Source organism: Streptomyces canus 299MFChir4.1 (assembly GCF_000383615.1).
In the GTDB taxonomy this organism is placed as follows: Bacteria; Actinomycetota; Actinomycetes; order Streptomycetales; family Streptomycetaceae; genus Streptomyces; species Streptomyces canus_C.
In genome coordinates, this window is record NZ_KB911582.1 from 316,921 (window position 1) to 374,295 (window position 57,375).

A 57,375-nucleotide genomic window follows, 5' to 3' on the forward strand; every position below is an offset into this window, starting at 1 on the left:
CCTCGGTCGGCGCCTCCAGGGTGACGTCCGAGAGGTCCTGGAGCAGCCAGCCGACGTCCTCCGGGGCGTAGGAGGAGAAGGCGGGGCCGCGGAGGGGCTCGGGGGGCATGGGGGGCCTTTCGGGGGTGTAGCTGGGGACGACCGCGAGGGTGACGTGCGGGGTGTGCTCGGCGAGCCGCGCCAGGAGGCCGTCGGGGGCGTGCAGTTCGGGGGTGTCGGCGGTGGAGTCGACGACCACGACCACCGCGTCGAAATCGGCGCCGGCGACGTTGTAGGCGTAGCGCTCGCCAGGGCCGTCGGCCGGGTTGTCGTGGGCGGGGAAGGTGAGACGCGTGCGGATCGCGTATCCCGGGTCGTCCACGGCCAGGACGGGTGAGCGGGTGGTCGTGGAGTAGGTCACGCCGACGCCTTCAGCGACCTGTTCGAGCTCGCGGGCGAGCCTGAGGGGGGCGTACATCAGCTCTTCGAAGCCGAGGATGTGCACGCGGTGCGCGTCTTGCGGCAGCGCCTCGGCGAGCCTTGCGGCCATGGCGGGGAGCGCGGACTCCAGGCGTATTCGGTGTGCCGGGGTGAAGCCGTGGCGGCCGCCGTCGGGGAGGTCTCGGGGCCACGACAGGTCTGTACGGTGGATTGCCGGGTGCGGGCGGGTGGGGGCTGGTCGCGCAGTTCCCCGCGCCCCTGAGTTGGCATCCTCATACCTCGTTACAAGGTCCTGCCCCTTCTCCAACACGCCCTCCGGCAGTCTCACGCTGCCCGAGGCCGCCGCCACCAGGTCGACCCGCGCGTCTATCTCCCGCGCGAAAGCCTCCAATCGCCCCGCGTCCGCCTCCGAACGCATGTCGACCAACGCGACCACCACGTACCGCTCCCGCGGGTACCGGTCGTGCAGATCCCTGATCGTGTTCAGGACCGTGTTGCCCGTCGAGAACTCGTCGTCGACCAGGACCAGGGGCCCCTCGCCGGCCAGGAGCGCGGGGTCCTCCGGGAGGAGCAGATGGCTCGTGGCGTGGGAGTGGGATTCCTCGAAGCCGCCCGCGGGGGCCACGCCGGGGACCGGGCGGCGGGTGGAGTGGAGGTAGGGGGCGAGGGCGATGCCGTCGGCGACGGAGTGGCCGAGGCCCGTCGCCGTCTCCGCGTAGCCGAGGACGACCGCCCGGGCCGCCTCCTCGTCGCCCAGCAGGTCGCGCACCCGGCGGCCCAGTGCGAAGCCATGGCCGTAGACGACCGAGGGCGACTGCGGGACGTGCTTGCCCAGCACGTGGGAGACCAGCAGATGGGCCCGCTTGGGGTTGCGGCGCAGTGCCAGTCCCAGCAGGTCGGTGAGCCGGTCGTCGCCCACGAGTTCGACGCCGAGCCGGTCGGCGACCCACGTCCCCGACCAGACCCCGCCCGGCGTCCCGTCGTTCACTGCCTTGTTCATGCGTCCCTTGGTGTCCACGAAATGATCAGCCGGAGATTCCGGCGGCGAGCAGCTCCACGAAGCCGATGTCCTCGTTGGCCACCCCGAAGACCTCTGCGCGCAGCAGGGTCCGCTCGGCCCAGGCGCGATGCGGCTTCACTTCGTTCATCTTGTTCGTGTACTGCGATCTCAGCACCCCGCCGCCGCCCCGCTCGGGGCGCAGGATGTCCTGCGCGTCGCTGAATTCCTCGTGGCTGACCACGGACAGCGCGTGCACGGGCAGTACATGGGAGGGGTGGATGCAGGTCTTGCCGAGCAGGCCGTTGGCCTGGTCGAGGGTGATCTCGCGCAGCAGGCCGTCCATGGCGTGCTCGATGAGCGCCTCGCGCAGTTCCTCGGCCTGGCCCTCCAGGAAGGGGCTGCGGCGCAGCTGCGGCTTGAACATGCGCTCCTGGACCCGGAAGTACTCCCAGACCGGCCCGGTCACGGTGAACCCGGTGCCGTCGGCGCGGCCCAGCATGTTCACCACGTCGGCGATCACGGAGGCGACGATCTGGACGTCCCAGGCGGTCATGTCGGGGGCGCGGCGCAGGCCGTAGGAGGAGCAGAAGTCGGTGACGCCGAGCCGGAGGGCCAGGACCCGCTCACGGTACTTGTCGACCGCGCGGGCGATGCCCTCCAGGGTCTCTACGCGCGTCTCCCGGTAGAGCAGCTCCGGCGACTCCAGCACCGGCATCGCGAACAGCCGGTGCCCGCTCGCGACCTCGGCGGCGGAAAGGGCCTCCAGGAAGGGGATGCCGCGCTCCTCGGTGAACTTCGGAAGCACGAATCCGGACAGCAGCCGGACCGCGGGACCGAGCCGGCACACGAGATCGGGGATCTGCTCGGGGGCGCGGACCCGGATGAAGAGCAGCGGGAGATCCACCCGGCGCTCCGCCAGGTCCGTGAACTGCCGGACCAGGTTCTCCTCACCCTCGGCGACGTCCTCGTCACCGATCGAGTCTTCCAGGCACAGCACCATAGAGACCACGCCGCGTCCGGTCTGCTTGACGATGTCGTCGGCGAGCCGCGGCCGCGTGGCCGGACTGTAGAGCGTGGCGCCCAGGGCCGCGGAGAGCAGCCGGGCCGGGGAGTCCGCGGTGAACTCGCACGGCTCCTGGTGGAAGAGGCGCTGACGCACCTCAGGGGCGATGTGCCCGAAATGACGCATATGACTCCCCCGTGGTAGCTGCGCCGCCTGTAAAGGGTGCGCAGGTGGCCGGTAATAGTACGTAGGTACCCATGTCCGAGGTTCCCACCGGGCATGAATTTCAGGTAACGCAGACAAGCACGGCCGTGTCGACACCGGTACGAGACGAACCGGTGTCGCGCACCCCCGCGTTGTCGTGATCAGGACCGAGAGGGCAGGATGACCGCATGACGCACGCCATGCTGAAGGGGTCGAACGTCCCGCTGGAAGCCACCACGGTACGCGCCGTGCTGCGCTGGGCGCCCGGGCAGGGGGTCCCGGTCGTCGACGCCTCGGCGCTGCTCCTCGGCCCCGACGGCCGTGTGCGGTCCGACGAGGACTTCGTCTTCTACAACCAGCCCCGGCATCCCTCCGGGAAGGTCTGGCTTCTCGGCAAGAAACGCGTCGCCGAGGGCCCCACCGACACGATCCAGACAGATCTCGCCGGTGTCGAGCCCGGCGTCAGCCAGATTCTCCTGGTCGCCTCGACGGACGACACGTCCGCCGAGGACGCCACCTTCGGCCGGGTGCAGGGCCTGTGCATCCTGCTGTACGACGCCTCGGTCGCCGACGGCGAGCCGCTGGTCTCCTTCGACATCAAGCCGGAGACGGGCAGGGAGACGGCCCTGATCTGCGGCGAGCTGTACCGCCGCGGCGAGGGCTGGAAGTTCCGCGCCCTGGGCGAGGGCTATCTGGAGGGTCTGCAGGGCCTGGCCACGGACTACGGCATCGTGGTGGACGAGTCAGACTCCGCGGAGCCCCCGTCCCAGCCCGAGCCGACGTCGTTCCCGCTCCCCCCGGAGCAGCCGACCCAGTCGGCCTCCTCGGTCCCCACCCAGGCGGCCTACGGCTACCCCCAGTCGCCGACCCCGGCCACGGCCCCCGTGGCAGCGGCGTCCGGTTACGGCTACCCGCACCCGGTGCCGCCCGCGGTCCCCGCGGGCGCGGAGTTCCGCATGCCTCCCCAGGGGCCGCAGTTCATCGGGCGGTAGGGGCGCTCACCGGTCCGCCTTCGACTTGTATCCCCGCCCCCACTGCAACCCCCAGCCGTACAACCGGTCCAGCTCGCCCTGGAACCCGTACACGAACTGCACCTCGCGCCGCACGATGAGCTCGTCCTTGACGTTCTCGATCATCACGACGGCGCAGGACCGGGCCTGAGGGTGCCGCTCGTCGAGGCCTATCTCGATGCGCGGCCCGTTGCTCGGGTACAGCGTCACGATGGCGTGCGTACGGTCGAACGCCGGCGTCTGGTCGTAGATGTACACGAAGACCAGCAGCCGCTTGATCTGGTCCCGGTGGTCGAGGTTGACGTACATCGTCTCGCCGGACGCCGAGCCGAACCGGTCGTCCCCGCTGAGCTTCACGTACGGCGGCGCGTTGACGTCTCCCAGCAGGCCGCCGAGGGGCTGGACGACCCCCTTGGTGCCGTCGGCCAGCTCGTACAGGCAGCCGAGGTCGAGGTCGACGTTGACCATGCTCTGGCTGTGCCCGAGGACCTCCGGCGGCCTGAGCGCCTTGAAGGGGTGCCGCAGCAGCGATTCCCGCTGGGAGCCCCCGATGTCGGAGGTCCGCATCCGCCAGGTCAGGTTGACGCGCAGGTTCCCGGTCGCCGCGCCCTGCTTGGTGAGCGAGACCCGGTTGTGCCGCTTGGTCAGTTCGATGGCGTTGCTGGCCGCGCTGCCCGAGTCGAAGTCGACCTCGCGGCCGCCCCGGAGTCCGTCCAAGAAGCCCATTCCCGCCCCCATGTTCACTTTGGAGAAAACCGGCGGGGCGGCCGGAGGCCGGCCGCCCCGCTCAGAGCGTTCCTCACCAGGAAGGGTGTCACACCCCGGACGAGACCTCAGTCTTCTCGTCCGAGCCCGCGGCTTTTCCCTCCGCGGCCGCGAGCGCCCTGTTGCGGCGTACGGAGGACAGGAAGGACCAGCCGATCAGGAGGACCCCGACGAGGCCGGTGATGATCTCGTGGATCTCGTACTGGATGGTGACCATGAGGATCACGGCGAGGGCGCCGATCGCGTAGTGCGCGCCGTGCTCCAGGTAGACGTAGTCGTCGAGGGTGCCCTGGCGGACCAGGTACACGGTCAGGGACCGGACGTACATCGCGCCGATGCCCAGGCCCAGCGCCATCAGGACGATGTCGTTGGTGATGGCGAACGCGCCGATCACGCCGTCGAAGGAGAAGGAGGCGTCGAGGACCTCCAGGTACAGGAACATGAAGAACGCGGCCTTGCCGGCCATCAGGACCGCCGACTTGGACTCGCCCTCGCGCTCGGCCCGTTCCTCCTCCTCGTGCTCGCGTTCCTCGTCCTCTTCGAGCTTGTCCTCGAAGTAGCCGGAGAGTCCGCCGACCACCATGTAGGTGATCAGGCCCGCGATACCGGAGATCAGGACGGTCTGCGCCTTGTCGACATGCGCTCCGCCGTGCTGGTGGGCGTGGGTCGCGAAGGTAAAGGCGGTGACCAGCAGGACGACCAGCGCGATGCAGACCGACAGCATGTCGACCTTGCCGAGCTTGGCGAGCGGCCGCTCGATCCAGCGCAGCCACTGGATGTCCCGGTCCTCGAAGATGAAGTCCAGGAAGATCATCAGCAGGAACATGCCACCGAACGCGGCGATCGCCGGGTGCGCGTCGGTGACCAGCTCCTGGTATTGGTCCTTGTTGTTGAGCGCGAGGTCGACCGCCTCGATGGGCCCCATCTTGGCGCTGATCGCGACGATCACGACCGGGAAGACCAGCCGCATGCCGAACACGGCGATCAGGACGCCGACCGTGAGGAAGATGCGCTGCCAGAAGGCGTTCATCTTCTTCAGGATTCCGGCGTTGACCACCGCGTTGTCGAACGACAGCGAGATCTCGAGGATGGAGAGGATCGCCACGACACCGAAGCCCTCCCACCCCCCGTAGAGGACCGCAGCGACCAAGCCGAGCGCGGTGACCGCGAACGACCAGCCGAAGGTTTTGACAACCACTGGCTACCCAATCCGTACGTGCACGGGATTCCCTCGTGCCGCACTCGGCTTTACGAAACTTTGAAGCGAAGTGTAGTCGGGCACCTCCGAAGCCCGACCCGGCCCCGGCTTTTGCTCATATCGCGTTACGAGACGTTGACCCCGAAGTCGAGGGCGATGCCCCTCAGGCCCGAGGCGTACCCCTGTCCCACCGCTCTGAACTTCCACTCGCCCTGGTGGCGGTAGAGCTCGCCGAAGATCATCGCGGTCTCGGTGGAGGCGTCCTCGGAGAGGTCGTAGCGGGCCAGTTCCTGGCCGTCGGCCTGGTTGACCACCCGGATGAAGGCATTGCTGACCTGGCCGAAGGTCTGGCCGCGGTTGTCGGCGTCGTGGATCGACACCGGGAAGACGATCTTGTCGCACCGGTCCGGCACCTGGGAGAGGTCGACCAGGATCGACTCGTCGTCGCCCTCGCCCTCACCGGTGAGGTTGTCACCGGTGTGCTCGACCGAGCCGTCCGGGCTCTTGAGCTGGTTGTAGAAGACGAAGTACTCGTCACCCAGGACCCGCCCGCTGCTGCACATCAGGGCGCTGGCGTCGAGGTCGAAGTCGGCTCCGGTGGTGGAGCGCGCGTCCCAGCCGAGTCCGACCATCACCTGGGTGAGGTTGGGGGCGGCCTTGGACAGGGAGACGTTCCCTCCCTTGGCGAGCGTGACGCCCATGTGCTGTTCCCTCCCCGAGAGTGTGTTTCTGTGCTGTTCCTGCACGTCCGGCGCCGCACGCAAACCGTGCGGCGCCGGACGAAGAGGGCCGGGGCAGGTCCGAGGACCTGCCCGGTGGACGGGTCCTAGACGTTGACTCCGAAGTCCTGGGCGATACCGCGCAGGCCCGAGGCGTAGCCCTGGCCGATGGCGCGGAACTTCCACTCCGCGCCGTTGCGGTAGAGCTCGCCGAAGACCATGGCCGTCTCGGTGGAGGCGTCCTCGGAGAGGTCGTAGCGCGCGATCTCCGCCTCGCCGGCCTGGTTCACGACGCGGATGAACGCGTTGCGCACCTGGCCGAAGGACTGCTGGCGGTTCTCGGCGTCGTAGATCGAGACCGGGAACACGATCTTGTCGACGTCGGCCGGGACGGCGGCGAGGTTGACCTTGATCTGCTCGTCGTCGCCCTCTCCCTCACCGGTGATGTTGTCACCGGTGTGCTCGACCGAGCCGTCCGCGCTCTTGAGGTTGTTGAAGAAGACGAAGTTCGCGTCGCTGGCGACCTTGCCGGCCGCGTTCAGCAGCAGCGCGCTGGCGTCCAGGTCGAAGTCGGTGCCGGTCGTGGTGCGGACGTCCCACCCCAGACCGACGATGACCGCGGTCAGGCCCGGGGCCTCCTTGGTCAGCGATACGTTGCCGCCCTTGCTGAGGCTGACTCCCACGAGTCCTCCATAGGTTGCTGTTTCTGATGCTGCCGGATCAACGTTTCGATCCTAGTGACGGGTTCCCCGCACACGCAGTCCCTGGAGGCGAACAATCACAGGGTGTCGAGCGCCTTCACGTACTCGTTCAGGTCGCGGGCGTCCGGCAGGGCGTTGACGACGGTCCAGCGGACCACGCCCTCCTTGTCGATGACGAAGGTGCCGCGCACCGCGCAGCCCTTGTCCTCGGCGAAGACGCCGTAGGCCCGGGAGACCTCGCCGTGCGGCCAGAAGTCGCTGAGCAGCGGGTACTCCAGGCCCTCCTGCTCGGCGAAGACGCGCAGGGTGTGGATGGAGTCGTTGGAGACGGCGAGCAGCTGGGTGTCGCGGTCGGAGAACTGCGGCAGGTTGTCACGCAGCTCGCACAGCTCACCGGTGCAGACGCCGGTGAAGGCGAAGGGGTAGAAGAGCAGCACGACGTTCTGGGCGCCGCGGAAGTCGGACAGCTTCACGGTCCGGCCGTGGTTGTCCTTGAGCTCGAAGTCGGGGGCCTTTTCGCCGACCTGGATCGCCATCGCGTGGATGTCCCTTCGGGGGGCTGTTCGAGTGACAGGCCCACCCTACGCAGCGATCACGGCAGGAAAGCGGACGGGCCGGTCGCGCCGGCCCGTCCGGTCCTGCAGGGCTACTTCTTGGACTTGGCCGCCTTGGGCGTCACCAGCCGGCTGCCACTCCAGTCCTTGCCCACGCTGACGCTCTTGGAGGCGGACAGGCCTGCCGTCGTCGCGGCTTCGGAGATGTCACTCGGCTCCACGTAGCCGTCTCGGCCGGTCTTCGGCGTCAGCAACAAGATCGAGCCGCCCTCCTCGATGTACGTGGTGGCGTCCACCAGCACATCGGTCAGGTCGCCGTCCTCGTCACGGAACCAGAGCACCACGGCATCGGCGACGTCGTCGTAATCCTCGTCCACAAGGTCGCTGCCGATGACTTGCTCGATGGCCTCGCGGAGTTCCTGGTCTACGTCGTCGTCGTAGCCGATCTCCTGGACCACCTGCTCGGGCTGGAACCCCAGCCTCACGGCAGGGCTCGTCTCCGCGTGGTCCGCGGTCGCGCTCACGGGTTGCCTCCTGATCTTGTCTTTGGGTATGTCTCAGCCACGCGCGTGCGCGAAGCATTGGCCGTAGTCCACACGGGCGGGGCGGATCGCGCAAGTACCCGGCGTTTCAGACCGCCGAAACGGTGACGTTCCGGAACGTGTCGCCCAACTCCTGGCACATCATCGCGCTCACGTCGTGACGCATGCCACACCTTTCTGCCCTCTTTGCGTGTTTGGGAACCATACCCGGCTGCGGACCCTCGGGTTACCCCGGAGTAGAGATGACGTTTGGCCCCCCGAGGTACACGATGGGGAGCGGTGCAGACATACGGAAATACGGCCCTCTGACAGGTAAGGAACAGCGTGGCTTCCGGATCCGATCGCAACCCGATCATCATTGGCGGCCTTCCGAGTCAGGTTCCTGACTTCGATCCCGAGGAAACCCAGGAGTGGCTCGACTCCCTCGACGCCGCCGTGGACGAGCGCGGCCGGGAACGGGCCCGCTACCTGATGCTGCGGCTCATCGAGCGGGCCCGCGAGAAGCGCGTGGCCGTGCCCGAGATGCGCAGCACGGACTACGTGAACACCATCCCGACCAGGGCGGAGCCGTTCTTCCCGGGCAACGAGGAGATCGAGCGCAAGATCCTGAACGCCACCCGGTGGAACGCGGCCGTGATGGTCTCGCGCGCCCAGCGTCCCGGGATCGGCGTCGGCGGGCACATCGCCACCTTCGCGTCCTCCGCGTCCCTCTACGACGTCGGCTTCAACCACTTCTTCCGCGGCAAGGACGAGGGCGACGGCGGCGACCAGGTCTTCTTCCAGGGCCACGCCTCCCCGGGCATCTACGCACGTGCGTTCCTGCTCGACCGCCTCAGCGAGGACAACCTCGACGGGTTCCGCCAGGAGAAGTCGAAGGCGCCGCACGGGCTGTCCTCGTACCCGCACCCGCGCCTCATGCCGGATTTCTGGGAGTTCCCGACCGTGTCGATGGGCCTCGGCCCGATCGGCGCGATCTACCAGGCGCGGATGAACCGCTATATGCACGCGCGCGGGATCGCCGACACGAGCAAGTCCCATGTGTGGGCGTTCCTCGGCGACGGCGAGATGGACGAGCCCGAGTCGCTCGGCCAGCTCACCATCGCCGCCCGTGAGGGCCTGGACAACCTGACCTTCGTCGTCAACTGCAACCTCCAGCGCCTCGACGGCCCGGTGCGCGGCAACGGCAAGGTCATCCAGGAGCTGGAGTCGGTCTTCCGGGGCGCCGGCTGGAACGTCATCAAGCTGATCTGGGACCGGACCTGGGACCCACTGCTCGCACAGGACCGCGACGGCATCCTGGTCAACCGGATGAACACCACCCCGGACGGCCAGTTCCAGACCTACGCCACCGAGTCCGGGGCCTACATCCGCGAGCACTTCTTCGGTGACGACCAGCGGCTGCGCGCCATGGTCGAGGGCATGACCGACGACCAGATCCTGCACCTGGGCCGCGGCGGTCACGACCACAAGAAGATCTACGCGGCGTTCAAGGCGGCCGTGGAGCACACGGGCCAGCCGACGGTCATCCTCGCCAAGACGGTCAAGGGCTGGACGCTGGGCCCGAACTTCGAGGGCCGCAACGCCACGCACCAGATGAAGAAGCTGACGGTCGACGACCTCAAGGGCTTCCGCGACCGGCTGCACCTGCCGATCTCCGACAAGGAGCTGGAGAGCGGCGCCCCGCCGTACTTCCACCCGGGCCCGAACTCGGAAGAGATCCAGTACATGCACGACCGCCGCAAGAGTCTCGGCGGATACGTCCCGACGCGTGTCGTGCGCGCGAAGCCGCTCGCACTGCCCGAGGACAAGACGTACGCGACCGTGAAGAAGGGCTCCGGGCAGCAGTCGATCGCCACCACCATGGCCTTCGTACGACTGCTCAAAGACCTCATGCGGGACAAGGAGCTCGGCAAGAGGTTCGTCCTGATCGCGCCGGACGAGTACCGCACCTTCGGCATGGACTCGTTCTTCCCGAGCGCGAAGATCTACAACCCGCTCGGCCAGCAGTACGAGTCGGTCGACCGGGAGCTGCTGCTCGCGTACAAGGAGTCGCCGACGGGTCAGATGCTGCACGACGGCATCTCCGAGGCGGGCTGCACGGCCTCCCTCATCGCGGCGGGTTCGGCCTACGCCACGCACGGCGAGCCCTTGATCCCGGTCTACGTCTTCTACTCGATGTTCGGTTTCCAGCGCACCGGCGACCAGTTCTGGCAGATGGCCGACCAGCTGGCGCGCGGATTCGTGCTGGGTGCGACCGCGGGCCGTACGACGCTGACCGGTGAGGGGCTCCAGCACGCGGACGGCCACTCGCAGCTGCTCGCCTCGACCAACCCGGGCTGTGTGGCGTACGACCCGGCGTTCGGGTTCGAGATCGCGCACATCGTGCAGGACGGTCTGCGCCGGATGTACGGCCCGGACAGCGAGGACGTCTTCTACTACCTCACCGTCTACAACGAGCCCATCCAGCACCCGGCCGAGCCGGAGAACGTGGACGCCGAGGGCATCCTCAAGGGCGTCTACCGCTTCAGCGAGGGCGTCTCGGGGTCGATCCCGGCGCAGATCATGGCGTCCGGTGTGGCCGTGCCGTGGGCGGTCGAGGCGCAGAAGATCCTCGCCGAGGACTGGGACGTCAAGGCGGACGTCTGGTCGGCGACCTCCTGGAACGAACTGCGGCGCGAGGCCGTGGCCTGCGAGGAGTACAACCTGCTGCACCCGGAGGAGGAGCAGCGGGTGCCGTACGTGACGCGGAAGCTGGCCGGGGCGCAGGGTCCGTTCGTGGCCGTCTCCGACTGGATGCGGTCGGTTCCCGACCAGATCGCGCGGTGGGTGCCGGGCACGTACCAGTCGCTGGGCGCCGACGGGTTCGGCTTCGCGGACACCCGGGGTGCGGCGCGGCGGTTCTTCCACATCGACGCGCAGTCGATCGTGGTGGGCGTGCTGACGGAGCTGGCGCGGGAGGGCAAGGTGGACCGGTCGGTGCTGAAGCAGGCGATCGACCGGTACCAGTTGCTGGATGTCTCGGCGGCTGACCCCGGGGCGGCTGGAGGCGACGCGTAGTTCTCCGGCTGCGGGTGCGTGGGGGCTGGTCGCGCAGTTCCCCGCGCCCCTTCAGGGCGCCTGCCACGCCCTGCCCCTTTACCGTTTCTCTACGATGCGGACATGAAGGAACAGTCGGCGCAGACTCGTTGGGAACAGCACACCCAGCGGCCCCTTCTGGCGCTCGCGGTGCTGTTCGCCGTCGCCTACGCCGTGCCGATCGTGGACACCTCGGCGGGGCATTCGCTGACGGCGGCGTGCACGGTGGTCGAGTGGGTGGTGTGGGGGGTGTTCGCCGTCGACTACCTCATGCGGTTGTCGCTCTCCCGGGACCGCCGCGGATTCGTACGGCAGCACTGGATGGACCTGTGCGCCGTGGTGGTGCCGCTCATACAGCCCCTGCGCCTGCTGCGGCTCGTCTCCACGCTGCTGCTGGTGGGGCGGCGGGCGCGGATGGCCTCGCAGATCAGGGTGACGACGTACGTCGGCGGGGCGGTCGTCGGGCTGCTGATGTTCGGCTCGCTGGCCGTGCTCTCGGTGGAGCGGGACTCCCCGAACGGGAACATCCGCACACTGGGTGACGCGGTGTGGTGGTCCTTCACGACCATGACGACCGTGGGCTACGGCGACCACGCCCCGACGACCGGCCTGGGCCGCATGATCGCGGTCGGGCTCATGCTGTCCGGCATCGCCCTGCTGGGTGTGGTGACCGCGAACATCGCCGCGTGGTTCATCGAGCGCTTCGAGAAGGACGACGTGGAGGAACGCGAGCAAACGGAGGCGATCAGAGCCCTGACGGAGGAGGTCCGCGCGCTACGAGCCGAGGTGGCGGCCCTGCGCAAGACGTCCGTCGGGGGCTGACGGGGCCTCCACGGAGGGCGCGGCCGACTCGGGCACCCACCCCGGGGGCGACCCCGCAGACGGATGACGGGCCCCGGGACGGAGGCGGCCCATCGCGAGCCGCCCGCAGATGATCGCGACGGGCCGAGGATGAAGCCGGCAGGAAGAAGCCCGCGATCGCGCAGACACCGACCCCTCTGGGTGCACCCCCAGACCCCCACCCCCGGCGATGATCGCGACCGGGCCGAGGATGAAGCCGGCACGAAGAAACCGGCGATCGCACGGATACCGGCCCCTCCGGAGAACCGTCCCGGAGCCGTACAGCCGTCGGTAGACATGAGGCGGGCCCGCGATCGCGCACACACCGGCCCCTCTGGGCGCACCCCCAGCACCCCCAGCACCCCGGAGATGATTCCGAGCGCCGCGCGGGCCGGCCCGGTCCGTGACCACCTGGCGTCCCGGGAGCCGCGCAGCCGTCGGCAGACATGGGCGGGCCCCCGGTCGTCCCACCGGGGGCCCTTCCCTCACGCGCCCCGGGTCAGAACAACCCGCTGCCCGGGGAGGCCGCTCCGACGAGCCAGATGATCGCCAGGAGCGTGTCGATGGCGCCCAGTACGAAGGCGACCAGAGCAGGCCAGGCACGACTTCCGCCCGACCAGGTGCGGCCCATGGCAAGCCAGCCGCAGACGATCGCGACGGGGCCGAGGATGATGCCCAGTACGAAGAAACCCGCGATCGCGCAGATGACTCCGATGATTCCGAGCGTCGCGCGATCCGGCCCGGTCCGTGACCACGTCCGGCCACGTGATCGGGGGTACCTGCGCGTTCCGTGTCCGAAGCCCGCCATCATCAACTCCCTGACACCCTTGGTTGGTTGGGTTCGTCTCGGGTTCAACGATGCGAGTACCCCGGTCCCCGGGGTTAATCCTCCGGCCTTGCGGCGCGCCGCCCCCCTCCGGCAGCGCGCCGCAGCGCCGTCCGCCCTCCGCGGCGTACGAGCGTGCCGTGCGGAGGGCTTGACTTACTGTGACCTGCGGCGCGTACCGGAGGCGAGAAATCTTTAGCCTCTTCACCCTGATAGGCGAAGTTCGCTGACGTCTCGTCAGGCGTCAGATGTGGCCGACGCCCGCACCCGCCTCCGCGTTCACGCCGCGCTTGGTGAGCAGGGCGACGAGGACCGCGAACGCGGCGACTCCCGCGGCGACCAGGGACGCGAGGCTCATGCCGGAGATGAAGGTGTCGTGGGCGACATCGGTGATCTTCGCGACGATCTCCGGCGGGGTCCCCTTGGCGACCGGGGCCACGCCCACCTGGACCGCCTCCGACGCCTGGTCCAGCTGGGCCGGCGTCAGCGCCGGCAGACCCGCGTCCTTCCAGTTGCCCGCGAGGTCGCCGTCCACCTTGGAGGCCATCACGGCGCCGAGGACGGCCGTACCGAGGCTGCCGCCGATCTGCATCGCGGCCTGCTGGAGACCGCCGGCCACACCGGAGAGCTCCATGGGCGCGTTGCCCACGATGACCTCGGTGGCACCGACCATCACCGGCGCGAGGCCGAGGCCGAGGAGCACGAACCACAGGGACATGACCGCGCTGCCGGTGCCCGTATCCAGCGTGGACATCCCGAACATGGCGATCGCGACGGACGCCATACCGCCGGCCAGCGGGATGCGGGGGCCGAGCTTGGTGATCAGCACACCCGCGAGCGGGGAGCCGACGATCAACATCCCGGTCAGCGGGAGCAGATGGAGACCGGCGTCGATCGGGCTCATGCCGTGCACGTTCTGGAGGTAGAAGGTCACGAAGAACAGGCCGCCCAAGAACGCGATCGCCATGAGGACCATGAGGACCACACCCGCGGAGAGCGCCACCGAGCGGAACAGCCCGAGCGGGATCAGCGGCTCCTTGACCTTCGTCTCCCAGAGGGCGAACAGCCCGAAGCCCACGACGGAGGCGACGATGAAGGTCCAGGTCAGTCCGTCGCCCCAGCCCCAGGTCGGGGCCTTGATGAGCGCCCACACCAGGCAGAACATGGCGGCGGACAGCAGGGCTATGCCCAGGAGGTCGAAGGAGCGCGGGGCGTTCTCGGCGCGGTGGTCGAGGAGGATCAGCACCCCGAGGACGAGGGCGAGGACACCCACCGGCACGTTGATGAAGAACACCGACTGCCAGTTGACGTGTTCGACCAGGACACCGCCGAGGATCGGGCCGCCGGCGGTGGAGGCGCCGATGACCATGCCCCAGATGCCGATGGCCATGTTGAGCTTCTCGGCCGGGAAGGTGGCCCGCAGCAGACCGAGCGCGGCCGGCATCAGCAGGGCGCCGAACAGGCCCTGCAGGACACGGAAGGTGACGACCGCGGCGATGCTGCTGGACAGTCCGATCGCGCCCGAGGCGGCGGCGAAGCCGACGACGCCGATCAGGAAGGTCTGGCGGTGGCCGAAGCGGTCACCGAGCTTGCCGGCGGTGATCAGGGCGACCGCCAGCGCGAGGAAGTAGCCGTTGGTGATCCACTGGACGTCCGCGAAGCTCGCCTTGAGGTCGGCCTGGATGGCCGGGTTGGCGATGGCCACGATGGTGCCGTCGAGGGCCACCATCATGACCCCGACGGCCACGGTCAGCAGGGTGAGCCAAGGGTGGCCGCGCAGTCCCGAGGCGGCCGGCTGATCCGACGGGGACTGTGACGCCCGGTCCCCCGGCCCCGTCGTGTCGATGGTGGTCTGACTAGTCATGTGTTCGAGGCTAGTGACAGCCGCTGACAATTGACAAACCAATTCACAAGTCGGTAACTGACACCAATGGACACACTGCGCGAACGCAAGAAACAGCGCACCCGGGAGGCACTGCTGCGGGTGGCGATCGAGCTGTTCACCACCCGGGGCTACGAGCAGACGACCGTCGACGACATCGCCGACGCCGTCGGGGTCTCGCAGCGCACCTTCTTCCGCTACTTCGCCGGCAAGGAGGACGCGGCGCTCGCCCTGGACGCGATGACGGTGAGCAACTTCGTCGACTCCGTACGCGCGCGTCCGCCGCACGAACCCCCGCTGGAGGCGCTGCGCCAGGCCGTGCTCCAGGGGTGGGACACGCTGCACGAGGTCGTCGAGTCGGTCGTGCCGGTGGAGCGGTTCCTCGGCATGTACCGGGTGATCGAGTCGACGCCCGTACTGCTCGCCGCGCATCTGCGGCGCTCGGCCGAGGTCGAGGAGGTGCTCACCCGGGTGCTGGCCGAGCGCGAGGGCCTCGACGCGGCCACCGACCCGCGGCCCAGGCTGCTGGTGGCCGTCTTCAGCGGAGTGATGCGGGTGACGGAACGGCAGTGGTCGACCGACGGGGAGTTCAGCCTGGAGGCGATGCGCGCGCTGACGGTCTCCCACCTCGAACTGCTGGGTCCCGCGCTGACCGGCACGTGGGTCCCCTACACCAAAACGTGATACCCGTCACTCGATTAACCCGAGACCGTCCCGTTCTCCTAGTGTGTCCTTTCAGTGACTTCCTTCGACACCTCCCCGCAACTCAACGTCTGGCGCGCACTGCTCGCGCTGGCCGTGGTGTTCGTGATGCTGGCGACCACCGGCTGGACCGCCCTGCGCAACCAGCGGGAGGCCGGTCCGCTCCAGGCCTCGCTCGAGTCCTGGGCGCACGGCCGCCTCCACGGGCACCGGCTGCCCGACCCGGACACCGGCCCCGCCCAGCTCACACGCTTCTTCGCCGCGCTCGGCTCCCAGGAGCGGGTCCGCCTCGCCCAGCGCTACCCGCTCGCGGTCGGCAACATGAACGGCGCCCCCGTCGCCCTGCGCTACCAGGCCAACCGCCTCGCGCTCCTCCAGGCCCGTGCCGTCGAGCGCACCCGCATGCACGACGCCCGGCTCACGCCGGCCGGTCAGCAGGAGGCGGGCCGCCGTATGCACCGCTTCGAGGCGCTGACCGCCCCGGAGCGCCACATCCTCGCCTTCGACCCCGACGGCTCCGGCCGGGTCGCCGAGGTCTTCGGCGACCTCGGCTCGGCAGAGCGGGTCTCCGTCGTCGTGCCCGGCGTCGACACCGACGTGCTCACCTTCCAGCGCACGAATCGCAGTTACTCCGCGCCGGTCGGCATGGCCCAGGCCCTCTACCGGGCCGAGCGGAAGGCGAGCCCGGCCACGCGTACGGCGGTGATCGCCTGGGCGGACTACACGGCACCCGCAGGACTCGGCATCGACTCGGCCACCGCGATGCGCGCCGAGAACGGCGCCGTCCGGCTGAACGCACTGGTGCGGGCGCTGCCCGGCACCTCGCCCGTCTCCCTGTTCTGCCACAGCTACGGCTCGGTGGTGTGCGGGGTGGCCGCGCACAAGCTGCCCGGCCGGGTGGCCGACATCGCGGTGGCCGGCAGCCCCGGGATGCGGGTCTCCAACGCCGCCCATCTGCGCACCACCGCACGGGTGTGGGCGATGCGGGACGCCGACGACTGGATCCAGGACGTGCCGTACCTGGAGGTGGGCGGGCTCGGCCACGGCGCCGACCCGGTGTCCTCCGCGTTCGGCGCGCGCGTGCTGTCCGCGCAGGGTGCGGACGGTCACGCCGGTTACTTCGAGCCCGGAACGGAGAGCCTGTTCAACTTCGCCGAGATCGGCATTGGCGCGTACCGCTCGGTGCAGTGCGCCCACGAGGACGAAGCCTGTCGCGCCGGTTTGTCCGGCACGGCCACGGCCGGACGCGCGTAGAGGCCGCAGGAAGTGCGGTCTGCGCGAGGAGGGACGAAGCAGCTCGTGCCGAATACGATGACCCGCATGGGTGACGTACTGGCCGGATTTCATGCCGCCTGGGAGTTCGAGTCCGACTCCGTGCTCATCCGCTACGAAAGGGGGATTCGCACACCGAAGCTCTTCCAGGCGCTCGGGGAACGACGGATCCCGCTGGAGGCGATCTCCGGGGTGACGCTGACTCCCGGCAAGCGGGGCACGGTGGTGCTGCACGCCGAGCCGCGGCCCGGGGCGGACCCGCTCATGGAGGCGGCGGCGGGGCAGCTGAAGGAAGGCTGCGACCCCTACCGGCTGGTGCTGCCGGCCGACAAGGAGACGCTCGCCGAGTACTACACGGACGAGCTGCGCGCCCTCCTGAAGGAGGACGACGAGCCGGCGGAACGATTCCTGGTACCCGCGCCCGAGGTGCCGTTGCAGTTCAAGGCGTACGACGGCAAGGCGAGCTTCGACGGCAGTACCGTGCGCTTCCGCTGGTTCTGGACAGGGGCGTCCTCGGCGAAGTGGAAGGCCGGCGACCAGAATTTTCCGGTCTCCGAGCTGACGGGTGTCGAGTGGCGGTCGCCGGAGGTCTTCGAGGGGCATCTGCGGTTGCTCCGCGGCGAGCCGGGCCCGGTGCAGGCGGACCAGGATCCGGCGGCCGTGGTGTTCGGGCTCGGGTACGGGCCGGTCCATGAGTCCCTGCCGTTCGCGGCGGCGGTCCTCGCGGCCGTACGGCGACGAGGGCCCGCGGCGGCGGTCCCGGCCGCGACCGCGCCGCGCCGGGACCCCGCCGACATCGCCGAGCGCATCCGCCACCTCGGAGAACTGCACCAGGCCGGCCTGGTCACCGACGAGGAGTTCTCCGTGAAGAAGGCGGAGTTGCTGGCGGAGCTGTGAGGTTCGTTGTCGGGTGCGGGACGGCGGGGGCTAGGGCCTGTTGCGAAAGTGGCCTCTGCCGCGCGACGCCCGGCACGCTCCCCCGGAGGGGGGACCCCCACTCGCCGCACCGCCCGAAAGCCCGAGTACGCCCAGCACGAGGGCTTCCGGCCGGCGCGCCGAGAGCACGCACCGAACGCCGCGCGGCCGCCCTCCGGGCGACGAGGCCACTTTCCCAACAGGCCCTAGTCGCGCCGTTCCCCGCGCCCCTGACGACGATTCACTCGCGGCCCGCTGACGAGAACCGCATGTCCGCGTACCGGTCGCCCGCCACCTGGCCCGCGATCGGCTCCAGCAGCTCCAGCTCCTCCTTCGTGAGCTCGATGCCCGTCGCCGCCGCGTTCTCCTCGACCCTGCTCGGCTTGCGGGTGCCCGGGATCGGGATCACCGGCAGGTCGTGGACCGTCGTCTGCTGCTGGACCCAGGCGAGCGCGATCTGGCCCAGGGAGACCCCATGGGCCTCGGCGACCGTGCGGACCGGCTCCAGCAGGGCCGCGTTCGCCGCCGCGTTGTCGCCGGTGAAGCGGGGCTGCTGGCGGCGGAAGTCGTCGGCCGTGAGGTCCTTGTCGGCGTTGGTGAACGAGCCGGTGAGGAAGCCGCGGCCGAGCGGGGAGTACGGGACGAGGGTGACGCCGAGTTCACGGGCGGCCGGGACCACCTGGGCCTCGATGTCCCGGCTGAACAGGGACCACTCCGACTGCACGGCGGCGATGGGGTGGACGGCCTGGGCCGCGCGCAGCTCCGCCGCGGTGACCTCGCTCAGGCCCAGGTGCTTGACCTTGCCCTCGCGAACCAGCTCGGCCATGGTGCCGACGGACTCCTCGATCGGCACGTTCACATCGCGCCGGTGCATGTAGTAGAGGTCGATCGCGTCGACGTCCAGGCGCTTCAGGCTCGCCTCGACCGCCTGGCGGATGTAGGGCGGGTCGTTGCGGATGATCCGCCTGGTCGGGTCGTCCGGCGGTATGGACAGGGCGAACTTGGTGGCGATCACGACCTCGTCGCGGTGGGCCTTGAAGAACGGGGACAGGAACTTCTCGTTCTCCCCCCGGCCGTAGGCGTCCGCCGTGTCGTAGAGCGTGATGCCGAGCTCCAGGGCGCGCTCCAGGGTGGCCCGGGACGCCTCCGCGTCCACGGGGCCGTACGCGAAGCTCATGCCCATGCAGCCGAGCCCCTGGACGCCGACCTCAGGGCCGGTCTCGCCCAGTCGTGCGGTGGGGATCCTGCTGTCGGTCATCCTGCCTTCTCCTTCTCCCAGTCGGCGCTGCCGGCCTCGGCATAGAAACTGATCTTGTGGTCGAGCACGGCGAGGGTGTCCTGGAGCTCCGCGATCCGGGCCAGCACGTCCCGGCGGGTCGCCTCAAGGAGCTTGAAGCGGTCGCCGAACGTCTGGTCGCCCTCCCGCACCAGTTCCGCGTAGCGCACCATGTCGGCGACCGGCATGCCGGTGAGCCGGAGCTTGCCGACGAAGGCGAGCCAGTCGAGGTCACGGTTGCTGTAGCGGCGCTGGCCGGTGTGCGAGCGGTCGATGTGCGGCATCAGGCCGATGCGCTCGTACCAGCGCAGGGTGTGCGCGGTCAGCCCGGTGAAGGCGACGACCTCGCTGATCGTGTAGCTGTCCTGGCCGTTCGGACGCCGGTGCGGGTGCGGCGGAGCGGCACAGCTGTCGGTCCTGGTACTCGTGGTCTCCATCACCGTCATGGCTTCAACGCTATGGCCTTGGAGTGCACTCCAAGCAAGCGGTACCGGTAAGAAATCGGCAGGACGCGCCACAGGTGCGGTCGCTAGCGTGCGGACCATGAGTCTCGTACGCCGTGCCACGACCGAGGACGCCGAGGAAGTGCTGCGTCTGCGCCAGGTGATGATCGACGCTCTGCCCGGCGGGGACGCCTCCACAGCGTGGCACGCCGAGGCGCTGCCGTCGCTGCGGCGGAAGCTGGGCGAGGCCGACGGGGACTTCGCCGCCTTCGTCGTCGACCACCCGGACCGGCCGGGGGCGCTGGGCGCGCTGGTGGTCGGGACGGTCGACTACCGGATCGGCAAGGCGGGCAATCCGCACGGGCTGGCCGGGTACGTCTTCAGCGTCGCCACCGACCCGCAGGCGCGCCGGCGCGGGTACGCGCGCGCGTGCATGGACGAACTGCTGGCGTGGTTCCGCGAGCGGGGCGCCGGGCAGGTCATGCTGACCGCGTCCCCGGAGGCCGAGTCGCTCTACGTCTCGCTCGGCTTCGTGCACAAGCCGGACCCCACGATGATTCTGAAGCTCTGAGCCGCTTACGCTCGACGGCATGTCCTTGCAGAGCCTCGCGTTGATCGAGAACTGGCCGGTTCCCACCGCTGCGGCGGGGGTGGTCCGGGCCGACGGCACGGTCCTCGGCACCCACGGTCCGACCGGCCACCGCTTCCCGCTGGCCTCGGTCACCAAGCCGCTCGCCGCGTACGCCGTCCTCGTCGCGTACGAGGAGGGAGCGGTCGAGCTCGACGAGCCGGCCGGGCCGAGCGGATCGACGGTGCGGCACCTGCTCGCGCACACCTCGGGGCTGGCCTTCGACGAGCACCGGGTCACCGCCCCGCCCGGGGAGCGGCGGCTGTATTCGAACGCCGGGTTCGAGCAGCTCGGGGACCACCTCGCCAAGGCCACGGACATCCCGTTCGCGGAGTATCTGCGGCAGGCGGTCCTGGAGCCGCTGGGCATGACGTCGACGTCCCTGGAGGGCTCCCCCGCGAAGGACGGCGTGTCCACGGTCGGGGATCTTCTCCGGTTCGCGGCGGAGGTGCAGGCGCCCCGGCTGCTGGACCCGCGCACGGTCGCGGAGGCGATGACGGTCCAGTACCCGGGCACGAAGGGCGTCCTGCCCGGCTACGGCCACCAGAACCCCAACGACTGGGGCCTCGGGTTCGAGATCCGCGACGGCAAGTCCCCGCACTGGACGGGGAGTTCCTCGTCCCCTCGCACCTTCGGGCACTTCGGCCAGTCCGGCACCTTCCTGTGGATCGACCCGGACGCGCGGGCGGCCTGCGTGGCGCTGACGGACCGCGCGTTCGGGCCGTGGGCGGTCGAGGCGTGGCCGGCGTTCACCGACGCCGTCCTGGCCGAGCTCTAGGACATCTCCCACACCAGCAGTTCGGCCGGGGTCACCGCCACCAGGTCCAGCTCCTTGGCCTCGGTGACCCGGGCCGCGTCACCGGCTCCCAACTCCTCGCCGTCCAGCCGCACTTCCCCCCGCACGACATGGACGTACAGGTGGCGCCCGTCCGGCACCGCCGTCCGCTCCCCCGCGCCGAGCCGCCGTACGTGCAGCATCGCGCCCGCCTCCGGGATCGCGTACGGCGTCGAGTCGGCGATCCCGCGGACTATCTCGTACGACGGCTCGCCGCCGGGCTCCAGGGGTGCCAGCCAGGTCTGCACGAAGGTCAGCGGGGTCTCGGCGTCGTTGCGCTCGACGTGCCGGACGCCCGCGGCGGCGCTCAGCCGCTGGACGTCACCGGGCCGTACGACCGTCTCGTGCCCGGTGGAGTCCCGGTGCGTCAGCTCCCCCTCGACCACCCACGTCACGATCTCGGTGTGGCTGTGCGGATGTTCGTCGAACCCGGCCCCGGGCAGCAGCCGCTCCTCGTTGCAGGCGATCAGCGCGCCGAACCGGAGGTTGTCGGGGTCGTAGTGCGGCCCGAACGAGAAGGCGTGCCACGACTCGATTCCGGTCCCGGGATCCCCGCCTGGGTAGCGCTCCGCGGCGCGCCGTACGTCCGTCACGGCACCACGGTAGTGCCAGGGCGGGCCGCCCGTGGGGTCTCGGGCGGTACCCGGCGGCGCGCACTGACGTCCGGATAAGGCAGTCTTGTCCCCGTGCCCGAACCCGAACACCGCAAGTCCGACCCCGCCGCACGCGCCCCCCATGCTCATGCCGCGACCCTGAGGCGGCTGGAGAAGTCGTCCGGGTCGCTCGCCCAGCAGGCCATCACGCGCATGGACGAGACGCTGCCGTGGTACCGGGCGATGCCCCCGGAGAACCGTTCCTGGATCGGGCTGGTCGCCCAGGCCGGTATCGCGGCCTTCACGGAGTGGTTCCGGCGTCCGGACGCCCCGCAGGCCATCTCCACCGATGTGTTCGGGACCGCTCCCCGTGAGCTGACCCGGGCCATCACACTGCGGCAGACCGTGGAGATGGTGCGCACCACCATCGAGGTCATGGAGAGCGCGATCGACGAGGTCGCCGCCCCCGGTGACGAGTCCGTGCTGCGTGAGGCCCTGCTCGTGTACGCCCGCGAGATCGCCTTCGCCACCGCGCAGGTCTACGCCCAGGCCGCCGAGGCACGCGGTGCCTGGGACGCCCGGCTGGAGTCGCTCGTGGTGAACGCGGTGCTCAGCGGGGAGGCCGACGAAGGGGCCGTGAGCAGGGCGGCGGCCCTGGGGTGGAACGCGCCCGAGCATGTGTGTGTCGTGCTCGGCACCGCTCCCGACGGTGACTCGGAACTGACGGTCGAGGCCATCCGGCGGGCCGCCCGGCACGCCAAGCTCCAGGTGCTGACCGGGGTGCTCGGGGCCCGGCTCGTGGTGATCGCGGGCGGCAGCGACAACCCGCTCGCCGTGGCCAAGTCGCTGATCGGGCCCTATGCGGCCGGACCCGTGGTCGCCGGGCCCGTGGTACCCGATCTGCTCGCCGCGACCCGCTCCGCGCAGGCGGCCGCCGCCGGGCTCAAGGCGTGTTCCGCCTGGCAGGACGCCCCGCGTCCGGTGCTGGCGGACGACCTGCTTCCGGAACGCGCGATGGCCGGTGATCCCAGTGCGCGCGAGCAGTTGGTGGAGGAGATCTACAGACCGCTGGAAGAGGCCGGTTCCGCGCTCCTGGAAACGCTCTCTGTCTACCTCGAACAGGCGTCCAGTCTGGAGGGCGCGGCCCGGATGCTCTTCGTGCATCCCAACACCGTGCGCTACCGGCTTCGACGTGTGACTGACGTCACCGGCTGGTCGCCCTCCGACGTACGTTCGGCGTTCACCCTGCGCATCGCGCTCATCCTGGGGCGTCTGGCCGACGGAGATCTCCAGCCCTAGGCTTTTGTCGGGGGCCCACAAAACCCCCTCGTGTTCTTCGTCCCTGTCCCCACGGGCGGCTTGGGCCGCCCTCAAGAGAGAGTGTGAGAGTGCTCGTACTCGTCGCTCCCGGCCAGGGCGCCCAGACGCCCGGCTTCCTGACCCCCTGGCTCGAACTCCCCGGTGCCGCGGACCGCGTCGCCGCGTGGTCCGACGCCATCGGACTGGACCTCGCCCACTACGGCACACAGGCCGACGCGGACGCCATCCGCGACACCTCGGTGGCCCAGCCGCTGCTGGTCGCGGCCGGGATCCTGTCCGCCTCGGCACTCGGTGACACGGCCACGATCGCCCCGGGCGCCGTCGCCGGGCACAGCGTCGGTGAGATCACCGCCGCGGCCTTCGCGGGCGTGCTGGACGACGTCGCCGCCCTCACCCTCGTACGCAAGCGGGGTCTGGCCATGGCCGACGCCGCCGCGATCACGGAGACCGGCATGTCGGCGCTGCTCGGCGGCGACCCCGAGGTCTCCGTCGCGCACCTGGAGAAGCTGGGTCTGACCCCGGCGAACGTCAACGGCGCCGGGCAGATCGTGGCCGCGGGCACGCTGGAGCAGCTCGCCGTCCTGAACGACGACAAGCCCGAGGGCGTCCGCAAGGTCGTCCCGCTGAAGGTCGCCGGCGCCTTCCACACGCACCACATGGCCCCCGCGGTCGACGCCCTGGCCAAGGCCGCCGCCGACCTGACGCCGGCCGACCCGACGCTCACGTACGTCTCGAACAAGGACGGGCAGACCGTCGCCACCGGCGCCGAGGTGCTGGAGCGGCTGGTCGGCCAGGTCGCCAACCCGGTCCGCTGGGACCTGTGCATGGAGACGTTCAAGAAGCTCGGCGTCACCGCGTTCATCGAGGTCTCCCCCGGCGGCACGCTGGTCGGCCTCGCCAAGCGCGCGCTGCCCGGCGTGAAGACGCTGGCCCTGAAGACCCCCGACGACCTCGACGCTGCTCGCGAGCTCATCGCCGAGCACAGTGCCTGAGAAGGAGCACGAGAGCATGTCGAAGATCAAGCCCAGCAAGGGCGCCCCGTACGCGCGCATCCTCGGTGTCGGCGGCTACCGCCCGACCCGGGTCGTGCCGAACGAGGTGATCCTCGAGACGATCGACTCGTCCGACGAGTGGATCCGCTCGCGCTCCGGCATCCAGACCCGCCACTGGGCGAACGCCGAGGAGACCGTCGCCGCGATGTCGATCGAGGCGTCCGGCAAGGCGATCGCCGACGCCGGGATCTCCGCCGAGCAGATCGGCGGCGTGATCGTCTCGACGGTCTCGCACTTCAAGCAGACCCCGGCCGTGGCGACGGAGATCGCCGACAAGCTGGGCACGAACAAGGCCGCCGCCTTCGACATCTCGGCGGGCTGCGCGGGCTTCGGCTACGGCCTCACCCTCGCCAAGGGCATGATCGTCGAGGGCTCGGCGGAGTACGTCCTCGTCATCGGCGTGGAGCGGCTGTCCGACCTCACCGACCTCGAGGACCGGGCCACCGCCTTCCTGTTCGGCGACGGTGCCGGCGCGGTCGTGGTCGGTCCGTCCGCGGAACCCGCCATCGGCCCCACGGTCTGGGGCTCCGAGGGCGACAAGTCCGAGACGATCAAGCAGACCGTGGCGTGGACCGAGTACGACTCCACGGGCAAGTTCCCCGCGATCACGCAGGAGGGCCAGGCGGTGTTCCGCTGGGCCGTGTTCGAGATGGCGAAGGTCGCCCAGCAGGCGCTGGACGCGGCCGGGATCAGCCCGAGCGACCTGGACGTCTTCATTCCGCACCAGGCCAACGAGCGGATCATCGACTCGATGGTGAAGACGCTGAAGCTGCCGGAGCACGTCACGGTCGCGCGTGACGTGCGCACCACCGGCAACACCTCGGCCGCCTCGATCCCGCTCGCTATGGAGCGGCTTCTGGCGACCGGTGAGGCGAAGAGCGGCGACACCGCGCTCGTCATCGGATTCGGGGCGGGTCTCGTCTACGCCGCCACTGTCGTTACCCTCCCCTAGGCACTCCGTGCCGGACCGACCGGTCCGGGACGGGAAGCACTGCCAACCCTCTGATCAAGAAAACGAAGGAGCGCCCCCATGGCCGCCACTCAGGAAGAGATCGTCGCCGGTCTCGCCGACATCGTGAACGAGATCGCCGGCATCCCGGTTGAGGACGTCCAGCTGGACAAGTCCTTCACCGACGACCTGGACGTCGACTCGCTGTCCATGGTCGAGGTCGTCGTCGCCGCCGAAGAGCGCTTCGACGTCAAGATCCCGGACGACGACGTCAAGAACCTCAAGACGGTCGGCGACGCCACCGACTACATCCTCAAGCACCAGGCCTGAGCCACTGCTTGGGTCGGACGCTGACCGGCCCCGCCACCCGGCGGTGGCGCCGCTTAATCCTCGTACCGTTGGAGAAAGATTTCCCGTGAGCCCGACCAATCGCACCGTGGTCGTCACCGGTATCGGCGCAACCACACCGCTGGGTGGCGACGCAGCCTCTACCTGGGAGGGTCTCGTCGCCGGCAAGTCCGGCGTCAAGCCCCTGGAGCAGGAGTGGGCCGCCGACCAGGCGGTCCGTATCGCGGCGCCCGTCGCCGTGGAGCCGACCGAGGTCATTCCGCGGCCGCAGGCCCGGCGCCTCGACCGTTCGGCGCAGTTCGCGCTGGTCGCCGCCAAGGAGGCGTGGGCCGACGCGGGCTTCGAGGGCAAGGCCGGTGAGGACCAGAAGGTCGACCCGGACCGCCTCGGCGCCGTCATCGCCTCCGGCATCGGTGGCGTGACGACCCTCCTCGACCAGTACGACGTGCTGAAGGAGAAGGGCGTCCGCCGCGTCTCCCCGCACACCGTTCCCATGCTGATGCCGAACGGCCCCTCGGCCAACGTGGGCCTGCTGGTGGGCGCCCGTGCGGGCGTGCACACGCCGGTCTCCGCCTGCGCCTCGGGCGCCGAGGCCATCGGCTACGCCATCGAGATGATCCGCACCGGCCGCGCCGACGTCGTCGTCGCGGGTGGCACGGAGGCGGCGATCCACCCGCTGCCCATCGCCGCGTTCGGCAACATGATGGCGATGTCCAAGAACAACGAGAACCCCGAGGGCGCCTCGCGTCCCTACGACATCGCCCGGGACGGCTTCGTCCTCGGCGAGGGCGCCGGTGTCGTCGTCCTGGAGTCCGCGGAGCACGCCGCCAAGCGCGGCGCGCGGGTGTACGCCGAGGCGGTCGGGCAGGGCATCTCCGCCGACGCCCACGACATCGTGCAGCCCGAGCCGGAAGGCCGGGGCATCTCGGCCGCCCTGCAGCACCTGCTCGACAACACCGACCTGAACCCGGCGGAGATCGTGCACGTCAACGCGCACGCCACGTCCACCCCGGCTGGTGACATCGCCGAGCTCAAGGCGCTGCGCAAGGTGTTCGGCGACGACGCCGACCACTTCGCCGTGTCCGCCACCAAGTCGATGACAGGTCACCTGCTCGGTGGCGCGGGCGGCGTGGAGACGGTCGCGACCGTCCTCGCCCTCTACCACCGGGTGGCTCCGCCGACCATCAACGTCGAGAACCTCGACCCGGAGGCGGAGGCCAACGCCGACGTCGTCCGCGGTGAGGCGCGCAAGCTGCCCGTGGAGGGCCGTATCGCCGCGCTGAACGACTCGTTCGGGTTCGGCGGGCACAACGTGGTACTGGCGTTCCGCACGGTCTGAGAATCGCCTGTACGCAACTGAGGGGCCCCCACCGGTCGGTGGGGGCCCCTCAGTTGTACGGAAGGCTCAGACGACCTGGTGCAGCCAGCGGACCGGGGCGCCCTCGCCCGCGTACCGGAACGGCTCCAACTCGTCGTCCCAGGGCTTGCCGAGGAGCTTGGCCAGCTCGGCCTCCAGGTCCGTCTCCCCGCGCTGGGAGCGGGTCAGGGCCGCGCGCAGGCGGTCCTCCGGGATCAGGATGTCGCCGTGGATACCGGTGACGGCGTGGAAGATGCCGAGTTCAGGGGTGCAGCTGTAGCGCTCGCCCTCCGCGGTGGGGCAGGGCTCGGCCGTGACCTCGAAGCGCAGCAGGTGCCAGCCTCTGAGGGCGGAGGCGAGCTTGGACGCGGTGCCCACCTCACCCTTCCAGGAGAACTCCGAGCGCCAGGTGCCCGGCGCGGCCGGCTGCCGGATCCAGTCGAGGTTGACGCGCGTGCCGAGCACCCCGGCGACGGCCCACTCGACGTGCGGGCACAGCGCGCGCGGCGCGGAGTGCACGTACAGAACTCCACGTGTCGTCACCGGGACCTCCGGGCAGAGCGGGACAGGTCTTGCTGGCCGGCAGGGCGGCGATGCCGACCGGCCACGTTGATGGCGAGGCTACCGTGCGGCGGCGCAAGGAGTGTGACGTACCGTCGGTCCCGATGCCCCGAAACGCCCGCCATTCACCCGGCAGGACGCTAGTACGGGTGTCGATCGTTCCCTCGGGGCCACCGGGAACTCTCGTGCGTTGTTATGAGCGGACCACCATTTCACGAGGGGAACACCACGGATGCGGAAGCAGGGCCACCGCTCGCGGGCCGTCGTCGCCGTTCTGACGGCGGCTCTTGTCGGCCTCGCCGGCTGCGACGCCGTGGGCGGTGACTCGGCGGCTCCCACCCAGAAGCCCAAGCCCTCACCGAAGCCGACTCCGGCGTGGGACAGCAGCCCGGCGTCGATCGCCGCCGTCGGCGACTCCATCACCCGCGGCTTCGACGCCTGCGGAATCCTCAAGGACTGCCCCGACGTGTCCTGGGCCACCGGCGGCAGCACCCAGGTCGACTCCCTCGCCGTCCGGCTGCTGGGGCGGGCGAAGGCGGCCGAGCGGAGCTGGAACTACGCGGTGTCCGGTGCGCGGATGGCCGACCTGCCCACGCAGATGGCACAGGCCGCCTCGCGCACACCGGCGCTGGTCACCGTGATGGTGGGCGCCAACGACGCCTGCCGGGACTCCACGGCGGCGATGACGTCGGTGTCCGACTTCCGCGCCGGCTTCGAGGACGCGCTCGTCGTGCTGCGCAAGCGGGCGCCCAAGGCGCAGGTGTACGTGGCGAGCGTGCCGAACCTCAAGCGGCTGTGGTCCCAGGGCCGTGGCAATCCGCTGGGCAAGCAGGTGTGGAAGCTGGGGGTGTGCCCGTCGATGCTGGCCGACGCGGACGCCCTGGACGCGGCGGCGACCGAGCGTCGGGACACCGTGCAGGAGCGGGTGGAGTCCTACAACACCGTGCTGAGGCAGGTGTGCGCCAAGGACCAGCGGTGCCGGTACGACGGGGGCGCGGTGTACGACTACCGGTTCGGCACCGACCAGCTCAGCCACTGGGACTGGTTCCACCCGAGTGTGAACGGACAGGCGCGGCTGGCGGAGATCGCATACCGCAAGGTCAGGTCCGTGTCCTAAAGTTCCGCACATGAACGAACTCTTCGCCACACTTTCCGACGGCACACCGGTGCACCGCTGGACCCTGGAGCGCGCGGGCGTCCGGGTGCGGATCCTGTCGTACGGCGGGATCGTGCAGTCGGTCGAGGTCCCGGACCGGGACGGCCGGACGGCGGACGTGGTGCTGGGCTTCGCCGGTCTCGAGGGGTATCTGGAGCACTCCGGTCCGTATCTCGGTGCCCTCGTCGGGCGGTACGCGAACCGGATCGCGGGCGGCCGCTTCGAACTGGACGGGGCCACGTACGCGCTCGCACCCAACAACGCGCCGAACTCCCTGCACGGCGGTGAGCGCGGCTTCGACAAACGGGTGTGGGACATGGAGCCGGCCGGTACGCACGGGGTGCGGTTGAGCCGGGTCAGCCCGCACGGCGAGGAGGGCTTCCCCGGGCGTCTTGAGGTCTCGGGGACGTACAGCCTTGACGAGTCGGGTGCGCTGCGGATCTCGTACGAGGCGGTCACCGACGCGCCGACCGTCGTCAACCTGACCAACCACAGCTACTTCAACCTGGCCGGTTCCGGGAACGCGGGCGGGCACGAGCTGCGGATCGACGCCTCGCGGTTCACCCCGGTCGACGCGGATCTGATCCCGACGGGGGTCGAGGAGGTCGCGGGCACCCGGTTCGACTTCCGTCAGGGGCGCAAAGTCGGTGCGGGCTACGACCACAACTTCGTGCTCGACAAGGGGATCACCGAACAGGCCGTCGAGGTCGCCGAGTTGTACGACCCCGCGTCCGGGCGGGTGCTGACGGTGGCGACCACCGAGCCGGGACTCCAGCTGTACACCGCCGACCATCTGCCCGAGCCCTTCGCGCCCGGCGACGGCGTCGCGCTGGAGACCCAGCACTTCCCCGACTCCCCGAACCGAGCGGAGTTCCCGAGCACGGTGCTGCGGCCGGGCGAGGTGTACCGGTCGCAGACGGTGTACGGCTTCGGTACGCGCTGAGCACGAACGAGCCCCGGCCCAGGGGTCAGGTCCCGGGCCGGGGCTGCTTGTGTGAGGGCTCTGCCCTCTACGATGAGACGTTAATCGTCGCGGTGACCCTGCGGTCCCCGATCGAGCGCCCCACCTGGATTTCGTACGAACCCTTCACATACACCCACGATGAGGTCTTCTCGTCCCAGATCTCGAAGGCCCGGCGCGGGATTTCCACGGTGACCTCGACGCTCTCGCCGGGGCCGGCCTCGGCCCCCGCGAACCCGGCGAGCCGGCGGGCCGGACGCTCGGCGTCGGGTTCGGCGGGTGCCAGGTAGACCTGGACGACCTCCCGGCCCGGGCGTGCACCGGAGTTGCGCAGCCGGACCCGGACGGTGGTGCCGCGGACCTCGACGGACTCGTAGGTCCAGTCGGTGTAGCCCAGGCCGTGGCCGAAGGGGTAGGCCGGGGTGCGGCCCTCCTTCTCCCAGGCCGCGTATCCGATGAACACACCCTCGTCGTAAGGGAGTTCGCCGCCCTGCGGAGTGACCCGGGTGACCGGGGCGTCGGCCAGGGTGCCCCAGGTGGTGGGGAGGCGGCCGCCGGGCTCGTGGGCGCCGGTCAGGACGTCGGCGAGGGCCGCGCCGCCTTCCTGGCCGGGGAACCAGCCGAGCAGGACGGCGGCGACGTCCTCGCGCCAGGGCAGCTCCACCGGGGAGCCGGAGTTGACGATCACGACGGTGTTCGGGTTGGCGGCGGCCACCGCGCGGACCAGTTCGTCCTGCCGGCCGGGCAGGGTCAGGTCCCGGCGGTCGTAGCCCTCGGACTCGACGCGCTCGGTGGTGGCGACCACGACGACTGCGGTGTCGGCGGCGCGGGCGGCCTCGACGGCCTCGGCGATCAGTTCGTCGGGGTCGCGCTGGGGGTCCTGGTGGGCGAGGGTGAAGGCGATGACCTTCATCGGGATGTCCTCGGGGAGGACGACGACGTAGGTCAGGGAGATCTCGACCGGCTCGCCCGCGGTCAGTTCGACCCGGGCGCGGGGCTCGGGGGCGCCGAAGAAGGTGATGAAGGGGTCGTCGCTGTCGGTGCTCTGGACGTCGTCGTAGTACGTCGTACCGTCGACGACCAGTTTGAAGGGGCCGAGTCCCTTGATGCCGAAGGTGTGGGCGCCGCTCTCGCGCGGGGTGAAGGTGCCGGTCAGCTCGACGGTGTGCAGGCGGTCGCGGGTGACGCCCTCGGGCAGGTCCGAACCCATCCACTGGATGTGGCCGTTGGGGGCGGAGGCCGTGCCGATGACCTCTCCGGCCGGGTCACGGCAGACCGCTGTGAGGCTGAACCCCTTGTCGGCCACGGAGAGTTCGGTGTTGGGGTCGGCGCCCACGACGTAGGTGAGGGTGCCCTCGGGGAGGGCGGCGCTGAGGCCGTCGAGCGGGGAGACGACACGGTCCGGGAAGACGGTGGCGGAGCCGCCGCCGAGGACCCGGGCGTCCCTGGCGGCGGCGCCGATGAGGGCGACCGTGCCGGCCTTCAGCGGCAGCGCCCCCTGGTTGCGGACCAGGACGAAGGCGCGGCGGGCGATCTCGCGGGCCAGCCCGGTGCCGTCGACGGTGTCCGGGAGGTCGGTGACGACGGGTTCGGCGCCGTCCAGGATGCCGACGCGGGCGGCGAGCCGCAGCACATTGCGTACGGCGGTGTCGACCGCGCTCTCCTCGACCTCGCCGTCCCGCACGGCCCGGGCGAGGGCTTCGCCGTAGACGGTCGTCGGGCCGGGCATGGCGACGTCGAGGCCGCCCTCGATGGCGCCCTTGGTGGAGCGGGCGGCCATCCAGTCGGAGACGTTGTAGCCGTCGAAGCCCCATTCCCCGCGCAGGACTTCGTTGACGAGGCGGTGGTGCTCGGTCATCGTCGTGCCGTTGACCGTGTTGTAGGCGGTCATGATGCCCCACGGGTGGGCGTTCTCGACGATGTGCTCGAAGGGCGCCAAGTAGAGCTCGCGCAGGGCGCGTTCGGAGACCAGGTTGTTCACCGTGAAGCGGTCGGTCTCGGCGTCGTTGGCGACGAAGTGCTTGACGGTGGTGCCGACCCCGCCCTCCTGGACGCCGGTGACGTACCCGGCACCGATCCGTCCCGTCAGGTACGGGTCCTCGCTGTAGGCCTCGAAGTGCCGGCCGCCGAGCGGGGAGCGGTGGAGGTTGACGGTGGGGGCGAGCAGGACGTGGACGCCCTTGCGGCGGGCCTCCTGGGCGAGCAGCCGGCCGGCCCTGCGGGCGAGGGCGGGGTCCCAGGTGGCGGCCAGCGCGGTCGGGGAGGGCAGGGCGATCGACGGGTCGTCGGCGCTCCAGCGCACGCCCCGGACGCCGATCGGGCCGTCGGACATGACCAAGGAGGCCAGGCCGATCTCGGGAAACGCGGGCAGGGTCCACATGTCCTGGCCGGCCAGGAGCGCCGCCTTCGCGTCGAGGTCGAGCGCGGCGAGTGCCGCCTCGACGGCCGCCTCACGGGCCTGGTCGGCGGGGGTGGTGCCCTCGGGTCCCTCGGGTGCCGCCATGGCGGTGCCTCCTCGTTGAAGTCCGTGCGGTCCTCTCATCGTGCCCCGATTACCTGGCGAGCGGTAGGTTTCGTCATCTTGCCGTTATTTTCAGCTGGGTGGCATGTCGTACGGTGACGCCATGAGCGCCAGGACCAGAAGCGGGGAACGCCGGGCCGAGATCATCCGGGCGGCCCTGGAGGTCATCGCCGAGCGCGGCTACCGGGGGGCGAGCCTCGCCGCGGTGGCCGAGCGGGTCGGGCTGACCCAGCAGGGGCTGCTGCACCACTTCCCGACGAAGGACGCGCTGCTGGTCGCGGTCCTGGAGGAGCGGGACAGGTGGGACGCGGTGCCGAACGGCAGCTGGCGCGTCGACCTGCTCGCCTCGCTCGTCGAGTACAACGCGATGCGGCCCGGCATCATCCAGACCTTCTCGGCGCTGCTCGGCGAGAGCGTCACGGAGGGGCATCCGGCACGGGAGTACTTCACCGACCGCTACAGCCGGGTGCGCGCGTCGATGGCGGTGGCCCTCCGCACGGAGTACGGCGACCGCCTCCCCAACGGGCTGAGCCCGGAACGCACCGCGCCGCTGCTGGTCGCGGTCATGGACGGACTCCAGTACCAGTGGCTGCTGGACCCGGAGTCGGTGGACATGCCGGGCGCGTTCCGGGACTTCCTGCGGCTGCTGGGCGAGACGGTGGAGTGAGGGTCACTGCTTCCGGACGACAGCGAGTGTCTTGCTGAGCAGACAGACGACGGCGAGGGCGAACGCCCAGACGTGGGCCCCGGCGGCGAACAGGGCGACGGCGCCCGCCCCGAACCAGAGCAGCTCGAAGCCGACGCGACCGGCCCCACTCGCCTTGTACTTCGCGCGCGGCGAGCCGAACAGCGCCCACAGGGCGACGAGTACGGCCGGTGCGGCGAGGCCGAGCAGCCAGGGCGCGCCGACGTCCCGGGTGAACCCCCAGTAGGCGGCACCCGCCAGGGCACCGAGCTCGACCAGGAAGAGAACGCCCAGGTTGGCTGCCTTCATGGGCGGCAGTATCACCCGCTCGCCGGCACCGCCGCCACGACTTCGATCTCGATCCGCGCCTCGGGCCGGAAGAGCCGGGGCACCTCGAAGGTCATGCTGGTGGGCGGGGTGCCGGTGAGGAACTCCCGTCGTACGGCGCCGTACTGCTCCAACTCGGAGATGTCCGTGAGGTAGGTGCGGATGTTGATGATGTCGGCCAGGCTCGCGCCGTGCGCCGCCAGCAGCGCGGTGAGGGTCTCGAAGACGCCCCGGGACTGTTCGGCGAGCGTGGTGCCCTCGGCGATCTGCCCGGAGACGAACAACAGGGCGCTGCCGTCGGCCTGTTCGACGCGGGCGACCTGGGAGTAGTAGGGGCTCAAAGGCTGGGGCGCGCCGGCGGGGTTGTCCAGGGTGATCTGCATGCCGTCGACGCCAGGTCCGGCCTTGCGATGCGACAAGCGAATGTCCAGCATGGCGGTCATGCCGAATTCGCATCGCAAGGCTCTTCCTCCCGACCTCGCCACCGTGTGGCTGCGGGTCTTCCTGGAGGTCGCCCGGCACGAGTCGTTCACCGTGGCCGCGCGCACGCTGGGCTGGACGCAGTCGGCGGTGTCCCGGCAGATCGCCGCGCTGGAGGGGGCGTTGGGCGGGTCGCCGCTGTTCGACCGGCTGCCCAGGGGGTGCGGCTGACGGAGGCGGGGCGGGTGCTCGTGCCGCACGCGCAGACCGTCACCGGGGCGCTGCACGGGGCCGCGCGCGAGCTGGCGGCGCTGCGTGAAGGGGTGGGCGGGCGGCTGCGGTTCGGGGCGTTCCCCACGGCGGACGCGGCCCTGGTCCCGCACGCCCTCGGCACCTTCCGCACCCGCCGTCCGGGCGTGCGGGTCTCCCGCGAGGAGGGGCTCACGCCGTCGTTGCTGGACCGGCTCACCGAGGGGCGGCTGGATCTCGCGATCGTCTCCACGACCGGCGGGGCGCCCCTGTCGGCGTACGAACTGAGCCATCTGCTCGACGAGTCGCTGTACGTCGCCGTCCCGGCCGGGCATCCGCTGGTGGACGAGGGCGGCGGGCCGGTGCGGCTCGGGCGGCTCGCGGACGCCGACTGGATCTCCGGGAGCCCGCGGCCCGAGGGGACGCTTCTCGACGCGGCCCTGCGGCAGGGTTTCCGGCCGCGGATCGCGCATGTCGTCGGCGAGTGGACCGCCAAGCAGGGCTACGTCGCCGCCGGGCTCGGGGTGACGCTGGTCCCGGCGCTCGCCGCGGAGTCCGTACGGCCGGACGTCGTGCTGCTCCCGGTGCTCGACGAGGGCGCTCCGGCGCGGGCGGTGTACGCGGCGACACCGCGAGGGCGGTCTGTCACGCCGGCCGTGGAGGCGTTCGTGGAGGCGCTGCGGGAGGCGGCGGGGCGGATTCCGCGCACCTCGCCACCCATGGCGTAGACCACTTCCCGCACGCGATACTGCCGTCGTCCGGTACCACTCGCGCCCCACAGCGACGGAAGGACCTGAACTCCCTTGACATCCCTACGTGTTCGGATCGGCATCCTCGGACTGGCCCTGCTGGCGGGCCCGGTGGCCCCCGCGAGCCCGGCGGCGGCCGCGACCGCACCCTCGCCCACGGTGGAGGAGCGGCGGCTCGACCAGGCCGTGCCGCGGGAGATCCTCGAACGGTCCGGATTCGACGCCGTATCAACGTGCTTCGCGCGGGCGCTCGGGTCGGCGCGCTCCTACGGTGAGGCGCGGAAGGTCGTCGTACGGCAGGGGTCAGCGCTGTGGAAGCGGGCGGTGGACCGCGCGCAGGGGCGGGGGCCGGCCGGTGGGGATCTGAGCCGGGACGACGACCGGCCCCTGTACTGGGCGCGGTTGGGGATGACGCGTGAGGTGCGGGCCTGGGAGCCGTCGTTCGGGCTGTCGGACGGGCAACGCGCTACCTTGCTGGACGAGTTGGAGCGGACCTCGCGGGGGCAGACGGCCGTGCGGTATCCGGCCGGTGAGCGGCTGAAGCGGGTGCTCGTCACCGGGTTCGATCCGTTCACGCTGGATCGGGACATACGGATCTCGAATCCGTCCGGGGCGAGTGCGCTCGCGCTCGACGGGACGGTGATCGAGACGGCGGACGGGCCGGCGCGGGTGGAGACCGTCGTGTTCCCGGTGCGGTGGCAGGACTTCACGGACCAGACCGTGGAACAGGCGCTGAGGCCGTATCTGAAGCGGGTGGATCTCTTCACGACCGTGAGTCAGGGACGGGTGGGGCGGTTCGACGTCGAGCGGACCAACGGCGCCTGGCGGGGCGGGTTCGCGGACAACGACAACGTCGGGGTGACGGGCACGGTTCCGGTCACCGATCCGGGCTCGCAGCCGCAATGGACCACGACGACGCTGCCGTACAAGGCGATCGTGGACGCGGACACCGGGCGCTTCCCCGTCTACGACCACACGAGCGTGACCGAGATCCCGGCGGGAGGGACCGAGCCCGTCGTCCGCCCGGACGGACCGAGCCCGGGGTCCACGGCACGGGCCGGGGGCGGCGGGGACTACCTCTCCAACGAGATCGCGTACCGGGCCACGCTGCTGCGGGACCGGCTGGGGCTGCACGGCGTACTGCCGGGCGGCCATGTGCACACGCCTGTGCTGGAGTTCGGGGCAGGGAACACGGATCCGGCGACAGGGACGGTGACCGACCCGGGGTTCGTGCGCAACCGGCTGGACATCATCGCGCAGGTGCGGGCGATTCTGGTGGTGGCGGTGGAGAAGGCCACTTGAGGTAGGTCGCCGCCTCGGTGAAATCCAGGCGGCGGTAGAAGTCGGCGGCCCTGCGCGTCGGCACGGTGATCTCCACGTCCTGGGCGTGCCGCGCGCGGTCCTGCATGGCCCGGACGAGCCGGGAGCCGGTACCGCCGCGCTGGGGCGTGTCCACGGCGAGTTCGAGGATTTCGAGACCGTGCCGCCCGCGAAGAGGGTCGGCATCCGGGCCGCGTAGGCGTACCCGATCATCTGAGTGTCCCGCTCCGCCACCGGGGACTCGGCGAGGGACCGTCGCCGGGCGGACCGTCGTCTCAGGTTCCGAGCTAACCGGAGACGGGCTCACCGTCGGACTCGTCGGACCCCTCCGGCTCCTCGGCCCCGTCCCGGGTCTCCTCCCCCAGCAGTTCCCGTGCCATCAGCGTGGCCCCCGCCACCGCGCCCGGCATCAGGAACACCGCGACGAAGGGGACCAGGAAGGACAGGCCGAGGGGGGTGCCGAAGCCCCAGACGAGGGTCTTGCGGGAGCGGAGCAGGGTGAGGCGGGCCCGGAGGTCGACGCCTCGGCGCTGCAACGCGACCGCGGTGAGTTCCTCGGTGAGGAAGAAGCCGGTGACGAAGAAGCCGATCACCGGGACGACCGTCTGGCCGACGACCGGGACGAAGCCCAGGGCGAAGAGCAGGACCGCCCACAGCAGGGCCCGGACGACGATACGCAGGCTGTCCCTCGCCGAGATCCACAGCTCGCGCCACAGCGGCAGACCGGACTCGGGGGCCGTGCCGTCCGGGGAGACGTCCCGGTCGACCTTCTCGGAGAGGTTCTCGTAGAAGGGCTGGCCGATGAGGAGGGTGACCGCCGTGAAGGTCACGACCGCCAGGAGGAGGGCCAACGCGAACAGGACAACGGTGAGGAAGCCCCGGAACAGGCCCCGCCACGGGCTCGACCAGTCGTCGGAGAAGGGGGTCGCCCAGGACACCGCGTCCTCGCCCCAGGTCGCCAGGGCCACCAGAGCGCCCACGTACAGCACCAGGGTGATCAGGCCCGGGACCAGTCCGAAGCCGTACTGCTTGCCGTGCCGGGCCACCCACCGCTGGCCCTTCAGGAGATAGTGGAAGCCCGCCCCGAGATCACGCATGTCCCGCACCCTATCGGGTGACCCTCGGGCCCGCGGACACGGCCGCAGGTCCGGTCCGGACACCCGGTCCGGACACCCGAGTTGCGCCATCCGGGGCATCCGCGCCACGAACTCCCTCTTGTTGCGGTTGAGTCGAACAGGTACATCTCGCCGTACCGATCTCAGGAAGCCCCTCAGGAGGTACGCGTGCCCACCACGAGAACCGTTCCTGCGAGACCCGTCCTGCTCATCGCCCTCACGAGCGCACTGCTGCTCACCCCGAACAGCGCGACCGCGGACCCCGAGCCCCCCACCCGCGAGAGCGCCCGGGACCAGGGTCCGGCCCGGGCCCCGGAGAGCGCCGCCCGACGGTCGCTCACCGCCCCGACCACCGGCTTCACCGACACCACCCGCGGCTATCCCCGTGAGCAGGTCCTCACCCCCGCCCCCGTGAACCCGGCTGACAAATCGCTCAAGTTGGGTCTCACTCCGTACCACGCGATCGCACCGAAGCTGAACGCCCTCCAGCGGCTGGGCGACCGGGTGAGCGTCGAGGTCGCCGGGCGTTCGGCGGGCGGGCACCGGCTCTACCTCGTCACCGTGACCGCCCCGGAGACCCCCGCCCGGACCCGCGCCCAGGAGCGGATGCGCGAGCTCATCGAGAACGCGCCCGCGACCGCCGCCAAGTCCCGGGAGATCACGGCGGGTTACAAGGCGCCGGTGTTCTTCAACAACAACATCCACGGCAACGAGTGGGAGGGCACGGACGCCTCCCTGAAGATCATCGAGCGGCTCGCGACGGCCCGGGACGCGCGTACGAAGGACCTGCTCGCCCACTCGCGGCTGTACTTCAACATCACCGCCAACCCCGACGGCCGGATCGCCGGAACCCGGGCGAACGCCAACGGCTTCGACCTGAACCGGGATTTCGTGACCGCCTCGCAGCCCGAGACGCGGGCGATGCGGCAGATCGAGATCGACAAGCAGCCGGCCGCCATGCTCGACCTGCACGGTTACGTCAACGGCACGCTCATCGAGCCCACCACTCCCCCGCACGGCGAGAACTACGAGTACGACCTCTTCCTGAAGAACACCTACGCCAACGCGCTCGGCATGGAGGCCGCCGTCAACGGCCTCGGCTACACGCCCGCGAAGGACGGTGTCGAGCCCGCGCAGATCCCCTTCCGGGACCAGGAGGAGGGCTGGGACGACTGGCCGCCGATCTTCACCCCGCAGTACGCGGCCTTCCACGGCGCGGTCGCCGCGCACACGGTGGAGATCCCGCTGGCCGTCAACAACTCCCTCTACGACAGCCTGCCCGTGGCGGAGCTGCGGCGCCGGTCCGCGATCAACACGGCCGTCGCGGGGGCGGCCGTCACGGCGACGCTCGACTTCGTGCGGGAGCGGCGGACGTCGCTGATCGCCGACCAGATCGAGATCTTCCGGCGCGGGGCGGCGGGGGCCGCTCAGGTACAGGTGTCGAAGGAGACGGTCCCCGGGGTGCCGGGGATCGGGCCCGAGGACGTGTACACCACCGACTTCCCGCGCGCGTACGTGATTCCGGCGGGCTCGACGGCCGCGGCCCGTCTCGTCGGCCATCTCCTCGCCAACGACGTCCGCGTCGGGCGCGCGAACCGTGCCGTCCGGCTGGGCGGACGGACGTACCCGAAGGGCTCGTACGTCGTCGACATGCGCCAGCCCAAGCGGGGCCTGGCGAACGTGCTGCTCGCGGACGGCCGGGACATCAGCGACAAGGTCTCCGTGATGTACGACATCTCGGGCTGGAGCCTGGGACGGCTGTGGGGCGCGCCGGTCGCACCGGTGACGTCCGGGAGCCTGCCCGGTGCTCCCCTGACGCCCGTCCGGGCCGTCGCGCACGTCGGCCGGGTGGCCCCGCGCGGCGACCTGCGGCTGCGGCTGACCGACCCCCAGGAGATCGCGGCGCTCAACTCGCTTCTCCAGCAGGGCGTTCCGGTACGGCGGGCCGCCGACGGCGGTGCGATCGTGCCCGCCTCGGCGCGGGCCCTCGCCGTGGAAGCCGCTCGCACCCACGACGTGGTCTTCGACGCGACGAGGCACAAGGGCACGACCGAGCTCCGTCGCACCCGCGTGGCCGCCGCCGTGACCCCCGGCGAGCTGTTCGCGCTGCGGGAGATGAACCTCGAGGTCACGCCGGTCTCGACGGCTGTCCTGAACGCCGGCTTCGACTGGTCGTCGGTGGACGTGCTGTTCGTGTCGGCGGGGCTGGACCGCGACGCCCTCACCAGCGGGGCCCGTACGGCCCTGGACGCGTTCCTGGGCGCCGGGCACGGGCTCGTCGGGCGCGGGGCCGTCGGGGCCGCGCTGGGCGCGGACACGGGGCTGCTGGCCGCGAAGCCGGTGGAGGGCAACGGGGACGCCAACGGCGTGGTGCGCGTGGTGAATTCGGGCTCGGTGACGGCCGGGGCCCCGGATCACGGGTTCGTCTACGCGCCGGTGTGGTTCACCGACCTCGGACCGGGGGTGCGGGTCGAGCAGTCGTACACCACCGGGAATCCGCTGGTCTCCGGGCACTGGCGGCCCCTGTCGGACGGCTCGGGCGGTCCCGCCGCCGCGGCCGGGCGGGCATCGGTCGTCAGTGCCCCGCGAGCCGTCCTGTTCGGCACCGAGCCGCTCTTCCGGGATCACCCGAAGGGGGAGTTCGCCCAGGTCGGGCGGGCATTGTTCACCATGGCGCACGCGAGCAGCGGCTGAGGTTGAGGAGAGCGGATGACGCAGGAGATCCACGGCACCGTCGCGGACGGCTTCGAGCCGGTGCGCGAGGAGTTCGCCGCTTTCGTGGCAGGGGAACGGCCCGACTACGAGGGGCAGTTGAGCGCCTACGTGCACGGCAAGCGGGTCGTCGACCTGTGGGCCGGTGAGGGTGTCGGACCGGACTCCCTGTACGGCGTGTTCTCGTCGACCAAGGGGGCCGCGCATCTGGTGGTGGCGCTCCTCGTCCAGGAGGGCACGCTGGAACTGGACCGCAAAGTGACCTACTACTGGCCGGAGTTCGGCGCCGAGGGCAAGGGGCAACTGCCCCTGCGGGATCTGCTGGCGCATCGGGCCGGGGTGGTCGGGCTGGACGGCGGTTTCACCGCGCAGGAGCTGTCGGACGACCGGGCGGTGGCGGAACGGCTCGCGGACCAGAAACCGTTCTGGCGCCCCGGCACGGCCTTCGGCTACCACGCGCTCGTGATCGGCGCGCTCACCGGCGAGATCGTACGGCGGGCCACGGGCCGGACGCTCCAGGAGGTGTACGAGGAGCGGATCCGGGCCCCGTACGGGCTGGACTTCCATCTGGGGCTGCCCGAGTCCCTGGAGCCCCGCTACCGCTCGGTGCAGCCGATGGTGCCGACGGCCACGCAGCAGGCCCTGCTGGACGCGACACCGACGGGCCCGCACACCCTGGCCGCGATCGCCTTCAACCAGCAGGTGCCGGACCCGGGTGACCTGGTGGACTACGCCAACTCCCGTGCCGTACGCGCGAAAGGGCCGGCGTCGGCGGGTGGGGTGGCGGCCGCGCGGGGCCTGGCCGGGATGTACGCGGCGGCGATCAGCGAAGTGGCCGACCGGCCGCCCCTGTTGAAGCCGGACACGATCGCGGAGGTGGGCCAGATCCACTCCGCCGGTTACGACCTGGTGGCCCGCGCCCACAAGTCCTACGGCCTGGGCTTCCAGGCCACGGCCGACATGTGGCACCCGTTCCTGGGCGCCGGTTCCTTCGGCCACAGCGGCGCGGGCGGCTCCCAGGCCTTCGCCGACCCCCGCAGCGGTCTCGCCTACGGCTACACCCGCCGCCGGATGGCGTTCCCGGGAGGGGCCGCGCCGGAGAACGAGCGGTTCGTGAGGGCCGTGCACCGGGCGGCTCTCGCGGTGTGAGAAGGACAGGGCCCGCACCCCACGTCCAGGAGTGCGGGCCCTGCCTCGTACGACCAACGAGCTCCGTCAGGCGAGCGTCACGGAGATGTTCCCGCGGGTCGCCTTCGAGTACGGGCAGACCTGGTGGGCCTTCTCAAGGAGGGCCCGGGCGGTCTGCGGGTCGACGTTCGGGACGGTCGCCGAGATCTCGACGATCAGGCCGAAGCCGTCGGCGTTCCTGCCTATGCCGACCTTCGCGGTGACCGTCGAGCCGGAGATGTCGGCCTTCTCCTGGCGGGCGACGACACCGAGGGCGCCCTGGAAGCAGGCGCTGTACCCGGCGGCGAAGAGCTGTTCCGGGTTGGTGCCGTTGCCGCTGCCGCCCATTTCCCTGGGCGGGCCGACGACCACGTCGAGCCTGCCGTCGTCGGTGGCGACCCGGCCGTCGCGACCGTTCTCTGCGGTGGCGACGGCGGTGTACAGGACGTCGGACTGCTGGATTTCCGGCATGCGGTTGTCTTCCTCCTCGGTCCACCGCGACTCGCGCCCACGATCGACGGCGGGATTCGGAAAGAAGTTACCGCATGACGGAAACCTCTTGAAGATGTCAGAGCTTGACGATCATCTTTCCGGTGTTGTCGCCGCGCAGGACCCCGAGGAACGCCTCCAGGGTGTTCTCGATGCCCTCGACGACCGTCTCGCGGTACTTCAGCTTCCCGGACGCCACCCACGGGCCGACCTCGGAGACGAACTCAGGCTGGAGGTCGTAGTGGTCGCCCACCAGGAAGCCCTCGATGCGGCCGCGGGTCTGGATCAGACGGGCGAGGTTGCGCGGGCCCGGGGCGGGCTCGGTGTTGTTGTACACCGAGATCATGCCGCAGATCGCGATCCGGCCGCGCAGGTTGAGGGAGCCGATGGCGGCCTCCAGGTGGTCGCCGCCGACGTTGTCGAAGTAGACGTCGACACCGTCCGGGGCGGCCTCGCGGAGCTGGTCGCTGACCTTGCCGTTCTTGTAGTTGAAGGCCGCGTCGAAGCCGTACTCCTCGACGAGCAGCTTGACCTTCTCGTCGGAGCCGGCCGAGCCGATGACCCGGGAGGCGCCCTTGAGCTTGGCGATCTGGCCGACCTGGCTGCCGACGGCACCCGCGGCACCGGAGACGAAGACCGAGTCGCCCTCCTTGAAGGAGGCGGTGCGCAGGAGGCCGGCGTAGGCGGTGAGACCGGTCATACCGAGGACACCGAGGTACGTCGAGAGGGGGGCCGCGTCGGCGTCCACCTTGACGGCGTGCTTCGCGTCCATGACCGCGTACTCGCGCCAGCCGAAGAAGTGCAGGACGTGGTCGCCCACGGCGATGCCCTCGGCGTTGGACTCCACGACCTCACCGACCGCACCGCCCTGCATGACCTTGCCGAGCTCGAAGGGCGCGGCGTACGACTTCGCGGCACTCATGCGGCCCCGCATGTACGGGTCGACGGAGAGGTACTTGTTGCGGACCAGGATCTGGCCCTCAGCGGGGGTCGGGACCTCGGTTTCGACCAGGGCGAAGTCCTCGGGCTTGGGCCAGCCGACCGGGCGGGAGACGAGGTGCCATTCGCGGTTGATCATGATGCCTGCGACCTTTCCATTTACTTCAGTGCCTTAAACAACCATGCTCCTGAATATTTCAGGTTGTCAAGTAAAGGGGTATCCTGAGCGTATGCCCACTCCTCACAAGACCCGGCCCGACGCGCTGACGATGGAAGTCGTGGAGCTCATCGGGGACGTGGTGGCCCGCTTCTACTCGGACTACGAGGACGCGGCCGCGGAGCACGCCCTCACCGGAGCGCAGGCGCGGCTGTTGAGTCTGCTGTCCCTGGAGCCGCTGCCCATGCGCAAACTGGCCCAGAAACTGAAGTGCGAGCCGTCGAACGTCACCGGGATAGTGGACCGCCTTGAGGCCCGCGCACTGGTGGAGCGGCGCCCCGATCCCGCGGACCGCCGGGTCAAGGTGGCGGCGGCGACGGAGGCGGGGCTGCAGGTGGCCCGGGAGCTGCGCGAGGGGTTGCGGTTCGCGCGCGAGCCGCTGGCGGGGCTGTCCCCGCAGGAGCGGGAGTCACTGCGGGACCTGTTGCGGCGGATGCGGGACGCGTGACGGGGGCGGGCGGCCGACAGCCCTTCGCACGAGGTCGGGGATGCGTTCGCCCTCACTGACCGTGAGCGGGGCCGGTCCCCTCCGCCGGGTAGACGATCCCCGGCGCGGGCCCACTCGGTCGAACCGGCATCCGCGGCGACGGACGCCGGTTGCCCGGCGATCGGGCGCGGTCGGCGACGACCGCCCCGACGTCCCACCGGCGAAGCCCCTACGTGCACCACCACAGGAAGCGGTCGCACTCCGAAGGGGACGGGTCCGGGCTCGGGGCCGCGGTGGTGGGGGTGGCCGTGGGGGCCGAGCCGCCGCTAGTGGACGTGGGCGTGGCGGCGGGGGGCGACGCGGGTGGCTTGCCGGTCGCCGACTGGGTGTCGGGGCTCTTGCTCGCGTCGGCGTCCTCGCTCTTGGACGCGGAGGGCGACGGGGACGCGGAGGTCGACGGGGAAGCCGAGTCCGAGGGAACGGTTCCGCCGGAGTCGGTCTTCCTCGACGCCGACGCGCTCGCCTCCGGGGAGGCGCCGCCCTCGGCCGACTCCCCGCCCGCCGCGGCCGGCTTGGGGGAGGATCCCGGGGCGTCCATGCCCAGCTCCGCGAGACTCAGACCACCGGCCGCGAGCACGAAACCGGCGGCGATCAGCAGGGTTCGGCGTCGACGCCGACGGTGCGCTGCCGCTTTGCGATCGCGGCGGCTGGCTCCGCCGCTGGGGTCGTCGGGGTCGCCCTCGTCGTACTCGTCGGCGAGGGCGTCCTCGGATTCCGCGGAGGGGGCGGGACCGTCGACGCTCTCCGCACCACGGCCACGCGCGCGCCGCCGCGAGGCCCGGCCACCGGTCGGCTCCGCCGTACCCTCGGCCACGCTGCCGCTCGCATCGCGGTCGACGCCGACGGCGTCTCCCTCAAGACCCGTGCCGGAGCCGGTGTCGGCCCCGGTCGAGACGTAGCCCGCCCCGGTCTCCGCCGACCCACCACCCGCCGGATCGTCCGCGCGAGGGGCGGCCACGCGACCGTCCCCGCCGTAGGCCACGCCGCCCTGGGCGTCGCCGCCGTACCCCGCCCCGCCCCCGTCACCGGGGCCGTACGAGGTGGGGGCGTGCCCGCCTCCGCCGTACGGCGTGACCTCGTCGCCACCTCCGCCGTACTGAGAAGTCGCATCCATGCCGTACGCCCCGGCCATCCCGTGGCCGCCGTACACACCCGCGTGGGCGTCCCCCGCGAGGGAAGCGTCGCCGTACTGCCCCTCGACCGCGTACGCCGCGTAGGCCGGGGCCACCGGAGGCTCCTGGGGCTGGGCCTGGGTCGGTACGTGGGGTGTGTACGCGCGCAGTGCTTCGATCGAGGTGCCGCACCCCGGGCAGGCGAGGGCGCCGTTGAGGTGCCGTCGGCACGGGTCGCAATAGTCCATGTCGCGGGAAGATTAAGTGCCCTGCGGGCGCGATTCCCAGGTTCCTTGGTGAAGGTTCTGTGGGGACCGGCCGTTCCGGCGCGGCGGATTGAGGATGATCCGCCGCATCGCGCGCAAACCGACTTGCGAAGAACGCCGGAACGGTCCGCGTCCCCCTCGGCTCAGGTCTTCTTACGGGTCGTCATGACCCGTTGGATCAGGATGAACGCGCAGAGCAGCACACCGGTGGCGATCTTCGTCCACCAGGAGCTGAGCGTGCCCTCGAACTGGATGATGCTCTTGATCAGGCCCAGGACGAGGACCCCGAAGAGGGTGCCCAGGACGTAGCCCGAGCCGCCCGTCAGCAGGGTGCCGCCGATGACCACCGCGGCGATCGCGTCGAGTTCCATGCCCACGGCGTGCAACGGGTCACCGGACTGGATGTAGAGCACGAAGAGGAGGCCGGCGAGCGCGGAGCAGAAGCCGCTCATCGTGTAGACCGCGATCTTCGTACGTCCCAGCGGAAGACCCATCAGCAGGGCTGACTGCTCGTTGCCGCCGATGGCGTACACCCGGCGCCCGAAGCGCGTGTAGTGCAGGACGTAGAAGGCGGCGGCCAGGACGACCAGAGCCACGACGGCACCGATCGACAGGTCTCCCGCACCCAGCGATATCCGTGTCTCGGCCAGGCTGCTCACGGCCGAGTCGGTGATGGCGATCGACTCCTTGCTGATCACCAGGCACAGACCCCGGAAGAGGAAGAGGCCGGCGAGCGTCACGATGAAGGGCTGGATCTCGAAGTTGTGGATCACGTAGCCCATGAGGAAGCCACCGAACGCGCCCACGCCCAGGGAGATCGGGATGACCAGGAGCAGGGGCAGCCCCACGTCCTCCACCAGCCAGGCCGTGAGCATGGTGGTGAAGCCGATCACGGAGCCCACGGACAGGTCGATGCCGCCGGACATGATGACGAAGGTGGCACCGACGGCGGCGACCAGCAGGTATCCGTTGTCGATGAACAGGTTGAGGAACACCTGGGGCTCGCCGAAGCCGTAGTTCTGGTAGCGGCTGAGGCCGGCGACGTACATCGCGAGGAACAGACCGGCCGTGACCAGGACGGGCAGCCGCCGGTCGCCCAGCAGGCGCGCGGACCTGGTCGTGGTGCGGCTCTCCGGCGTCGTGGGGGTCCGGGTGGTCGCACTCATCACGACACCTCCATCTTGGGAGCGGCCTCGGGCTCCGCGGCGGGCTGGGCCGGAGCGGCGGCGCGGGCGCGGGCGCCGAAGACCTTGGCGCGGAACTTCGGGGACTGGAGCAGGCAGACGACGATGACGACGGCCGCCTTGAACACCAGGTTGGTCTGGGTCGGTACGCCGATGGTGTAGATCGTGGTGGTCAGGGTCTGGATGACGAGGGCCCCGATCACCGTGCCGCCGATGGAGAACCGGCCGCCCAGCAGTGAGGTGCCGCCGATCACCACGGCGAGGATCGCGTCGAGCTCGATCCACAGGCCGGCGTTGTTGCCGTCGGCCGCCGAGGTGTTGGAGCTGATCATCAGGCCCGCGATACCGGCGCACAGGGCGCAGAACACGTACACCATGATCTTGATACGGCGGGACCTGATGCCCACCAGGCGGCTGGCCTCGGCGTTGCCGCCGACCGCCTCGACGAGCAGGCCGAGGGCCGTACGGCGGGTCAGCGCCACGGTGACGGCCACGACGGCCGCCACCACGAAGATGGAGAAGGGCAGCGTCAGCCAGTAGCCGCCGCCGATCAGCTGGTACGGGTCGCTGTTGATGGTGATGATCTGGCCGTCGGTGATCAGCTGGGCCACGCCTCGGCCCGCCACCATGATGATGAGGGTCGCGATGATGGGCTGGATGCCCATCCGGGCGACCAGGAAGCCGTTCCACAGGCCGCACACGACCGCCGCGACCAGGCCCAGGCCCATCGCGAGCAGCACGCCGGACAGGGCGCCCTGGTCGGCCTGGTCGCTGATGTACGAGCAGGTCAGGGCCCCGGTGATGGCGACCACGGCGCCGACGGACAGGTCGATGCCGCCGGTGGCGATGACCAGGGTCATGCCGACCGCCACCAGGATGAGGGGCGAGCCGAACAGCACGATGGAGACGAGGCTGCCGTAGAGGTGGCCGTTCGTCATGTGGATCGCGAAGAAGTCGGGGGTGAAGGGGACATTGACGAGCACCAGGGCAACCAGGACCGCGACCGGCCAGAACAGGTGATGGCGCGTCAGTGCTCGCCAGCGGGAGGAGGTGGTCACTGGTGTTCTCCGCTCGCGATGGTCTCGAGGATCTTGCTGGTGGTGATCTCGGGCCCGTTGGTGAGCTGCGCCACCAGCTTGCGGTCGCGCAGCACTCCGATGGTGTGGCTGAGCCGGAGCACCTCCTCCAGCTCGGCGGCGATGTACAGCACGGACATGCCGTCCTCGGAGAGGGAGACCACCAGCTTCTGGATCTCCGTCTTGGCGCCGATGTCGATGCCGCGGGTCGGCTCGTCCAGGATCAGCAGCTTCGGCTGGGTGATGAGCCAGCGGGCGAGGAGCACCTTCTGCTGGTTTCCGCCGCTCAACTGGCCGACCCTGGCCTCCGGGTTGGCGGGCCGGATGTCCAGCGCCTTGATGTACTTGGCGACGAGTTCGTCGCGCTGTGCCGCAGGAATGGGCCGGGTCCAGCCGCGGGCCGCCTGGAGCGCGAGGATGATGTTCTCCCGCACCGTCAGGTCGGGGACCAGGCCCTCGGTCTTGCGGTTCTCCGAGCAGAACGCGATACCGGCGCCGATGGCGTCGTTCGGGGCGCTCATCGAGACCGCCTCTCCGCCGACGGCCAGCGTGCCGCTGTCCGGCTGGTCGGCGCCGAAGAGCAGCCGGGCCAGTTCGGTACGGCCGGAACCGAGCAGACCGGCGAGGCCCACGACCTCGCCCTTCTTGATCTCCAGGTCGAAGGGGGCGATACCGCCGTTCCTGCCGAGGCCTTGCGCCTTCAGCAGTGACTCGCCGACGTCCGCGTGCAGTTGCTGGTCGTGGAGCTCCTCCAGCTGGTCCAGGGCCTTGCCGATCATCAGCTCGATCAGCCCGACCTGGTCGAGGTCGCGGACCATGTGCTCGCCGACCAGGGTGCCGTTGCGCAGGACGGTCATGCGGTCGCAGATCTCGTAGATCTGGTCGAGGAAGTGCGACACGAACAGGATCGCGACGCCCTCGTCCCTCAACTGCCGCATCAGGCGGAACAGTTCGAGGACCTCGTCGCGGTCGAGGCTGGACGTCGGTTCGTCCAGGACCAGGACCTTGGTTCCGGAGCCCTCGCCGTCACTGTCTCCGGTGCCCACCGACCGTACGATCGCCACCAGTTGCTGCACCGCCAACGGGTACGAGGACAGGGGCGCGGTGACGTCGATGTCGAGGCCGAGACGGTCGACGAGCTTCGCCGCCTCGCTGCGCATGCGCTTCCACTGGATGCGGCCCGCGCGGATCGGTTCCCGCCCGATGAAGATGTTCTCCGCCACCGACAGGTTGGGGCAGAGGTTGACCTCCTGGTAGACCGTGCTGATGCCGGCGTGCTGCGCCTGGAGCGGGCTGTCGATCCGCACGGCCTTGCCGTCGAGGGTGACGGTGCCGCCGTCCAGGGTGTAGACCCCGGTCAGCACCTTGATCAGGGTGGACTTTCCGGCCCCGTTCTCGCCCATCAGGGCGTGTATCTCGCCGGGGAAGAGGCGGAAGTCGACGCCCGACAGAGCCCTTACCCCCGGAAACTCTTTGACTATGCCCGTCATCTCCAGGACGGGCTGCGGCTCTGCCATGGCAGCGCTCCTCGTGGAATCGGTTCAGGCCCGCTGCGGGCCCGGCCTGCGGGGAGCCTTTCCGGCCGAGGCGTTCTCGGCCGGCCGAAGGCTCCCCGCCGGTGGGTGCGGTCGGTCAGTACTTGCGGGTCGGGAGGGCGGCCTTGGCCTGGTCCTGCATGAAGTCGCCCTCCTTGGTCTTGATCCAGCGCTCGACCGAGCCGCCGTCGTGGACCGTCTTCACGACCTCCATCAGCTGGGGGCCGAGCAGCGGGTTGCACTCCACGATGGCGTTGATCTTGCCCTCGGACATGGCGACGAAGCCGTCCTTCACGCCGTCGATCGAGACGATCAGGATGTCCTTGCCGGGCTTCTTGCCCGCCGCCTCGATGGACTGGATGGCGCCGATGGCCATGTCGTCGTTGTGCGCGAACAGGACGTTGATGTCCGGGTTGGACTGGAGGAAGGCCGCCATGACCTGCTTGCCGCCGGCGCGGGTGAAGTCACCGGTCTGGCTGACGACGATCTTCCAGTCGTCCTTGTGGTCGGCGTCCATGACCTCCTTGAAGCCCTTGGCGCGCTCGATCGCCGGGGCGGCGCCGGTGGTGCCCTCCAGCTGGGCGATCTTCACCGGGCCCTTGTGGCCGGCCTTCTCCAGCACCTTCTCCAGGATCTTGCCGGCGCGGCGGCCCTCGTCGGTGAAGTCGGAGCCGACCAGGGTCACGTAGAGGGAGTCGTCGGAGGTCTCCACGGAGCGGTCGGTGAGAACCACCGGGATCTTCGCCGCCTTGGCCTCCTTGAGCACCGCGTCCCAGCCGGTGACGACCACCGGGGAGAAGGCGATGACGTCCACCTTCTGCGCGATGTAGCTGCGGATGGCGGAGATCTGGTTCTCCTGCTTCTGCTGGGCGTCGGAGAACTTCAGGTTGTACCCCGCCTCCTTGGCCGCGGCCTTCACCGAGTCGGTGTTGGCGCTGCGCCAGCCGCTCTCGGAGCCGACCTGGGAGAAGCCGAGGGTGATCGTCTTGCTGCCGCCGGAGGAGGTGCCGGTGGACCCCTTGTCCTCCTTGGCGCAAGCCGCCAGGGTGCCCGCGGCCGCGACGCCGACCGCGGCGGTGAGGAAGTTTCTCCTGTTGAGCATGTTTCTTCTCCTTTGAAGAGCCGGTCCGGGAACGGACCGCCGGTACTCGTTGAGCCCTGGTACTTGATGGACCGACCCCACTGCGTCCAGCCTGTCGATCACTATTCGAAATATCGATCACACTGGTGTGCGAATGTGACCGCTGGCGCCGCGTCAGTCGAGAGCGTCCCCCGATTGAGGCCCGTGCGGAAACGTACTGGCACGGACGACGAGCTGGGGTTCGATGAAGATTCCCTGGGTCCCGGAGGGGGACCGGCCCTCGATCAGATCGAGCAGCAGGGAGATGCTCCGCTGGCCCACCGCCGCGAAATCCTGGCGGACGGTGGTGAGCGGCGGGGCGAAGTACTCCGATTCCGGGATGTCGTCGAAGCCGACCACCGCGACGTCCTGGGGAGTGCGCACCCCCGCTTCGCGCAGTGCCCGCAACACCCCCAGCGCCATCTGGTCGTTGGCGACGAAGACCGCGGTCAGTCCGCGGCCCACCCAGCCGGCCAGTTCCTGGCCCGCACGGTAGCCCGACAGCGGACTCCAGTCCCCCCGCAGCGGTGTCGGCGGCTCGACCCCCACCGCTTCGAGGGCCGACCGCCAGCCGACGGTCCGGTCGACCGCCTCCTGCCAGTCCTCGGGCCCGGCGAGATGCCAGACCGTGCGATGGCCGGCGGCCAGCAGATGACCGGTGGCCAGCCGCGCACCCAGTTGCTGGTCCACGTTGACGCTGGGGATCTCGGCTCCGGACCCGGTGCCCACGGCCACCACCGGGAAGGGGTGCCGGAGTTCGGCGAGAGCCTCGGCCGCCGACCGCTGGGGGGCGAGGGCGATCACCCCCTCCACCCCGCCCTCGCTGAGGTGGTCCAGGGCTTCGGACAGCGTCTCCACCACCAACTTGCGCAGACTGACGGTCGAGACGGTGTACCCCTCGGCACGCGCCGCCTCCTCCAGGGCGAACAGCGTGCTGGCCGGCCCGTAGAGCGTGGTGTTGGCCGAGACCACACCCAGGGTCCGGGTGCGTCTGGTCGCGAGGGCCCGCGCGGAGGAGTTGCGGCGGTAACCCATCTCCTCGATCGCGTGCAGCACCTTGGCCCGCGTCGCCTCCCGCACATTGGGGTGATCCCCCAGGACACGGGAGACCGTCTGGTGGGACACTCCGGCCAGACGGGCCACGTCGGCCATGGTGGGCGGCCGAAGCTGCAAGTGGTTCACGGCCGCACCTCCTTGGCGATCGCTGACAGACGGGACCTGTGGTGCGGACGGTTGCGCGCAGCCGGGGTCAGACCGGGATAGCGCACATTCCCGCGACAACGGGCAGGTGGAACGAGTGGAAGCACCGCCGACACGTCGCTCGTACCCCCCTGGATGCCGGCAGGCATCGATCGATGAATGCGGAGGTCATTGTGAGCGCTAACAATTCCCAGCGGTCAAGGGTCCTGCAACGGGAAGTCGTCACGGTTCAATAACGCGACCGATGGCAGGAGTTGGTGGGGCGGCGGATCGGGGCGGCGCGTCTCGCCCCTGCCGCGGGTCCGGTCCGGCGGCGCGGACGCGCGGTCCGGGACGTCCGCACATCGCCCCGCGGACACCGCCCGAGGATCCACGATCCCCACCTGCACCGCCCGTACGGCGGGACGACGGCGCGGGGCCGGACGGCCGAACCTCTCGTCGGACACGGGTTCACCCACAAGGCCGACATGGACACCTACGGCGGAACCCGTGGGTAACTGGCCGTCACATCGAAAACGTTTCTTGTTCGACCACCCGACCCATTGACACTCCGACCACGTCGTCCTTACCGTCGAGCCAGCATTTCGAACGTGGGCCGAAATTTCGAACAAGCAGAAAGCCTAGGGAGTAGCTGACGTGCGTATCACGGGAATCAGCACGCATGTGGTCGGAACGCCATGGCGCAACCTGACCTACGTCCAGGTGCACACGGACGAGGGGCTCACCGGCGTGGGCGAGACGCGCATGCTGGGGCACACCGACGCACTGCTCGGCTATCTGCACGAGGCAGAGGCCAACCACATTCTCGGGTCGGACCCGTTCGCTGCCGAGGACCTCGTCAAGCGAATGAAGTACGGCGACTACGGCCGGGCCGGCGAGATCGTGATGTCCGGAATCGCCGTGATCGAGATGGCCTGTTGGGACATCAAGGGCAAGGCGCTCGGCGTGCCGGTCTGGCAGCTCCTCGGCGGCAAGGTGACCGACAAGGTCAAGGCGTACGCCAACGGGTGGTACACGACGGAGCGGACGCCCGAGGCGTACCACAAGGCCGCCCGGGGAGTCATGGAGCGCGGGTACCGTGCGCTCAAGATCGACCCCTTCGGCACCGGGCACTTCGAGCTCGACCACGAGCAGTCCCTCTACGCCGTCTCCCTCATCGAGGCCGTCCGGGACGCCATCGGTCCGGACGCCGAGCTGATGCTGGAGATGCACGGCCGCTTCTCCCCCTCCACCGCCGTACGGCTGGCCAAGGACCTCGCCCCCTTCAAGCCCGCCTGGCTGGAGGAGCCCTGCCCGCCCGAGAACCTCAAGGCACTGGAGAAGGTCGCCGCGAAGGTCGACATCCCGGTCGCCACCGGTGAGCGGATCCACGACCGCATCGAGTTCCGTGAGCTCTTCGAGAGCCAGGCCGTGGACATCATCCAGCCCGACGTCGGCCACATCGGAGGCATCTGGGAGACCCGGAAGCTGGCCGCGACCGCCGAGACCCACTACATGCTCGTGGCTCCGCACAACGTGGGCGGACCGGTCCTGACCGCGGCCTCTCTCCAAGTCGGCTTCACCTCGCCGAACTTCAAGATCCTGGAACACTTCAACGACTTCGCCGACGCCGACATCAAGAAGGTCGTCAAGGGCGCTCCACAGGTCGTCGACGGGTACTTTCATCTCTCGGACGCGCCGGGCCTCGGAGTCGAGCTCGACGTCGACGCCGCTGCCGAATTCCCGCAGCAGCAGGCCCGGTTCGACCTGTGGGCCGAGGGCTGGGAGCAGCGCAAGCCGAAGGGCACCCAGCAGTGAGGAATGCCGTCGTCGTCGAGGCGCCCGGCGAGCACAGGCTGGTCGAGCACATCCCTCGTGAGCCCGCCGCCGGGGAGGCGCTCGTCCGCGTCCACGCCGTCGGGATCTGCGGCAGCGATCGCGAGGTCTACCAGGGCAACCGGCCCGAGGGGTACGTCCGTTACCCGCTCACGCCCGGCCACGAGTGGTCCGGCACGGTCGAGGCGGTGGGCTCCGGGGTGCCGGCCTCCCTCGTCGGCCGCAAAGTGGTGGGCGAGGGCTTCAGGAACTGCCAGGTCTGCGACCGCTGCCACGTGGGCGAGACAACGTTGTGCACGGCCGGCTACGAGGAGACGGGCTTCACCCAGCCCGGCGCCATGGCCACCACGCTCACTCTGCCGGCCCGGCTGCTGCACGCCCTCTCGGACGATGCCGACCTGACGGCGGCGGCGCTCCTGGAGCCCGCGGCCTGTATCGCCGCCGCCGCGCTCAAGGCGAACGCACGGCCCGGCGAGCGGGTCGCCGTCGTGGGTACGGGCACGCTCGGGATGTTCGGCGTCCAGTTCCTGAGGGCGGGCTCGCCCTCGGAGCTGCTGGTGGTGGGCACTCGCAGGGACCGCGCGGAGCTCGCCACGGCCTTCGGCGCCACCGATTTCCGCACCCGGGACCAGGAGCTGCCGGACGACTTCGACGTCGTCATCGAGACCGCCGGGTCCGCGTCCGCCGCCACCACCGCCGCCTCGCTGCTCAGACGTGGCGGCCGGCTCGTCCTCACCGGCATCCCGGCCGCGGGCGCCGACGGACTCGACCCCACCGATCTCGTCGTACGGCAGCTGGAGGTGCACACCGTGTTCGGGGCACCGCCCGCGGCCTGGGCGCACACGGTGCGGGTCTTCGGGGCCGGGCTGCTCGATCCGGCGCCGCTCGTCACGCACGAGCTGCCACTGGACCAGTTCTCGCAGGCCATCGACCTGGCGGGATCCGGCGATCCGAAGGTCGGGAAGGTCCTCCTGCGGCCGTGACACACCCCTGAGCCGTGCGCCGGTACGCGGTACCCGACGACTTCGTACCGGCGCACCACCAAAGCCTTGCAGATCCAGAACCTTGCGCATCCAGAGCCGCGACCCTCGTCCGAAATATCAAACATGAAGGACAGACAGTGACCGAGACCACCGCCAGCGCGGCCCGACGACCCGGTGAGCAGGCGCTCGCTGCGCTCGGCCTGAGCGCGCCTGCCCTCGCCCCCTCCGACGCCTCCCCGCACGCATTCCCCGGTGGCGGCCGCTGGCGCACCGAAGTGCCCTCCGTGGAGGGTCCCGAGGCCCTCGGCGTGGTCCTCAAGGAGTCCTCGCGGCTCGATGTGCCGATCCACCGGGTCAGCCAGGGCTCGGGCGTGTGGATGCTCAGCGACGCCGAGATCACCGAGATGGTGGAGGCGACCGCCGAACGTGACATCGAGCTCTGCCTGTTCACCGGCCCCCGCGGCACCTGGGACATCGGCGGCTCCACCCGCACCGACTCCCGAGGCGGCGGGCTGCGCGCCCGCGGGCACGACGCGGTCGCCGGCTGCGTCGAGGATGCCGTCCGCGCCACCGAGCTGGGTGTGAAGTGCCTGCTCGTCGCCGACGAGGGGGTGCTGTGGACCCTGCACCGGGCCCGGGTCGCCGGGATCATCCCGGCCGACACGACGCTCAAGGTGTCGGCGCTGATCGGGCCGGTGAACCCGACCGCGTACGCCGTGTACGAGAACCTCGGCGGCGACTCGATCAACGTGCCCAGCGACCTGACCCTCGATCACCTCACCGAGATCCGCCGGGTGTCGGCCGCCCCCATGGACATGTACATCGAGGCCCCCGACGATCTCGGCGGCTATGTGCGGATGTACGAGGTCGCCGAGCTGATCCGGCGCGGCGCACCGCTCTATCTGAAGTTCGGCCTGTCGAAGGCTCCCGGGATCTACCCGTACGGGCACCACATGCGCGATCTCACGCTGTCGACCGCCAAGGAGAGAGTGCGGCGTGGCCGGCTCGCCCTGGACCTGCTCGCACGGCACGGGGCGGACGGCGACATGGCGCCGCTCGGCTCCCGGCTGCCGGGCGCGCTGAAGCGGTTCGAAACGCCTGCATAACGTTCCGGACAACGCCCCTTCACAAAAGCCCACGCAGTCGAACAGACTCCGACACGACCTCGACCCTTCCCGGTCCCTCCGCACTGCCTCCAGGCACCCGCACCGCCGGACCGCACCCGGCCTCCCGACATCAAGGATGATGATCATGCGTACTCGTCGAGCCGCCCTCACCGCCATAGCCGGCGCCGCCTCGCTCGCCCTGACCCTCTCGGCCTGCGGCCAGGACAGCAAGGGCGGCAGCGAGGAGTCCACCGGCAGCGCCAAGGGAGGCACCATCGGCATCGCGATGCCGACCAAGTCCTCCGAGCGCTGGATCGCCGACGGCAACAACGTCGTCAAGGAACTCCAGGCCAAGGGCTACAAGACCAAGCTGGTCTACGGCGAGGACGACCCGGACCAGCAGGTCTCGCAGATCGAGAACCTGATCACGCAGGGCGTCAAGGGCCTGATCGTCGCGGCGATCGACAACAAGTCGCTCAACAACGTGCTCCAGCAGGCCAAGGACGCCAAGATCCCGGTCATCGCCTACGACCGTCTGATCCTCGGCACGCCGAACGTCGACTACTACGCTTCCTTCGACAACGAGAAGGTCGGCCGGCTCCAGGCCACCTACATCGTCGACAAGCTGGGTCTGAAGAGCGGCAAGGGCCCCTTCAACATCGAGCTGTTCGCCGGCTCCAACGACGACAACAACACCAAGTACTTCTTCGGTGGCGCGATGAGCGTGCTCCAGCCGTACATCGACAGCAAGAAGCTCGTGGTCAAGTCCGGCCAGACCAAGATGACCCAGGCCACCACCCTGCGCTGGGACGGCGCCACCGCCCAGAAGCGCATGGAGGACATCCTCACCTCGACGTACGGCAGCGCCAAGGTCGACGCGGTCCTGTCGCCGTACGACGGCATCTCCATCGGCATCATCGCCGCGCTGAAGTCGGACGGCTACGGCTCCGCGAGCAAGCCGCTCCCGGTCATCACCGGCCAGGACGCCGAGCTCGCCTCGGTGAAGTCGATCATCGCGGGCCAGCAGACGCAGACGGTCTACAAGGACATCCGCAAGCTCGCCAAGGTCGCCGCGAACATGGCGGACGACGTCCTCAACGGCAAGAAGCCCGAGGTCAACGACACCAAGACGTACGACAACGGCTCCAAGGTGGTCCCCGCCTACCTGCTGCAGCCGGTGAGCGTCGACAAGACCAACTACACCAAGGAACTGGTCGACACGGGCTACTACAAGGCGAGCGAGCTCAACTAGTCGAGCCACCTCCCTGTCGGCCCATCCCCCTGATTGAAAGGCACGACCATGGCGGGACCCGTCCTGGAAATGCGCTCGATCGTCAAGACCTTTCCCGGCGTCAAAGCGCTGTCGGACGTCACTCTGACCGTCCGTCAGGGCGAGGTCCATGCCATCTGCGGTGAGAACGGCGCCGGGAAGTCCACCTTGATGAAGGTGCTCTCCGGCGTCCATCCGCACGGCACGTACGAGGGCGACATCCTCTTCGAAGGAGAGGTCGTCTCCTTCAAGGACATCCGGGCGAGCGAGCAGCACGGCATCGTGATCATCCATCAGGAACTGGCCCTGGTGCCGTTCCTGTCGATCGCGGAGAACATCTTCCTCGGCAACGAACACGCCTCGGGCGGGTTCATCAACTGGAACGAGACGCTGAAGCACGCCACCGAGCTGCTGCGCCGGGTGGGTCTGAGCGACCATCCGGAGACCCGGATCACCGACATCGGTGTGGGCAAGCAGCAGCTGGTGGAGATCGCGAAGGCGCTCTCCAAGAAGGTGAAGCTGCTCATCCTCGACGAGCCGACCGCGGCTCTGAACGACGAGGACAGCGGCAAACTCCTGGATCTCATCCTGGAGTTGAAGAAGCAGGGCATCACCTCGATCATCATTTCCCACAAGCTCAACGAGATCCGCAAGGTCGCCGACTCGGTGACGATCCTCCGCGACGGGAAGTCGATCGAGACCCTCGACGTGAAGGCCCCGGAGACCACCGAGGACCGGATCATCTCGGGCATGGTCGGCCGTGACCTCGATCACCGGTTCCCCGACCGCACGCCGTACGAGGGCGAGACGGACGCGGCCCCGGCGCTGGAGATCCGCAACTGGACCGTCCACCACCCGGTCGACCAGCAGCGCAAGGTCGTCGACGACGTGTCGATCCATGTGCGGCGCGGAGAGATCGTCGGTATCGCGGGCCTGATGGGCGCGGGCCGCACCGAGCTCGCGATGAGCGTGTTCGGGCGCACCTACGGCCGGCACGCGGACGGCCAGGTCTTCAAGGACGGCAAGGAGATCCGTACGAAGTCCGTCGCGGAGGCGGTCGAGCACGGCATCGCCTACGTCACCGAGGACCGCAAGCACTACGGCCTCAATCTCATCGACAACATCAACCGCAACATCTCGCTGACCGCCCTGAACAAGGTCGCGAGGCGCGGTGTCGTCGACGAGCACGAAGAGCGCAAGGTCGCCGAGCGCTTCCGCAAGTCCATGAACATCAAGGCGCCCACCGTCTTCGAGACCGTGGGCAGGCTGTCCGGCGGCAACCAGCAGAAGGTCGTCCTCAGCAAGTGGATCTTCGCTGGTCCCGAGGTGCTGATCCTGGACGAGCCCACGCGCGGCATCGACGTGGGCGCCAAGTACGAGATCTACACGGTCATCGACCAGCTGGCCGCCGAGGGCAAGGCGGTCGTCTTCATCTCCTCCGAGCTGCCGGAGCTGCTCGGCATGTGCGACCGCATCTACACCATGGCCGCCGGACGGCTCACGGGTGAGGTCCCGCGGGCCGAGGCCACGCAGGAAGTGCTGATGCGCCAGATGACGAAGGACAAAGAGGTAACGCGATGAGCACCGATGTGACGAAGGTTCCGGCCGCGGCGCCGCCGGGCAAGGGCGGGGGGTCGTCCTCCGGCGAGGGCCTGCTCCAGCTGATGCTGAACGGGCTGCGCCGCAACATGCGCCAGTACGGCATGCTGATCGCGCTCGGCCTGATCGTCGCGCTGTTCGCGGTGTGGACCGACGGCGACCTGCTGCTGCCGCGCAACGTCTCCAACCTGGTGCTCCAGAACAGCTACATCCTGATCCTCGCGATCGGCATGATGCTGGTGATCATCGCGGGGCACATCGACCTGTCGGTCGGTTCGCTGACCGCGTTCGTGGGCGCCTTCGCCGCCGTGCTGACCGTGCAGCACGACGTGCCCTGGCCGGTCGCGCTGGTGCTGACCCTGGTGGTGGGCGCGGTCGCGGGCTCGGTCCAGGGCTATCTGATCGCGTATCTCGGCATACCGTCGTTCATCGTCACCCTGGCGGGCATGCTGCTCTTCCGCGGTCTGACGGAGATCCTCCTGGAGGGCCAGACCCTCGGCCCGTTCCCGAACGGTCTGCAGAAGCTCGGCAACGGCTTCCTGCCCGAGGTCGGCCCGAACACCAACTACCACAACATCACCCTGCTGCTGGGCTTCGCGCTGCTG

At 70.0% G+C, this 57,375-nt stretch carries 53 protein-coding genes and 1 pseudogene (2 of these 54 cut by a window edge); 28 read left to right on the top strand and 26 right to left on the bottom strand.

Features of this window, described 5'->3' with window-relative positions; all coding sequences use genetic code 11:
* Positions 1-1,420, bottom strand: partial view of a phosphoribosyltransferase gene (locus tag H293_RS0101410; RefSeq protein WP_028807446.1) — the 5' portion only. It extends 1,049 nt beyond the left edge of the window; 1,420 of the gene's 2,469 nt are visible here — the first part of the coding sequence; its start codon is at positions 1,418-1,420; its stop codon lies beyond the left edge, outside the window.
* 25 nt (positions 1,421-1,445) lie between these two features.
* The gene (locus H293_RS0101415) at positions 1,446-2,609 is read right to left on the bottom strand and encodes an HpcH/HpaI aldolase/citrate lyase family protein (protein WP_020116099.1); all 1,164 of its coding nucleotides are present in this window, start codon (positions 2,607-2,609) and stop codon (positions 1,446-1,448) included.
* Between the two features lie 206 nt (positions 2,610-2,815).
* On the opposite strand from H293_RS0101415, the gene H293_RS0101420 reads away from it, so the two are divergent.
* Positions 2,816-3,619: a TerD family protein gene (locus H293_RS0101420; RefSeq protein ID WP_020116100.1), complete on the top strand. Its 804-nt coding sequence runs from the start codon at positions 2,816-2,818 to the stop codon at positions 3,617-3,619.
* 6 nt (positions 3,620-3,625) lie between these two features.
* Here the strand turns inward: H293_RS0101420 and H293_RS0101425 are convergent, their stop codons facing one another.
* From H293_RS0101425 to H293_RS0101450, 6 genes are all read right to left on the bottom strand, one after another.
* Positions 3,626-4,363, bottom strand: coding sequence for a TerD family protein (locus H293_RS0101425; RefSeq protein WP_020116101.1), 738 nt, complete (start codon positions 4,361-4,363; stop codon positions 3,626-3,628).
* Between the two features lie 88 nt (positions 4,364-4,451).
* Complete coding sequence (locus H293_RS0101430; RefSeq protein ID WP_020116102.1) at positions 4,452-5,600, bottom strand: DUF475 domain-containing protein; 1,149 nt, start codon at positions 5,598-5,600, stop codon at positions 4,452-4,454.
* A gap of 125 nt (positions 5,601-5,725) precedes the next feature.
* Positions 5,726-6,301: a TerD family protein gene (locus H293_RS0101435; protein ID WP_020116103.1), complete on the bottom strand. Its 576-nt coding sequence runs from the start codon at positions 6,299-6,301 to the stop codon at positions 5,726-5,728.
* Positions 6,302-6,426: 125 nt separating this feature from the next.
* Entirely contained in the window at positions 6,427-7,002 is a 576-nt protein-coding gene (locus H293_RS0101440; RefSeq protein ID WP_007381726.1) for a calcium homeostasis/redox stress adaptation protein, read from the bottom strand.
* Between the two features lie 95 nt (positions 7,003-7,097).
* On the bottom strand, positions 7,098-7,556 hold the full coding sequence (locus H293_RS0101445; RefSeq protein ID WP_007381727.1) for a peroxiredoxin: 459 nt from the start codon (positions 7,554-7,556) through the stop codon (positions 7,098-7,100).
* Between the two features lie 110 nt (positions 7,557-7,666).
* Positions 7,667-8,098 (bottom strand): DUF3052 domain-containing protein, encoded by a 432-nt coding sequence (locus H293_RS0101450; RefSeq protein WP_020116104.1) that lies wholly within the window; start codon positions 8,096-8,098, stop codon positions 7,667-7,669.
* 342 nt (positions 8,099-8,440) lie between these two features.
* Here H293_RS0101450 and aceE point away from each other — a divergent pair, with 342 nt between their 5' ends.
* Complete coding sequence (aceE, locus tag H293_RS0101455) at positions 8,441-11,173, top strand: pyruvate dehydrogenase (acetyl-transferring), homodimeric type (protein WP_020116105.1); 2,733 nt, start codon at positions 8,441-8,443, stop codon at positions 11,171-11,173.
* Positions 11,174-11,275: 102 nt separating this feature from the next.
* Positions 11,276-12,013: a potassium channel family protein gene (locus tag H293_RS0101460; RefSeq protein WP_020116106.1), complete on the top strand. Its 738-nt coding sequence runs from the start codon at positions 11,276-11,278 to the stop codon at positions 12,011-12,013.
* 517 nt (positions 12,014-12,530) lie between these two features.
* Here H293_RS0101460 and H293_RS0101465 read toward each other — a convergent pair.
* Positions 12,531-12,842: a hypothetical protein gene (locus H293_RS0101465; protein ID WP_028807447.1), complete on the bottom strand. Its 312-nt coding sequence runs from the start codon at positions 12,840-12,842 to the stop codon at positions 12,531-12,533.
* 259 nt (positions 12,843-13,101) lie between these two features.
* Positions 13,102-14,721 (bottom strand): MFS transporter, encoded by a 1,620-nt coding sequence (locus tag H293_RS0101470; RefSeq protein WP_020116108.1) that lies wholly within the window; start codon positions 14,719-14,721, stop codon positions 13,102-13,104.
* A gap of 66 nt (positions 14,722-14,787) precedes the next feature.
* Here H293_RS0101470 and H293_RS0101475 point away from each other — a divergent pair, with 66 nt between their 5' ends.
* From H293_RS0101475 to H293_RS0101485, 3 genes are read left to right on the top strand one after another with little or no spacing between them, the layout of a single operon-like run.
* Complete coding sequence (locus tag H293_RS0101475; protein ID WP_020116109.1) at positions 14,788-15,423, top strand: TetR family transcriptional regulator; 636 nt, start codon at positions 14,788-14,790, stop codon at positions 15,421-15,423.
* 54 nt (positions 15,424-15,477) lie between these two features.
* Positions 15,478-16,695 carry an alpha/beta hydrolase gene (locus H293_RS0101480; protein ID WP_020116110.1) on the top strand — a complete coding sequence of 406 codons (1,218 nt, stop codon included), beginning with the start codon at positions 15,478-15,480 and terminating at the stop codon, positions 16,693-16,695.
* A gap of 57 nt (positions 16,696-16,752) precedes the next feature.
* A complete protein-coding gene (locus H293_RS0101485; protein ID WP_020116111.1) occupies positions 16,753-17,610 on the top strand; it encodes a DUF4429 domain-containing protein in 858 nt (285 codons plus the stop codon).
* A 259-nt stretch (positions 17,611-17,869) separates the two neighbouring features.
* Here H293_RS0101485 and H293_RS0101490 read toward each other — a convergent pair whose 3' ends face one another.
* Positions 17,870-18,886, bottom strand: coding sequence for an aldo/keto reductase (locus tag H293_RS0101490; RefSeq protein WP_020116112.1), 1,017 nt, complete (start codon positions 18,884-18,886; stop codon positions 17,870-17,872).
* Positions 18,883-19,350 carry a MerR family transcriptional regulator gene (locus H293_RS0101495; RefSeq protein WP_020116113.1) on the bottom strand — a complete coding sequence of 156 codons (468 nt, stop codon included), beginning with the start codon at positions 19,348-19,350 and terminating at the stop codon, positions 18,883-18,885. The genes H293_RS0101490 and H293_RS0101495 overlap by 4 nt, the downstream gene beginning before the upstream one ends.
* Before the next feature lie 97 nt (positions 19,351-19,447).
* On the opposite strand from H293_RS0101495, the gene H293_RS0101500 reads away from it, so the two are divergent.
* Together H293_RS0101500 and H293_RS0101505 are read left to right on the top strand one after the other, a co-directional pair.
* Entirely contained in the window at positions 19,448-19,918 is a 471-nt protein-coding gene (locus H293_RS0101500; protein ID WP_020116114.1) for a GNAT family N-acetyltransferase, read from the top strand.
* Positions 19,919-19,937: 19 nt separating this feature from the next.
* A complete protein-coding gene (locus tag H293_RS0101505; RefSeq protein ID WP_020116115.1) occupies positions 19,938-20,753 on the top strand; it encodes a serine hydrolase domain-containing protein in 816 nt (271 codons plus the stop codon).
* Here H293_RS0101505 and H293_RS0101510 read toward each other — a convergent pair.
* Complete coding sequence (locus H293_RS0101510) at positions 20,750-21,403, bottom strand: pirin family protein (protein ID WP_020116116.1); 654 nt, start codon at positions 21,401-21,403, stop codon at positions 20,750-20,752. The two genes, H293_RS0101505 and H293_RS0101510, sit on opposite strands and share 4 nt — an antisense overlap.
* Positions 21,404-21,496: 93 nt before the next feature.
* Here H293_RS0101510 and H293_RS0101515 point away from each other — a divergent pair, with 93 nt between their 5' ends.
* The 5 genes from H293_RS0101515 to fabF all read left to right on the top strand — a co-directional run bounded on the left by H293_RS0101515 (position 21,497) and on the right by fabF (position 26,411).
* Positions 21,497-22,702: a PucR family transcriptional regulator gene (locus H293_RS0101515; RefSeq protein WP_020116117.1), complete on the top strand. Its 1,206-nt coding sequence runs from the start codon at positions 21,497-21,499 to the stop codon at positions 22,700-22,702.
* Between the two features lie 89 nt (positions 22,703-22,791).
* The gene (locus tag H293_RS0101520; protein WP_020116118.1) at positions 22,792-23,715 is read left to right on the top strand and encodes an ACP S-malonyltransferase; all 924 of its coding nucleotides are present in this window, start codon (positions 22,792-22,794) and stop codon (positions 23,713-23,715) included.
* A 16-nt stretch (positions 23,716-23,731) separates the two neighbouring features.
* Positions 23,732-24,727 (top strand): ketoacyl-ACP synthase III, encoded by a 996-nt coding sequence (locus H293_RS0101525; RefSeq protein ID WP_020116119.1) that lies wholly within the window; start codon positions 23,732-23,734, stop codon positions 24,725-24,727.
* A gap of 78 nt (positions 24,728-24,805) precedes the next feature.
* Entirely contained in the window at positions 24,806-25,054 is a 249-nt protein-coding gene (locus H293_RS0101530; protein WP_007381745.1) for an acyl carrier protein, read from the top strand.
* An 85-nt stretch (positions 25,055-25,139) separates the two neighbouring features.
* On the top strand, positions 25,140-26,411 hold the full coding sequence (fabF, locus tag H293_RS0101535) for a beta-ketoacyl-ACP synthase II (RefSeq protein WP_020116120.1): 1,272 nt from the start codon (positions 25,140-25,142) through the stop codon (positions 26,409-26,411).
* Between the two features lie 66 nt (positions 26,412-26,477).
* On the opposite strand, the gene H293_RS0101540 is transcribed toward fabF, so the two are convergent.
* The gene (locus H293_RS0101540) at positions 26,478-26,972 is read right to left on the bottom strand and encodes a DUF3145 domain-containing protein (protein WP_007381747.1); all 495 of its coding nucleotides are present in this window, start codon (positions 26,970-26,972) and stop codon (positions 26,478-26,480) included.
* Positions 26,973-27,222: 250 nt separating this feature from the next.
* On the opposite strand from H293_RS0101540, the gene H293_RS0101545 reads away from it, so the two are divergent.
* Together H293_RS0101545 and H293_RS0101550 are read left to right on the top strand one after the other, a co-directional pair.
* Complete coding sequence (locus H293_RS0101545; protein WP_020116122.1) at positions 27,223-28,107, top strand: SGNH/GDSL hydrolase family protein; 885 nt, start codon at positions 27,223-27,225, stop codon at positions 28,105-28,107.
* A 10-nt stretch (positions 28,108-28,117) separates the two neighbouring features.
* Positions 28,118-29,089, top strand: coding sequence for an aldose epimerase family protein (locus H293_RS0101550; RefSeq protein WP_020116123.1), 972 nt, complete (start codon positions 28,118-28,120; stop codon positions 29,087-29,089).
* Positions 29,090-29,156: 67 nt separating this feature from the next.
* On the opposite strand, the gene H293_RS0101555 is transcribed toward H293_RS0101550, so the two are convergent.
* Complete coding sequence (locus H293_RS0101555; RefSeq protein WP_020116124.1) at positions 29,157-31,610, bottom strand: beta-glucosidase; 2,454 nt, start codon at positions 31,608-31,610, stop codon at positions 29,157-29,159.
* A 103-nt stretch (positions 31,611-31,713) separates the two neighbouring features.
* Here H293_RS0101555 and H293_RS0101560 point away from each other — a divergent pair, with 103 nt between their 5' ends.
* A complete protein-coding gene (locus tag H293_RS0101560; RefSeq protein WP_020116125.1) occupies positions 31,714-32,295 on the top strand; it encodes a TetR/AcrR family transcriptional regulator in 582 nt (193 codons plus the stop codon).
* A gap of 3 nt (positions 32,296-32,298) precedes the next feature.
* On the opposite strand, the gene H293_RS0101565 is transcribed toward H293_RS0101560, so the two are convergent.
* Complete coding sequence (locus H293_RS0101565; protein WP_020116126.1) at positions 32,299-32,622, bottom strand: YrdB family protein; 324 nt, start codon at positions 32,620-32,622, stop codon at positions 32,299-32,301.
* Between the two features lie 11 nt (positions 32,623-32,633).
* A complete protein-coding gene (locus tag H293_RS0101570) occupies positions 32,634-33,023 on the bottom strand; it encodes a RidA family protein (protein ID WP_028807450.1) in 390 nt (129 codons plus the stop codon).
* 58 nt (positions 33,024-33,081) lie between these two features.
* On the opposite strand from H293_RS0101570, the pseudogene H293_RS52490 reads away from it, so the two are divergent.
* From H293_RS52490 to H293_RS59780, 3 genes and pseudogenes are all read left to right on the top strand, one after another.
* A pseudogene (locus H293_RS52490) lies at positions 33,082-34,037 on the top strand (LysR family transcriptional regulator).
* Between the two features lie 75 nt (positions 34,038-34,112).
* On the top strand, positions 34,113-35,360 hold the full coding sequence (locus H293_RS0101580) for a pyroglutamyl-peptidase I (protein WP_020116130.1): 1,248 nt from the start codon (positions 34,113-34,115) through the stop codon (positions 35,358-35,360).
* 85 nt (positions 35,361-35,445) lie between these two features.
* Positions 35,446-35,577: a hypothetical protein gene (locus H293_RS59780; protein WP_020116131.1), complete on the top strand. Its 132-nt coding sequence runs from the start codon at positions 35,446-35,448 to the stop codon at positions 35,575-35,577.
* Between the two features lie 88 nt (positions 35,578-35,665).
* Here the strand turns inward: H293_RS59780 and H293_RS0101590 are convergent, their stop codons facing one another.
* Positions 35,666-36,475, bottom strand: coding sequence for an EI24 domain-containing protein (locus H293_RS0101590; RefSeq protein ID WP_020116132.1), 810 nt, complete (start codon positions 36,473-36,475; stop codon positions 35,666-35,668).
* A 186-nt stretch (positions 36,476-36,661) separates the two neighbouring features.
* Between H293_RS0101590 and H293_RS0101595 the strand changes: the two genes are divergently transcribed.
* Complete coding sequence (locus H293_RS0101595; protein WP_020116133.1) at positions 36,662-39,187, top strand: M14 family zinc carboxypeptidase; 2,526 nt, start codon at positions 36,662-36,664, stop codon at positions 39,185-39,187.
* 15 nt (positions 39,188-39,202) lie between these two features.
* Positions 39,203-40,354, top strand: coding sequence for an EstA family serine hydrolase (locus tag H293_RS0101600; protein WP_020116134.1), 1,152 nt, complete (start codon positions 39,203-39,205; stop codon positions 40,352-40,354).
* A 66-nt stretch (positions 40,355-40,420) separates the two neighbouring features.
* Here H293_RS0101600 and H293_RS0101605 read toward each other — a convergent pair whose 3' ends face one another.
* Positions 40,421-40,843 (bottom strand): organic hydroperoxide resistance protein, encoded by a 423-nt coding sequence (locus tag H293_RS0101605; protein WP_020116135.1) that lies wholly within the window; start codon positions 40,841-40,843, stop codon positions 40,421-40,423.
* A gap of 97 nt (positions 40,844-40,940) precedes the next feature.
* Positions 40,941-41,939 carry an NADP-dependent oxidoreductase gene (locus tag H293_RS0101610; protein WP_020116136.1) on the bottom strand — a complete coding sequence of 333 codons (999 nt, stop codon included), beginning with the start codon at positions 41,937-41,939 and terminating at the stop codon, positions 40,941-40,943.
* A 91-nt stretch (positions 41,940-42,030) separates the two neighbouring features.
* Between H293_RS0101610 and H293_RS0101615 the strand changes: the two genes are divergently transcribed.
* The gene (locus H293_RS0101615) at positions 42,031-42,465 is read left to right on the top strand and encodes a MarR family winged helix-turn-helix transcriptional regulator (RefSeq protein ID WP_020116137.1); all 435 of its coding nucleotides are present in this window, start codon (positions 42,031-42,033) and stop codon (positions 42,463-42,465) included.
* 208 nt (positions 42,466-42,673) lie between these two features.
* On the opposite strand, the gene H293_RS0101620 is transcribed toward H293_RS0101615, so the two are convergent.
* From H293_RS0101620 to H293_RS0101645, 6 genes are all read right to left on the bottom strand, one after another.
* Positions 42,674-43,864 (bottom strand): SCO2400 family protein, encoded by a 1,191-nt coding sequence (locus H293_RS0101620; RefSeq protein WP_063746905.1) that lies wholly within the window; start codon positions 43,862-43,864, stop codon positions 42,674-42,676.
* Positions 43,865-44,025: 161 nt separating this feature from the next.
* The gene (gene yjfF / locus H293_RS0101625) at positions 44,026-45,048 is read right to left on the bottom strand and encodes a galactofuranose ABC transporter, permease protein YjfF (protein ID WP_020116139.1); all 1,023 of its coding nucleotides are present in this window, start codon (positions 45,046-45,048) and stop codon (positions 44,026-44,028) included.
* A complete protein-coding gene (locus H293_RS0101630; protein WP_020116140.1) occupies positions 45,048-46,124 on the bottom strand; it encodes an ABC transporter permease in 1,077 nt (358 codons plus the stop codon). The genes yjfF and H293_RS0101630 overlap by 1 nt, the downstream gene beginning before the upstream one ends.
* Positions 46,121-47,659, bottom strand: coding sequence for a sugar ABC transporter ATP-binding protein (locus tag H293_RS61300; RefSeq protein WP_020116141.1), 1,539 nt, complete (start codon positions 47,657-47,659; stop codon positions 46,121-46,123). The genes H293_RS0101630 and H293_RS61300 overlap by 4 nt, the downstream gene beginning before the upstream one ends.
* A 115-nt stretch (positions 47,660-47,774) precedes the next feature.
* A complete protein-coding gene (locus H293_RS0101640; protein WP_020116142.1) occupies positions 47,775-48,779 on the bottom strand; it encodes an ABC transporter substrate-binding protein in 1,005 nt (334 codons plus the stop codon).
* A 153-nt stretch (positions 48,780-48,932) separates the two neighbouring features.
* Positions 48,933-49,979: a LacI family DNA-binding transcriptional regulator gene (locus H293_RS0101645; RefSeq protein WP_020116143.1), complete on the bottom strand. Its 1,047-nt coding sequence runs from the start codon at positions 49,977-49,979 to the stop codon at positions 48,933-48,935.
* Positions 49,980-50,633: 654 nt separating this feature from the next.
* On the opposite strand from H293_RS0101645, the gene H293_RS0101655 reads away from it, so the two are divergent.
* The 6 genes from H293_RS0101655 to mmsB form a co-directional block, all read left to right on the top strand.
* Positions 50,634-51,794 (top strand): mandelate racemase/muconate lactonizing enzyme family protein, encoded by a 1,161-nt coding sequence (locus H293_RS0101655; protein WP_020116145.1) that lies wholly within the window; start codon positions 50,634-50,636, stop codon positions 51,792-51,794.
* Positions 51,791-52,795, top strand: coding sequence for a zinc-dependent alcohol dehydrogenase (locus H293_RS0101660; protein WP_020116146.1), 1,005 nt, complete (start codon positions 51,791-51,793; stop codon positions 52,793-52,795). Before H293_RS0101655 ends, H293_RS0101660 begins: the two co-directional genes overlap by 4 nt.
* 137 nt (positions 52,796-52,932) lie before the next feature.
* Positions 52,933-53,901 (top strand): glycosyltransferase family protein, encoded by a 969-nt coding sequence (locus H293_RS0101665; RefSeq protein ID WP_020116147.1) that lies wholly within the window; start codon positions 52,933-52,935, stop codon positions 53,899-53,901.
* A 145-nt stretch (positions 53,902-54,046) separates the two neighbouring features.
* Complete coding sequence (gene chvE, locus H293_RS0101670; RefSeq protein ID WP_028807451.1) at positions 54,047-55,153, top strand: multiple monosaccharide ABC transporter substrate-binding protein; 1,107 nt, start codon at positions 54,047-54,049, stop codon at positions 55,151-55,153.
* Positions 55,154-55,201: 48 nt separating this feature from the next.
* Positions 55,202-56,752, top strand: a complete 1,551-nt coding sequence (gene mmsA / locus H293_RS0101675) for a multiple monosaccharide ABC transporter ATP-binding protein (protein WP_028807452.1) — start codon at positions 55,202-55,204, stop codon at positions 56,750-56,752.
* Positions 56,749-57,375, top strand: the 5' portion of a protein-coding gene (gene mmsB, locus H293_RS0101680; RefSeq protein ID WP_020116150.1) for a multiple monosaccharide ABC transporter permease. 618 nt of this gene lie beyond the right edge of the window; 627 of the gene's 1,245 nt are visible here — the first part of the coding sequence; its start codon is at positions 56,749-56,751; its stop codon lies beyond the right edge, outside the window. Before mmsA ends, mmsB begins: the two co-directional genes overlap by 4 nt.

Bases quoted from the DNA above. Each gene is read 5' to 3' on its own strand.
- H293_RS0101470 (WP_020116108.1), bottom strand. From the start codon at position 14,721: ATGACTAGTCAGACCACCATCGACACGACGGGGCCGGGGGACCGGGCG.
- H293_RS0101530 (WP_007381745.1), top strand. From the start codon at position 24,806: ATGGCCGCCACTCAGGAAGAGATCGTCGCCGGTCTCGCCGACATCGTG.
- H293_RS0101565 (WP_020116126.1), bottom strand. From the start codon at position 32,622: ATGAAGGCAGCCAACCTGGGCGTTCTCTTCCTGGTCGAGCTCGGTGCC.
- H293_RS61300 (WP_020116141.1), bottom strand. From the start codon at position 47,659: ATGGCAGAGCCGCAGCCCGTCCTGGAGATGACGGGCATAGTCAAAGAG.
- H293_RS0101525 (WP_020116119.1), top strand. From the start codon at position 23,732: ATGTCGAAGATCAAGCCCAGCAAGGGCGCCCCGTACGCGCGCATCCTC.
- H293_RS0101445 (WP_007381727.1), bottom strand. From the start codon at position 7,556: ATGGCGATCCAGGTCGGCGAAAAGGCCCCCGACTTCGAGCTCAAGGAC.
- H293_RS0101640 (WP_020116142.1), bottom strand. From the start codon at position 48,779: ATGCTCAACAGGAGAAACTTCCTCACCGCCGCGGTCGGCGTCGCGGCC.
- H293_RS0101505 (WP_020116115.1), top strand. From the start codon at position 19,938: ATGTCCTTGCAGAGCCTCGCGTTGATCGAGAACTGGCCGGTTCCCACC.
- mmsA (WP_028807452.1), top strand. From the start codon at position 55,202: ATGGCGGGACCCGTCCTGGAAATGCGCTCGATCGTCAAGACCTTTCCC.
- H293_RS0101615 (WP_020116137.1), top strand. From the start codon at position 42,031: ATGCCCACTCCTCACAAGACCCGGCCCGACGCGCTGACGATGGAAGTC.
- H293_RS0101560 (WP_020116125.1), top strand. From the start codon at position 31,714: ATGTCGTACGGTGACGCCATGAGCGCCAGGACCAGAAGCGGGGAACGC.
- H293_RS0101620 (WP_063746905.1), bottom strand. From the start codon at position 43,864: ATGGACTATTGCGACCCGTGCCGACGGCACCTCAACGGCGCCCTCGCC.
- chvE (WP_028807451.1), top strand. From the start codon at position 54,047: ATGCGTACTCGTCGAGCCGCCCTCACCGCCATAGCCGGCGCCGCCTCG.
- H293_RS0101545 (WP_020116122.1), top strand. From the start codon at position 27,223: ATGCGGAAGCAGGGCCACCGCTCGCGGGCCGTCGTCGCCGTTCTGACG.
- H293_RS0101415 (WP_020116099.1), bottom strand. From the start codon at position 2,609: ATGCGTCATTTCGGGCACATCGCCCCTGAGGTGCGTCAGCGCCTCTTC.
- H293_RS0101550 (WP_020116123.1), top strand. From the start codon at position 28,118: ATGAACGAACTCTTCGCCACACTTTCCGACGGCACACCGGTGCACCGC.
- H293_RS0101555 (WP_020116124.1), bottom strand. From the start codon at position 31,610: ATGGCGGCACCCGAGGGACCCGAGGGCACCACCCCCGCCGACCAGGCC.
- yjfF (WP_020116139.1), bottom strand. From the start codon at position 45,048: ATGAGTGCGACCACCCGGACCCCCACGACGCCGGAGAGCCGCACCACG.
- H293_RS0101465 (WP_028807447.1), bottom strand. From the start codon at position 12,842: ATGATGGCGGGCTTCGGACACGGAACGCGCAGGTACCCCCGATCACGT.
- H293_RS0101610 (WP_020116136.1), bottom strand. From the start codon at position 41,939: ATGATCAACCGCGAATGGCACCTCGTCTCCCGCCCGGTCGGCTGGCCC.
- H293_RS0101605 (WP_020116135.1), bottom strand. From the start codon at position 40,843: ATGCCGGAAATCCAGCAGTCCGACGTCCTGTACACCGCCGTCGCCACC.
- H293_RS0101435 (WP_020116103.1), bottom strand. From the start codon at position 6,301: ATGGGCGTCACGCTCGCCAAGGGAGGGAACGTCTCCCTGTCCAAGGCC.
- H293_RS0101600 (WP_020116134.1), top strand. From the start codon at position 39,203: ATGACGCAGGAGATCCACGGCACCGTCGCGGACGGCTTCGAGCCGGTG.
- H293_RS0101485 (WP_020116111.1), top strand. From the start codon at position 16,753: ATGACCCGCATGGGTGACGTACTGGCCGGATTTCATGCCGCCTGGGAG.
- H293_RS0101425 (WP_020116101.1), bottom strand. From the start codon at position 4,363: ATGGGCTTCTTGGACGGACTCCGGGGCGGCCGCGAGGTCGACTTCGAC.
- H293_RS0101500 (WP_020116114.1), top strand. From the start codon at position 19,448: ATGAGTCTCGTACGCCGTGCCACGACCGAGGACGCCGAGGAAGTGCTG.
- H293_RS0101475 (WP_020116109.1), top strand. From the start codon at position 14,788: ATGGACACACTGCGCGAACGCAAGAAACAGCGCACCCGGGAGGCACTG.
- H293_RS0101590 (WP_020116132.1), bottom strand. From the start codon at position 36,475: ATGCGTGATCTCGGGGCGGGCTTCCACTATCTCCTGAAGGGCCAGCGG.
- H293_RS0101420 (WP_020116100.1), top strand. From the start codon at position 2,816: ATGACGCACGCCATGCTGAAGGGGTCGAACGTCCCGCTGGAAGCCACC.
- H293_RS0101570 (WP_028807450.1), bottom strand. From the start codon at position 33,023: ATGCAGATCACCCTGGACAACCCCGCCGGCGCGCCCCAGCCTTTGAGC.
- H293_RS0101495 (WP_020116113.1), bottom strand. From the start codon at position 19,350: ATGACGGTGATGGAGACCACGAGTACCAGGACCGACAGCTGTGCCGCT.
- H293_RS0101490 (WP_020116112.1), bottom strand. From the start codon at position 18,886: ATGACCGACAGCAGGATCCCCACCGCACGACTGGGCGAGACCGGCCCT.
- H293_RS0101460 (WP_020116106.1), top strand. From the start codon at position 11,276: ATGAAGGAACAGTCGGCGCAGACTCGTTGGGAACAGCACACCCAGCGG.